This window comes from Geodermatophilus maliterrae (genome assembly GCF_041018925.1).
Lineage (GTDB): Bacteria > Actinomycetota > Actinomycetes > Mycobacteriales > Geodermatophilaceae > Geodermatophilus > Geodermatophilus maliterrae.
In genome coordinates, this window is sequence record NZ_JBFNXQ010000040.1 from 1 (window position 1) to 42,169 (window position 42,169).

The 42,169-nt window shown below is 76.9% G+C and carries 40 protein-coding genes, 1 tRNA gene and 1 riboswitch; of the genes, 24 read left to right on the forward strand and 17 right to left on the reverse strand.

The window, feature by feature from the left end; translation table 11 throughout:
* The first annotated feature begins 132 nt into the window (after positions 1-132).
* Positions 133-200: riboswitch (cobalamin riboswitch) on the forward strand.
* A gap of 52 nt (positions 201-252) precedes the next feature.
* The gene (gene cobN / locus ABQ292_RS13655) at positions 253-3,873 is read left to right on the forward strand and encodes a cobaltochelatase subunit CobN (protein WP_369207207.1); all 3,621 of its coding nucleotides are present in this window, start codon (positions 253-255) and stop codon (positions 3,871-3,873) included.
* Positions 3,874-4,076: 203 nt separating this feature from the next.
* Positions 4,077-4,226, forward strand: coding sequence for a hypothetical protein (locus ABQ292_RS13660; protein WP_369207209.1), 150 nt, complete (start codon positions 4,077-4,079; stop codon positions 4,224-4,226).
* Positions 4,227-4,251: 25 nt separating this feature from the next.
* On the opposite strand, the gene ABQ292_RS13665 is transcribed toward ABQ292_RS13660, so the two are convergent.
* Genes ABQ292_RS13665 through ABQ292_RS13675 form a run of 3 tightly spaced genes read right to left on the reverse strand, consistent with a single transcriptional unit; the run spans position 4,252 to position 6,123 of the window.
* The gene (locus tag ABQ292_RS13665; RefSeq protein WP_369207211.1) at positions 4,252-5,022 is read right to left on the reverse strand and encodes an adenosylcobinamide-GDP ribazoletransferase; all 771 of its coding nucleotides are present in this window, start codon (positions 5,020-5,022) and stop codon (positions 4,252-4,254) included.
* Positions 5,023-5,041: 19 nt separating this feature from the next.
* The gene (cobU, locus tag ABQ292_RS13670; RefSeq protein ID WP_369207213.1) at positions 5,042-5,563 is read right to left on the reverse strand and encodes a bifunctional adenosylcobinamide kinase/adenosylcobinamide-phosphate guanylyltransferase; all 522 of its coding nucleotides are present in this window, start codon (positions 5,561-5,563) and stop codon (positions 5,042-5,044) included.
* Positions 5,560-6,123 (reverse strand): histidine phosphatase family protein, encoded by a 564-nt coding sequence (locus ABQ292_RS13675; protein ID WP_369207215.1) that lies wholly within the window; start codon positions 6,121-6,123, stop codon positions 5,560-5,562. Before ABQ292_RS13675 ends, cobU begins: the two co-directional genes overlap by 4 nt.
* A gap of 91 nt (positions 6,124-6,214) precedes the next feature.
* Here ABQ292_RS13675 and ABQ292_RS13680 point away from each other — a divergent pair, with 91 nt between their 5' ends.
* Positions 6,215-7,003 (forward strand): Fic family protein, encoded by a 789-nt coding sequence (locus ABQ292_RS13680; RefSeq protein WP_369207217.1) that lies wholly within the window; start codon positions 6,215-6,217, stop codon positions 7,001-7,003.
* A gap of 51 nt (positions 7,004-7,054) precedes the next feature.
* Positions 7,055-8,023 carry an aldo/keto reductase gene (locus ABQ292_RS13685; protein ID WP_369207219.1) on the forward strand — a complete coding sequence of 323 codons (969 nt, stop codon included), beginning with the start codon at positions 7,055-7,057 and terminating at the stop codon, positions 8,021-8,023.
* A 116-nt stretch (positions 8,024-8,139) separates the two neighbouring features.
* Here ABQ292_RS13685 and ABQ292_RS13690 read toward each other — a convergent pair whose 3' ends face one another.
* On the reverse strand, positions 8,140-9,006 hold the full coding sequence (locus tag ABQ292_RS13690; protein ID WP_369207221.1) for an HAD family hydrolase: 867 nt from the start codon (positions 9,004-9,006) through the stop codon (positions 8,140-8,142).
* A gap of 127 nt (positions 9,007-9,133) precedes the next feature.
* Here ABQ292_RS13690 and ssd point away from each other — a divergent pair, with 127 nt between their 5' ends.
* The 7 genes from ssd (at position 9,134) to ABQ292_RS13725 (ending at position 14,220) form a co-directional block, all read left to right on the forward strand.
* The gene (gene ssd, locus ABQ292_RS13695) at positions 9,134-10,249 is read left to right on the forward strand and encodes a septum site-determining protein Ssd (RefSeq protein ID WP_369207223.1); all 1,116 of its coding nucleotides are present in this window, start codon (positions 9,134-9,136) and stop codon (positions 10,247-10,249) included.
* Complete coding sequence (locus ABQ292_RS13700) at positions 10,246-11,385, forward strand: TadA family conjugal transfer-associated ATPase (protein WP_369207225.1); 1,140 nt, start codon at positions 10,246-10,248, stop codon at positions 11,383-11,385. Before ssd ends, ABQ292_RS13700 begins: the two co-directional genes overlap by 4 nt.
* Positions 11,382-12,179, forward strand: coding sequence for a type II secretion system F family protein (locus ABQ292_RS13705; protein ID WP_369207227.1), 798 nt, complete (start codon positions 11,382-11,384; stop codon positions 12,177-12,179). Before ABQ292_RS13700 ends, ABQ292_RS13705 begins: the two co-directional genes overlap by 4 nt.
* Positions 12,180-12,189: 10 nt before the next feature.
* Entirely contained in the window at positions 12,190-12,924 is a 735-nt protein-coding gene (locus tag ABQ292_RS13710) for a type II secretion system F family protein (RefSeq protein WP_369207229.1), read from the forward strand.
* 149 nt (positions 12,925-13,073) lie between these two features.
* Positions 13,074-13,427, forward strand: a complete 354-nt coding sequence (locus tag ABQ292_RS13715) for a DUF4244 domain-containing protein (RefSeq protein ID WP_369207231.1) — start codon at positions 13,074-13,076, stop codon at positions 13,425-13,427.
* Positions 13,428-13,516: 89 nt separating this feature from the next.
* Positions 13,517-13,864: a TadE family type IV pilus minor pilin gene (locus tag ABQ292_RS13720; RefSeq protein WP_369207233.1), complete on the forward strand. Its 348-nt coding sequence runs from the start codon at positions 13,517-13,519 to the stop codon at positions 13,862-13,864.
* A complete protein-coding gene (locus ABQ292_RS13725) occupies positions 13,861-14,220 on the forward strand; it encodes an Rv3654c family TadE-like protein (RefSeq protein WP_369207235.1) in 360 nt (119 codons plus the stop codon). The genes ABQ292_RS13720 and ABQ292_RS13725 overlap by 4 nt, the downstream gene beginning before the upstream one ends.
* Positions 14,221-14,226: 6 nt before the next feature.
* Here ABQ292_RS13725 and ABQ292_RS13730 read toward each other — a convergent pair whose 3' ends face one another.
* Both ABQ292_RS13730 and ABQ292_RS13735 read right to left on the reverse strand, forming a co-directional pair.
* Complete coding sequence (locus ABQ292_RS13730; RefSeq protein ID WP_369207237.1) at positions 14,227-14,640, reverse strand: YybH family protein; 414 nt, start codon at positions 14,638-14,640, stop codon at positions 14,227-14,229.
* Complete coding sequence (locus tag ABQ292_RS13735; RefSeq protein WP_369207239.1) at positions 14,637-16,232, reverse strand: purine-cytosine permease family protein; 1,596 nt, start codon at positions 16,230-16,232, stop codon at positions 14,637-14,639. The genes ABQ292_RS13730 and ABQ292_RS13735 overlap by 4 nt, the downstream gene beginning before the upstream one ends.
* A 144-nt stretch (positions 16,233-16,376) precedes the next feature.
* Here ABQ292_RS13735 and ABQ292_RS13740 point away from each other — a divergent pair, with 144 nt between their 5' ends.
* Together ABQ292_RS13740 and ABQ292_RS13745 are read left to right on the forward strand one after the other, a co-directional pair.
* Positions 16,377-16,958, forward strand: coding sequence for a cupin domain-containing protein (locus ABQ292_RS13740; RefSeq protein ID WP_369207241.1), 582 nt, complete (start codon positions 16,377-16,379; stop codon positions 16,956-16,958).
* 22 nt (positions 16,959-16,980) lie between these two features.
* Entirely contained in the window at positions 16,981-17,664 is a 684-nt protein-coding gene (locus ABQ292_RS13745; RefSeq protein WP_369207243.1) for a cyclase family protein, read from the forward strand.
* 5 nt (positions 17,665-17,669) lie between these two features.
* Here ABQ292_RS13745 and ABQ292_RS13750 read toward each other — a convergent pair whose 3' ends face one another.
* On the reverse strand, positions 17,670-18,254 hold the full coding sequence (locus ABQ292_RS13750; RefSeq protein ID WP_369207245.1) for an SDR family oxidoreductase: 585 nt from the start codon (positions 18,252-18,254) through the stop codon (positions 17,670-17,672).
* Complete coding sequence (locus tag ABQ292_RS13755; RefSeq protein ID WP_369207247.1) at positions 18,254-18,964, reverse strand: SDR family NAD(P)-dependent oxidoreductase; 711 nt, start codon at positions 18,962-18,964, stop codon at positions 18,254-18,256. Before ABQ292_RS13755 ends, ABQ292_RS13750 begins: the two co-directional genes overlap by 1 nt.
* Before the next feature lie 148 nt (positions 18,965-19,112).
* Between ABQ292_RS13755 and ABQ292_RS13760 the strand changes: the two genes are divergently transcribed.
* Positions 19,113-19,745 carry a hypothetical protein gene (locus tag ABQ292_RS13760; protein ID WP_369207249.1) on the forward strand — a complete coding sequence of 211 codons (633 nt, stop codon included), beginning with the start codon at positions 19,113-19,115 and terminating at the stop codon, positions 19,743-19,745.
* Between the two features lie 32 nt (positions 19,746-19,777).
* On the opposite strand, the gene ABQ292_RS13765 is transcribed toward ABQ292_RS13760, so the two are convergent.
* The 8 genes from ABQ292_RS13765 to ABQ292_RS13800 all read right to left on the reverse strand — a co-directional run bounded on the left by ABQ292_RS13765 (position 19,778) and on the right by ABQ292_RS13800 (position 29,617).
* Positions 19,778-20,506 carry a PIG-L deacetylase family protein gene (locus ABQ292_RS13765; protein ID WP_369207251.1) on the reverse strand — a complete coding sequence of 243 codons (729 nt, stop codon included), beginning with the start codon at positions 20,504-20,506 and terminating at the stop codon, positions 19,778-19,780.
* A 144-nt stretch (positions 20,507-20,650) separates the two neighbouring features.
* Complete coding sequence (locus ABQ292_RS13770) at positions 20,651-21,202, reverse strand: hypothetical protein (RefSeq protein WP_369207253.1); 552 nt, start codon at positions 21,200-21,202, stop codon at positions 20,651-20,653.
* A 90-nt stretch (positions 21,203-21,292) separates the two neighbouring features.
* A complete protein-coding gene (locus ABQ292_RS13775; protein ID WP_369207255.1) occupies positions 21,293-22,063 on the reverse strand; it encodes an HAD family hydrolase in 771 nt (256 codons plus the stop codon).
* On the reverse strand, positions 22,060-23,211 hold the full coding sequence (gene wecB, locus ABQ292_RS13780; RefSeq protein ID WP_369207257.1) for a non-hydrolyzing UDP-N-acetylglucosamine 2-epimerase: 1,152 nt from the start codon (positions 23,209-23,211) through the stop codon (positions 22,060-22,062). Before wecB ends, ABQ292_RS13775 begins: the two co-directional genes overlap by 4 nt.
* On the reverse strand, positions 23,208-24,272 hold the full coding sequence (locus tag ABQ292_RS13785; protein WP_369207259.1) for an ATP-grasp domain-containing protein: 1,065 nt from the start codon (positions 24,270-24,272) through the stop codon (positions 23,208-23,210). The genes wecB and ABQ292_RS13785 overlap by 4 nt, the downstream gene beginning before the upstream one ends.
* On the reverse strand, positions 24,269-25,480 hold the full coding sequence (locus tag ABQ292_RS13790; protein ID WP_369207261.1) for an exosortase/archaeosortase family protein: 1,212 nt from the start codon (positions 25,478-25,480) through the stop codon (positions 24,269-24,271). Before ABQ292_RS13790 ends, ABQ292_RS13785 begins: the two co-directional genes overlap by 4 nt.
* Positions 25,477-26,928: a glycosyltransferase family 2 protein gene (locus ABQ292_RS13795; RefSeq protein WP_369207263.1), complete on the reverse strand. Its 1,452-nt coding sequence runs from the start codon at positions 26,926-26,928 to the stop codon at positions 25,477-25,479. The genes ABQ292_RS13790 and ABQ292_RS13795 overlap by 4 nt, the downstream gene beginning before the upstream one ends.
* 175 nt (positions 26,929-27,103) lie before the next feature.
* Positions 27,104-29,617, reverse strand: a complete 2,514-nt coding sequence (locus ABQ292_RS13800; protein ID WP_369207265.1) for a DEAD/DEAH box helicase — start codon at positions 29,615-29,617, stop codon at positions 27,104-27,106.
* A gap of 299 nt (positions 29,618-29,916) precedes the next feature.
* Here ABQ292_RS13800 and ABQ292_RS13805 point away from each other — a divergent pair, with 299 nt between their 5' ends.
* From ABQ292_RS13805 to ABQ292_RS13825, 5 genes are all read left to right on the forward strand, one after another.
* The gene (locus tag ABQ292_RS13805; RefSeq protein WP_369207267.1) at positions 29,917-32,232 is read left to right on the forward strand and encodes a sodium-translocating pyrophosphatase; all 2,316 of its coding nucleotides are present in this window, start codon (positions 29,917-29,919) and stop codon (positions 32,230-32,232) included.
* Positions 32,233-32,283: 51 nt separating this feature from the next.
* Positions 32,284-32,610, forward strand: coding sequence for a hypothetical protein (locus ABQ292_RS13810; RefSeq protein WP_369207269.1), 327 nt, complete (start codon positions 32,284-32,286; stop codon positions 32,608-32,610).
* Positions 32,607-34,175, forward strand: a complete 1,569-nt coding sequence (locus tag ABQ292_RS13815) for an alpha/beta hydrolase (protein WP_369207271.1) — start codon at positions 32,607-32,609, stop codon at positions 34,173-34,175. The genes ABQ292_RS13810 and ABQ292_RS13815 overlap by 4 nt, the downstream gene beginning before the upstream one ends.
* Before the next feature lie 211 nt (positions 34,176-34,386).
* Positions 34,387-37,272 carry a type I DNA topoisomerase gene (gene topA, locus ABQ292_RS13820; RefSeq protein ID WP_369207273.1) on the forward strand — a complete coding sequence of 962 codons (2,886 nt, stop codon included), beginning with the start codon at positions 34,387-34,389 and terminating at the stop codon, positions 37,270-37,272.
* Between the two features lie 8 nt (positions 37,273-37,280).
* On the forward strand, positions 37,281-38,042 hold the full coding sequence (locus ABQ292_RS13825) for a class I SAM-dependent methyltransferase (RefSeq protein WP_369207275.1): 762 nt from the start codon (positions 37,281-37,283) through the stop codon (positions 38,040-38,042).
* Here ABQ292_RS13825 and ABQ292_RS13830 read toward each other — a convergent pair.
* Positions 38,029-38,817, reverse strand: a complete 789-nt coding sequence (locus ABQ292_RS13830) for a trans-aconitate 2-methyltransferase (RefSeq protein ID WP_369207277.1) — start codon at positions 38,815-38,817, stop codon at positions 38,029-38,031. The genes ABQ292_RS13825 and ABQ292_RS13830 overlap by 14 nt on opposite strands.
* Before the next feature lie 31 nt (positions 38,818-38,848).
* Between ABQ292_RS13830 and tmk the strand changes: the two genes are divergently transcribed.
* From tmk to ABQ292_RS13855, 5 genes are all read left to right on the forward strand, one after another.
* Positions 38,849-39,577 carry a dTMP kinase gene (gene tmk, locus ABQ292_RS13835; RefSeq protein WP_369207279.1) on the forward strand — a complete coding sequence of 243 codons (729 nt, stop codon included), beginning with the start codon at positions 38,849-38,851 and terminating at the stop codon, positions 39,575-39,577.
* Complete coding sequence (locus ABQ292_RS13840) at positions 39,574-40,743, forward strand: DNA polymerase III subunit delta' (protein WP_369207281.1); 1,170 nt, start codon at positions 39,574-39,576, stop codon at positions 40,741-40,743. Before tmk ends, ABQ292_RS13840 begins: the two co-directional genes overlap by 4 nt.
* 111 nt (positions 40,744-40,854) lie before the next feature.
* A tRNA-Thr gene (locus ABQ292_RS13845) sits at positions 40,855-40,927 on the forward strand.
* Between the two features lie 215 nt (positions 40,928-41,142).
* Positions 41,143-41,790 carry a flagellar brake protein gene (locus tag ABQ292_RS13850; RefSeq protein WP_369207283.1) on the forward strand — a complete coding sequence of 216 codons (648 nt, stop codon included), beginning with the start codon at positions 41,143-41,145 and terminating at the stop codon, positions 41,788-41,790.
* Positions 41,791-41,923: 133 nt separating this feature from the next.
* A partial coding sequence (locus tag ABQ292_RS13855; RefSeq protein ID WP_369207285.1) for a response regulator occupies positions 41,924-42,169 on the forward strand: 246 nt, incomplete at its 3' end.

Consider the following 42,169-nt stretch of genomic DNA (forward strand, 5'->3'; position numbering starts at 1 on the left):
GCCCCCCGGCGGGGGGGGGGGCGCGGGGGGGGGGGGGCGGGGCGGGCGGGGGGCCGGCCCCCCCCACGAGTCCGCGCACCGTGGAGCCCGTCGGTGCGGGCGGTACCGTCAGGCCACCACGGCAGTGCGCGCAGGAAGCCGGTGCGAACCCGGCGCGGTCCCGCCACTGTGTCCCCGGACTCCCGGGGGAGCCAGACACTCCGGCTGCCGTGCCCGACGACCCGGGGCGCGGACCCCGAGTGAGGACGCAGCGTGTTCGCCCTGCTCTCCACCAGTGACACCGACCTGCTCTCCGCCCGCGCCAGCGGCGCGGACTGGCGGCTCGGCAACCCCGTCCGGCTCGGCGACGACGGCGTCGCGGCGCTGACCGAGGGGGCGGACCTGGTCGTCGTCCGCATCCTCGGGGTGCGCCGGCAGTACGAGGAGATGCTCGCGCCGCTGCTCGCCGGGCCCGCGCCGGTCGTCGTCCTCGGCGGGGAGCAGGTGCCCGACGCCGAGCTGATGGAGCTGTCGACCGTCCCGATGGGCGTGGCCACCGAGGCGCACGGCTACCTCGCGCAGGGCGGGCCGGACAACCTCGTGCAGCTGCACCGGTTCCTCTCCGACACCGTGCTGCTCACCGGCGAGGGCTTCGAGCCGCCCGCCGTCGCGCCCGACTGGGGCGTCCTGGAGCGCACCGCCGGCACCACGAGCGGCCCGCGGATCGCCGTCCTCTACTACCGGGCGCACCACCTGGCCGGGAACACCGCCTTCGTCGAGGCCCTGTGCCGCGCGGTCGAGGACGCCGGCGGTCGGGCGCTGCCGGTGTTCACCTCCTCGCTGCGCAGCGTCTCCGACGAGCTGCTCGACGTCCTGCGCACCGCCGACGCGCTGGTGGTCACCGTGCTCGCGGCCGGCGGCTCGCGCCCGGCCACCGCGCAGGCCGGCGGGGACGACGGCGCCTGGGACGTCGGCCAGCTCGCCTCCCTCGACGTGCCGGTCGTCCAGGGGCTGTGCCTGACCCGCTCGCGCGCGGACTGGCTGGCCGACGACGACGGGCTCTCGCCGCTCGACGTCGGCAACCAGGTCGCGATCCCGGAGTTCGACGGCCGGCTGATCAGCGTGCCGTTCTCGTTCAAGGAGACCGACGAGGACGGCCTGACCACCTACGTCGCCGACCCCGAGCGCGCCGCCCGCGTCGCCGGCACCGCCGTCGCGCACGCCCGGCTCCGGCACACCCCGCCGGCCGAGCGCCGGATCGTGGTCATGCTGAGCGCCTACCCGACCAAGCACGCCCGGATCGGCAACGCCGTCGGCCTGGACACGCCCGCCTCGGTCGTGCGGCTGCTGGCCGCCATGCACGGCCAGGGCTACGACGTCGGCCCGTTCGACGGCCCCGACGCGCTGCCCGGCGTGGCCGACCTCGACGGGGACGCGCTGGTGCACGCGCTCATCGCCGCGGGCGGCCAGGACGCCGACTGGCTCACCGACGAGCAGCTGTCGGGCAACCCGGTGCGCATCCCGGCGGCGGAGTACCGGGCGTTCTTCGAGACGCTGCCGGAGGACCTGCGCGCGGCGATGACCGAGCACTGGGGCCAGGCCCCCGGCTCGCTGTTCGTCGACGAGAGCGACGGCGCGATCGTCTTCGCCGCGCTGCGGGCGGGCAACGTCGTGGTGATGGTGCAGCCGCCGCGCGGTTTCGGCGAGAACCCGATCGCGATCTACCACGACCCCGACCTGCCGCCCTCGCACCACTACCTGGCCGCCTACTGGTGGTTGCGGTCGGTCTTCGGCGCGCACGCGCTGGTGCACGTGGGCAAGCACGGCAACCTCGAGTGGCTGCCCGGCAAGACCGTCGGCCTGTCGGCCTCGTGCGGGCCCGACGCCGCGATCGGCGACCTGCCGCTGGTCTACCCGTTCCTCGTCAACGACCCCGGCGAGGGCTCGCAGGCCAAGCGCCGCGCGCACGCCACGCTGGTCGACCACATGGTGCCCCCGATGGCGCGGGCCGACTCCTACGGCGACATCGCCCGGCTGGAGCAGCTGCTCGACGAGCACGCCAACATCGCGGCGATGGACCCCGGGAAGCTGCCCGCCGTCCGCGCGCAGATCTGGACGCTGCTGCAGGCGGCCAAGCTCGACGCCGACCTGGGGCTCAACGAGCGGCCGGCCGACGAGCACTTCGACGAGATGATCCTGCACGTCGACGGCTGGCTCTGTGAGATCAAGGACTCGCAGATCCGCGACGGCCTGCACGTGCTGGGCACCCCGCCGTCGGGCTCGGCCCGCGTCGACCTGGTGCTGGCCATGCTGCGGGCCCGGCAGATCTGGGGCGGCGCGGTCGCGCTGCCCGGGCTGCGGGAGGCGCTCGGCCTGACCGAGGACGGCTCCGCCGGGCTGCACGCCACCGACGCCGTCGAGGCCTCCGCCGAGGCGCTGGTCGCCGGCATGGAGGACCGCGGCTGGACGGCGGACGCCGTCGACGTGGTCGTGCGGGAGGTCCTGGGCCGCGAGGACGAGGGCGTGGCCGCCGTCCTGCGGTTCGCCGTCGACGAGGTGGTGCCGCGGCTGGAGCGGACCACCGACGAGCTGGACGCGACCCTGCACGCCCTCGAGGGCGGCTACGTGCCGGCCGGGCCGTCGGGCTCGCCGCTGCGCGGGCTGGTCAACGTGCTGCCGACCGGGCGCAACTTCTACTCCGTCGACCCGCGGGCGGTGCCGTCGCGGCTGGCGTGGGAGACCGGGCAGGCGATGGCCGAGTCGCTGGTGTCGCGGTACCTGGCCGACACGGGCGAGTACCCGCCCTCGGTCGGGCTGTCGGTCTGGGGCACCTCGGCGATGCGCACCTCGGGCGACGACGTCGCCGAGGTGCTGGCCCTGCTCGGCGTGCGCCCGGTGTGGGACGAGGCGTCGCGGCGGGTGACCTCGCTCGAGCCGGTGCCGCTGGACGAGCTCGGCCGGCCGCGGATCGACGTCACCGTGCGCATCTCGGGCTTCTTCCGGGACGCCTTCCCGCACGTGGTGACCATGCTGGACGACGCGGTGACCCTGGTGGCCGGGCTGGACGAGCCCGCGGACCGGAACTTCGTGCGGGCGCACGTGGACGCCGACGTCGCCGGCCACGGCGACCGCCGGCGGGCGACCACGCGGGTGTTCGGCTCCAAGCCCGGTGCCTACGGGGCGGGGCTGCTGTCGCTGATCGACTCGCGGGACTGGCGCGGCGACGCCGACCTGGCCGAGGTGTACGCGGTGTGGGGCGGTTACGCCTACGGCCGAGACCTCGACGGGGTGCAGGCGCGGCCGGACATGGAGGCGGCCTACCGGCGGATCGCGGTGGCGGCCAAGAACGTCGACACCCGCGAGCACGACATCGCCGACTCCGACGACTACTTCCAGTACCACGGCGGGATGGTGGCGACCGTCCGCGCGCTGACCGGGAAGGCGCCCGCGGCCTACATCGGCGACTCCACCCGGCCCGAGCAGGTGCGCACCCGCTCGCTGACCGAGGAGACCTCGCGGGTGTTCCGTGCCCGGGTGGTCAACCCGAAGTGGCTCTCGGCGATGCGCCGGCACGGCTACAAAGGCGCCTTCGAGCTGGCCGCCACGGTCGACTACCTGTTCGGCTACGACGCCACGACCGGGGTGGTGGCCGACTGGATGTACGAGCAGCTGACCCAGACCTACGTGCTCGACCCCGAGAACCGCGCGTTCATGGAGCAGTCCAACCCGTGGGCGCTGCACGGGATAGCCGAGCGGCTGCTGGAGGCGGTGGACCGGGGCATGTGGGCCGAACCGGACCCGGCGCTGCTGGCCGAGCTGCGGCAGGCCTACCTCGACACCGAGGGCGACCTGGAGGGCGGCGAGACCCCGGCTCAGCAGGGTGCGTCGGCCTGAAGGAGGACCCTCCCGCCCCGCCGCTCGCACGCTCGCGGCGGGCCCCTGCAGAAGGGCCACCACACGGGTTCGCGCGCTCGACTACTGGGTACCTGACCTGCATGGGCATCCTGAACCGACTCCTCGGAACTGCTGAGACCACGGCTCGTCGGGGCGCCGCCGGAGGCCGCGCCACCGCGGGGCGTGCCACGACCGGGCGCGGCATGGGCCGCACCACCGGCACCGGCCGCGGCATGGGCCGCACCCGCATGTCCGCCGGCACCCCGACCCGCCGCATGGGCCGCGGGGCACCGACCACGGCGGCCTCTGGCGGGCTGGGCCGGCTGCTCGGCTCGCTGACCCGCCGCCGCTGACGGCCGGCGCCGGACCGCGGTCCGGCTAGGCGAACGACCCGAGGGCGGCGGCGGCCACGAGCACGACGGTCGCCGCCGCCTCGCCCATGGCCCCCATCACGTCCCCGGTGACCCCGCCGAGGCGGGCGGTGGCGCGCACTCGTACGGTCTCGGCCGCGAGCAGCCCGGCGACTGCCGCGCCGACCAGTCCTGCGGCGGCGCCAGGACCCGTCGCCAGCCACGCCGCCGCTCCTGCGAGCACGCCGGCGGTGAGCGCCCAGCCGGCCAGCCACGGCGCCGAGACGGTGCCGGCGACGGCCCGACCCAGCGTCGAGCCCTCGGCGGTCGTCACGCCGGGCAGGCCGGTGCGGGCCATCGCCAGCCGGGCCACGACCACCGCCGCCCACAGCGCGAGCCAGCCGCCGTCCCGCTCGAGCAGGGCCGCCGCGGCCGCCGCCTGCAGCAGCAGTGTGAGCACGAGCGTGACCACCCCGAACGGGCCGACGTCGCCCTGGTGCATCACCTGCAGCGCCCGCTCGCGGCCACGGAGCGGTCCCAGGCCGTCGGCGGTGTCGGCCAGGCCGTCGAGGTGCAGCGCCCGGGTCAGCGCCGCCAGCAGGGCCAGTGCCGCCACCGCCCCGGCCAGCGGGGACACCAGGTGCGCACCGAGCACGCCGACGCCGGCCGCTGCGCCGCCCAGCGCCAGCCCGACCAGCGGCGCCCACGGCAGCACCCCGCGGGTCGAGGTCGCGGCGGCCGCGGGCACCCGGACCACGGTGAGCAGCGCGACCGACTCCAGGGGTCCGGTCCACCTCACCGTGCCGGCCTCCGCGTGCTCACCGCAGTCGCTGGGGCAGGCCGGCCACCACGAACCAGACCTCGTCGGCGGTGCCGGCCAGCCGCTGGTTGACCTCGCCGAGGGTGTCGCGGAACAGCCGTCCCGACCGGGTCTCCGGCACCACCCCGAGGCCGACCTCGTCGCTGACCGCCACCACGTGCGCCGGCGTCATCGTCCAGGAGTTGACCAGCGCGTCGCAGCGGCCGGCCAGCCGGTCGAGCGCGCCGGGCTCGTCGGCCCAGACCCCGGTCTCGTCCATGAGCGCCGCCACCCACGTGGTCACGCTGTCGACCAGCACTGTGCCGCCGCGCAGCAGGTCGCTGGGCGCCGTCGTCTCGAGCGTCGTCCACCCGGCCGGGCGGCGGGCGCGGTGGGCGGCCACCCGCCGCGCCCACTCGCCGTCGCCGGCGGCCGGCGTCGACGTGGCCAGGTAGACGACGTCGGCGCGGCCGGCCACCAGTGACTCGGCGTGCGCCGACTTCCCCGACCGCGACCCGCCGAGCACGAGCACCCGGCTCACGGTGCCGCCACCGCGGTGAGGTCCAGGCGGGTCACCGTGCCGTTGTGCGGCGTCACCGCCGGCATCTCCGCGGGGCCGAGCCCGGCCGCGACCGCCTGTGCGGCCCGGATGGTGTCCCCGTGGGTGACCAGCGCGACCACGTCGGCCGGCGGCTCGGCCCGCAGTCGCGCGAGGAGGTCCGCGACCCGCGCGTGCAGCTGCGCCAGGCTCTCCCCGCCCTCGGCCGACCAGTGCGGATCGGTCCAGTCGACGACGTCCCACAGCTCCCGGGAGGGCCGGCCCTCCAGCACCCCGTAGCCCTGCTCGCGCAGCGCCGGCGTGGTGGTGAACGGCAGCCCGGTGGCGCGGGCGCAGTGCTCGGCGGTCTGCACCGCCCGGCGCAGGTCGCTGGACAGCATCGTCCCCGGCCGCAGGACGGCCAGCTCGCGCGCCGCGGCCGCGGCCTGCTCGTGCCCCAGCCCGGTGAGCGGCACGTGCGCCGTCTGGCCCTGCATGAGCCCGGCGGCGTTCCACTCGCTCTGGCCGTGCCGGACGAGGAGGAGGGTGAGCGGACGGGCCATGGTGGTCGCCGAGCGTAGGACAGCGCGAGCGGCGGCTCCGGACGGGGACGGCCCCGTCGGGACGGACCCGGGCGGCTCGTACCGTCGGGACGTGACCATCCCCGTCCGACCGGGGGCCGGCCGCCCAGCGGCCTCGCCCGCCGGTCCCGACCCGCTGGCCCCGCTGCTCGAGCTCCCCGGGGTCCGCGAGGCCGCCGACGCCGCGCGCGCGGGCATCGACCGGCTGCTGGCGCACCGGCTGATGCGCAACCGGTCGGCCGAGGTCAGCAGCGAGTCGGCGCTGCGCGGCGCCCGCGCCTCCGCGGCCCTGGACGGGGTGGACGTGCCCCTGGCCGACCTGCGCGCCGGGTCGGTGGACGACCCGGTCGTGCAGGGCTCGCTGCGGGTCTCGGTCGGGCTCGGGTCGATGGTCGAGACCTGGTCGCGGGCGCCCGGTCAGGTGCTCGCCCGGCTGCACGTGCTGGCCGCCGCCGACCTGGTCGACCGCGCCGACCTCGGCCGGCCCGCACCGCACGCCGGGCCCCGGCTGAACGGCCTGTTCCAGGTGGTCACGAGCACCTCGACGGTGCCGGCGGTGCTGGTCGCCGGCCTGGTGCACGGCGAGCTGGCCGCCCTCGCGCCGTTCGGCACCGCCGACGGCGTCGTCGCCCGCGCCGCCGGCCGGCTCACCACGATCGGCCGCGGGCTGGACCCCAAGGCCGTGTCGGTGCCCGAGGTCGGCCTCGCCGAGCTGGGCACCGAGGAGTACCGGGCGCGCCTGGCCGGCTACGCCTCCGGGGGACCCGACGGCGTGGCCGCCTGGCTGGTGCACTGCTGCCGGGCCACCGAGCTCGGCGCCCGCGAGGGCCTGGCCATCGCCGAGGCCATCCTGCGCGGCTGACCGCCCGCCGTCCGCCCTGCGACTCCGGCCGGCCCGGGAGAGGGTGGGGAGGTGCGCTACCTCGACGTCGACCGGGTCGGCCGGGTCAGCCGGATCGGCCTGGGCACCTGGCAGTTCGGCTCCCGGGAGTGGGGCTACGGCGAGGGCTACGCCTCCGGGGCGGCGAAGGACATCGTGCGCCGCGCCCGGGAGCTGGGCGTGACGCTCTTCGACACCGCCGAGGTCTACGGCTTCGGCCGCAGCGAGCGGATCCTCGGCGAGGCGCTGGGGAACGAGCGCGCCGAGGTCGTCGTCGCCTCGAAGCTCTTCCCGGTGGCCCCCTTCCCGCCGGTGGTCCGCAACCGGCTCGAGGGCAGCGCCCGGCGGCTGGGGCTCGAGCGGATCCCGCTCTACCAGGTGCACCAGCCCAACCCCGTCGTCCCCGACACCGTGACGATGCGCGGGCTGCGCGCACTGCTCGACGAGGGCAGCATCGGCGCCGTCGGCGTCTCCAACTACTCGCTGGCGCGCTGGCAGGCCGCCGACGCCGCCCTGGGCCGGCCCGTGGTCAGCAACCAGGTGGACTTCTCCCTCGCCCGCCCGGGTGCACTCGAGGACCTGGTGCCCTTCGCCGAACGCGAGCAGCGGGTCGTCATCGCCTACAGCCCGCTGGCACAGGGCCTGCTCGGCGGCCGCTACGACACCGACCACCGGCCGGGTGGCGTGCGGGCGGCCAACCCGCTGTTCGGCACGCAGAACCTGCGCCGGGTGCAGCCGCTGCTCGACGTCCTCCGCGAGGTCGCCGACGCGCACGGCGTGCGTCCCGGGACGATCGCGCTCGCCTGGCTGGTCTCGCTGCCGCAGGTGGTGGTCATCCCCGGCGCGTCCGGCGTGGAGCAGATGGAGGCCAACGCCGCGGCCGCCGACGTCGACCTGCGCCCCGACGAGCAGGAGGCGCTCACCCGGGCGGCGCGGGCGTTCACGCCGGTGTCGGCCGTCCGCACGCTGACCGACGGCATCCGGGAGCGGCTCCCGTTCTGAACAGCGGCCCGCCTGCAGGGACCCACCGCGAGCCCCCACGGCCGCGTCCAGAGGCTCGCCCCGAGCTCGCGAGGGGTGAGGGGGACGGGGTCCTTCCAGGGAGGCAGGAGGGCCCTTCAGGCGCCGCGGCGCCGCCAGCGGCCGACGGCGGGGACCGCGGGCACCGGGGGCACGGCCGGCGCGACCGCAGCCGACACGACGCGCAGGGCCCGCCGCCGCGCGTACCAGGCCAGCCCCGCGACCGCCGCGCCCACGCCCATCGCCGCACCGGTCACCACCGGCGACGGCGGCACCGGGAACCGCGAGCGCATGGCCACCGGCCGGGTGAACTCCAGCACCGACCAGCCCCGCTCGGCGGCGGCCCGGCGCAGGGCCCGGTCGGGGTTGACCGCCGTGGGGTGCCCGACCGCGCTCAGCATGGGCAGGTCGGTGACCGAGTCGCTGTAGGCGTAGCAGTCGGCCAGGTCGTAGCCGCTCTCGGCGGCCACCTGCCGCATCGCCACGGCCTTGTTCTGGCCGTAGGCGTAGAAGTCGATCTCGCCGGTGTAGTGGCCGTCGACGGTCACCATCCGCGTCGCCACCACACGGTCGGCGCCGAGCATCTCGCCGATCGGCTCGACCATCTCCGCGCCGCTGCTGGAGACGATGACGATCTCCCGCCCGGCCGCCCGGTGCTCCTCGATGAGGTCGGCGGCCTCGGCGTAGACCAGCGGGTCGACGATCTCGTGCAGGGTCTCCCGGACGATGTCGTGCACCGTCGCGACGTCCCAGCCGGTGGCCATCCGGGTGATCTGCGCCCGCATCCGCTCCATCTGCTGCGCGTCGGCGCCGGCGAGGGAGAAGGTGAACTGCGCGTAGGCGCCCTTGAGCACGGCACGGCGGTTGATCAGCCCGCCCGCGAAGAAGGGGCGGCCGAAGGCCAGGGTGCTGGACTTGGCGATGACCGTCTTGTCCAGGTCGAAGAACGCCGCAGCGCGGGTCACAGCTCACGACTGTAAGCGGATCGGGCGGTGCCGACGGGCACGCGCGCGCCGTCCACACCCCTCCGGGTCATCCACAGAACCCGGCCGCGGCACCGCCCCGGCTCCGCGCTGCGCTGGGCTGGGCCGCGTGCCCACCCGCCTGCCCTCCCGCCCGTCCTCCGTCCCGCGCTCGCGTCCGCTCGTCGTCAGCACCGACGAGGACCTCCTCGACGACCTCCTCCGCCTCCTGGCAGCGGCCGGCACCGAGCCGGAGGTCGCCACCGGCGGTCCGGCGCTGCGGCGGGCCGCCCGGGAGGCCGCGGTCGTCCTGCTCGGCGCCGACGTCCTCGCCAGCCCGGCGGTCCGCGCACTGCCCCGACGGCCGGGCGTGGTGGTCGTCGCGGCGGACCCGCTGCCCGCGCCGGCGTGGGCGGCGGCGGTCGAGCTGGGTGCCGAGCGCGTCGCCGTCCTGCCCGACGACGAGGCGTGGCTGGTGTCCCGCGCCGCCGACGCCGTGCGCTCGCCGGTCGAGCGCGGGTGGCTGGCCGTGGTCAGCGGCAGCTGCGGCGGCGCCGGCGCGAGCACGCTGGCCGCCGCGCTGGCCGTCACCGCGGCGGAGGACACCGAGGGCGTGCTGCTGGTCGACGCCGACGCGTGGGGCGGCGGGCTGGACCTGCTGCTGGGCGCCGAGGACGCCGAGGGGCTGCGCTGGCCGGCGCTCACCGGGGTGCGTGGCCGGGTGGCCGGCGACGCCCTGCTCGCCGTCCTGCCCGGGGTCGGCGGGGTGCACGTGCTGGCCGCCTCTCGGGAGGACCCCGCACCGTTGCCCGCCGAGGCGCTGACCGCGGTCGTCGACGCCGCCCGTGCCTGCGGGTGGCCGGTGGTGGTCGACCTGCCCCGGCCCGGCCCGCGGGGCGACGGGCTGGCCGAGGCCGTGCTCGCCGAGGCTGACCTGGCCGTGCTGGTCGTCCCCGCGCGGCTGCGCGCGGCGTCGGCCGCCCGGCTGCTGGTCTCCGGTCCACCGGGTGGCCCGGCGCCCTGGTCGGCGGCCCGCCTGGTCGTGCGTCCGGCGGCCGGCGGCCTGTCGGTACAGGAGGTGGCGACCGTGGCCGGCCGCCCGGTGACCGCGGAGCTGGGCCACGACCGCGGTGCCCTGCCGCGCGGTGAACGGGGCGAGCCGCCGTCCGTGGCGCCGCGCAGCCCCCTCGGTGCGCTCACCCGCCGGCTGCTGGGCGAGCTCGACCGGTCCCGGTGGGCGGCGTGAGCGCGCTGCCGCTGGTCGAGCGGGTCCGCGCCCGCCTCGCCCTCGAGCCCGGACCGCCCAGCCGGGCGGCCGTCGCCGCGCTGGTGCGGGAGGAGGCCGGCCTGCTCGGGGACGCCGACGTCCTCGACGCGGTGCGCGACGCGGTCCACGAGCTGGCCGGCGCCGGACCGCTGGAGCCCCTGCTGCGCGAACCCGCGGTCACCGACGTCCTGGTCAACGGCCCCGCCGAGGTCTGGGTGGACCGCGGCGCCGGCCTCGAGCGCGCCGGGGTGCGCTTCCCCGACGAGGACGCCGTCCGCCGGCTGGCCGTGCGGCTGGCGGCCAGCGCCGGACGCCGCCTCGACGACGCCGCGCCGTGGGTGGACGCCGGCCTGCCCGACGGCACGCGTCTGCACGCGGTCCTCCCGCCGGTCTCGGGAGCCGGCACCTGCCTGTCGCTGCGGGTGCTGCGCCGCTGCTCCCTGGGGCTGGCGGAGCTCGCCACGCACGGGACGCTGCCCGGTGCGTCGGAGGGGCTGCTGCGGGCGGTGCTGGACGCGCGACTGGCCTTCCTCGTCACCGGGGGCACCGGGTCGGGCAAGACCACCCTGCTGTCCGCGCTGCTCGGCGAGGTGCCCGACGGCGAGCGCATCGTGCTGTGCGAGGACGCCTCGGAGCTGACGCCGGCCCACCCGCACGTCGTCCGGCTGCTCACCCGCCCGCCCAACGTCGAGGGCGTCGGCCGGGTGACGCTGCGCGACCTGGTGCGCCAGGCGCTGCGGATGCGGCCGGACCGGCTGGTGGTCGGCGAGGTCCGCGGCGCGGAGGTGACCGACCTGCTCGCCGCACTGAACACCGGGCACGACGGTGGCTGCGGCACCCTGCACGCCAACCGGCCGGGGGAGGTGCCGGCACGGCTGGAGGCACTCGGGGTGGCCGCGGGCCTCGACCGCAGGGCCGTGCACAGCCAGGCGGCGGCCGCGCTCGCGGTCGTCGTCCACCTGCGCCGCACCACGGCGGGACGCCGGGTGGAGGAGATCGGCGTGGTCCGCCGCGACGGTGACCTGGTGACCGTCGAACCGGGCTGGCGTGCCGACGGCGGCCCGTGCCCGGGGGAGCTGCGGCTGGTCGCGCTGCTCGACGGGACGGCGGCGTGACCGGCGCGCTGGTCCTCGTCGCGACGGCGGTGCTGCTCTGGCCCGGCCGGTCCGCGCACCGGCGCCGGCGGTTGCGCCGGCTGACCCGCGCGGGGAGGGCGCACACCCGGTGGGCGGCCTCGGTCCCGCCGTCGGCGTGGCCCGGGTCGGCCGCGGTCCTCGCCGCCGTCGGAGGGGCGGTGCTGAGCACCCCGCTGGTCGCCGCCCTGGCCGGCGTCCTCGCCGGTGGGGCCGTCCGCGCCGTCGTCCGCCAGCGGGCGCACCGCCGCGACGACGAGCGGCTCGACGCCCTCGCCGACGCGCTCGCCGCCCTGGCCGCCGAGCTCCGCAGCGGCCGTCCGTTGGAGGCGGCGACCCAGGCAGCCGTCGTCGTGTGCGCCGACGAGTCGAGTGCCGGGGCGCTCGCCCGTGCCCTCCGTGCGCCGGAGGCGAGTACCCCGCCGGCGCGGTCGGACCTCGACCGCGCGCTCGAGCGGGTCGCCGCGGCGGTGCTGCTCAGCGCCCGTACGGGCTGCTCGCTGGCCGCGGTGGCCGGCGCGGTCGAGGACGACCTGCGCGCCCGCCGGCGGCAGCGGCTGGAGCTGCGCTCGGCGACCGCCGGTCCGCGCGCCAGTGCCGCGCTGCTGGCCGGGCTGCCGCTGCTGGCGCTCGCGATGGGCAGCGGCATCGGCGCCGACCCGTGGGCGGTCCTCACCACGACCGCGGCCGGGCAGGTGCTGCTCGTCCTCGGCGTCGCCCTGGAGGCCGTGGGGCTCGCGTGGTCGGCACGGCTGGTCCGGCGGGCACTGCGGTGAGCGGGACGCCGTGACGCCTTCCCTGGCGGCGCTGCTGCTCGCCGCCGCGCTGTGCGCCTGGCCGTCGCCCACCGCGCGGCTGACCGCTCGCGTGCGGGCCGTGGCCCGGTTGCCCGGCCCGTCGCCCACGGCCTCCCCGCCGGTCGTCGAGACGCCGCCCGGCGGCAGCCGGCGCTTCCTGGTCCCGGTGGCAGCCGGCCTCGCGACGGCCCTGCTGCTCGGAGGGCCGGCTGGCGCCGTGAGCGGGCTGGTCGCCGCCGTGCTGGCCGATCGGCTGCTGCAGCGCGCGACGGGCCGGGACGACGGCGGCGAGCAGGTGACGGCGGAGCTGCCGGTGGCCTGCGACCTGCTGGCCGTCTGCCTCGGCGCGGGCCTGCCGGTCGGCAGCGCGCTGGCCGCCGTCGCGCCGGCACTCCCGGGTCCGCTGGGCGAGGCGCTCGCCACCGTCGCCGGCCGGCTCCGGCTGGGCGCGGCTCCGCACGTGGCCTGGAGCGCCACGCCGGCCGAGCTGGCCGGGCTGGGCCGCGTGCTGGCCCGGGCGGGGGAGTCCGGAGCCGCGGCCGTACCCGCGCTGCACACCCTCGCCGGCGAGGCGCGCACCGCGGCCCGCAGCCGCACCGACGCCGGGGTGCGCCGGGCGGGCGTCTGGGTGCTCGCCCCGCTGGGGCTGTGCTTCCTCCCTGCCTTCGTCTGCCTGGGGATCGCGCCGCTGGTCATCGGCATCGCCGGCCAGGTGTTCGGGTGAGCGGTGTTCGGGTGAGCGGTGTTCGGGTGAGCGGTGTCCACAGGCCGGCGGGTTCCCCACAGATCCGGCCGACACCTGGAGACGTCCACCGGGCGCCGCGAGGGTCGGTGCGTGCCCCGCGGACCGGGGCCGGACCCCGAGGAGGACACGTGACCGCCGACCACCCGCCCGCTCCCCAGACGGCTGCTCATCAGCCCGACCCCGAGCAGCCCGGACCCGAGCAGCCCGACCCCGAGCAGCCCGACCCCGAGCAGCCCGGACCCGAGCAGCCCGGACCCGAGGACGCCGCGTCCCCGGCGACGCCGTCCCGCCGCGAGCGGCTCACCGACCGCTGGGCCCGGGTCGCCGCCACCGCCGAGGCCGGCATGAGCACCGCCGAGTACGCCGTCGGCACCGTCGCGGCCTGCGCCTTCGCCGCGGTGCTCTACCGCGTGGTGACCGGTGGCTCGATCGTCAGTGCACTCGGCGACCTGGTCGAGTCCGCGCTCGGCGTCCTGTCCTGACCGTGCGACGGCCGCGACGGGCGCCACGGCCACGACGGCCGCGACGGCTGCTGCACCGTGGCGTCCGGGCGGGCGGGCGGGAGGCCGGCATGGTGACCGCCGAGACCGCCGTCGTGCTGCCGGTGCTGCTGCTGGTGCTGGCCGCGGTCGTCGCCGCCGTCGTCGTGGTCGGGGCGCAGCTGCGCTGCGTGGACGCCGCCCGGGAGGGCGCGCGGGCCGCCGCCCGCGGCGAGGACCCCGCCGTCGTCCGTGCCGTCACCGCCTCCGCGGCCCCCGACGGGGCGGTGACCACGGTGTCGGTCGAGGGAGCGGAGGTGCGGGTGACCGTCAGCGCCGAGGTCGCCCCGCTGGGCGCGGTGCGCCTGGGCGTCGGCGTCGCCGCGACCGCGGTCGCCCGGCTGGAACCCGGGGTCGTCGCCAGCGGAGGTGGGGGATGAGGACCGGGGAGCGGGAGCGCGGGTCCGCGACCGTCTGGGCCGTGGCGCTCGCCGGGGTCCTCGCCGCCGTGGGCCTGGCCGCGGTGCTGGTGGGCGCCGCGGTCGTCGCCCGGCACCGGGCCGGCTCCGCGGCCGACCTGGCCGCCCTCGCCGCCGCGTCCCGGGCGGTCGTGGGCGACCCGGCCGCCTGCACGACCGCCGACGAGGTGGCGCAGGTCAACGGCGCCGGTCTCACCGCCTGCACCGTGGGGGACGGCGCGGTCGTCGAGGTGAGCGTCGAGGTGGGCGTCCGGCTGGGACCGCTGGGCACCCGGCGGGCGACGGCGACCGCCCGGGCGGGACCGGTACGGCCGTGAGCGCGGCTACCCGGCCGCCCCGGGGGCGGGCGAGAGGTGCTCGTGGACGGCCAGCCACCGACCGGACGGGTCACGGGAGAAGACGATCGTCTCGCGCTCCCGCAGCTCCTCCCGCCCCGCCCGGGTGGACACCGTGGTGTGCACCGCGTGGGTCAGCACGGCGGTGTCCCCGAGGACCTGGACGTGCGTGCCGGAGGTCTCGCAGCCCAGCACCCGGAAGTCGTCCTCCCGCACCCAGGAGGCCCACTCCTGCCGGTACTCCTCGCGGGAGGTCAGCAGCCGGTCGGTGCCGTGGAACAGGAAGGTGGCGTCCTCGCGGAAGCAGCCGAGGTACTCCTCCAGGTCGTTGCGGCCGAAGGCCGCCACGAGGACGGCGGACGCCTGCCGCACCTCGGCGGCGACGTCGGTGTGCCGGCTCACCGGTCGACCGGCTCCCCGGCGACCGGCTCGCCGGCGACCGGCTCCCCGGCGACCGGCTGCGGGCGGCGCCCGGCGCGGTGCACGGAGGCGCGCGGGTCGTCGGTCACCGGCGTCACCGTGGCCTCCTTCGCCGGGACCAGCCGCGGGCCGGCCGGTCCGAAGACGTACCGGGGCTCGGGGAAGGCGAACAGCAGCGCCAGGTAGACGACCGTCGCGAGACCGAGGGACATGGGCAGGCTGATGTCCACCCCGCCGGCCGCGTCGGTGAAGGGGCCCACGATCAGCGGCGGGTAGTTGGCGAACAGCAGACCCACGATCGCCGAGGGGACCCACGCGGCCATCCCGCGCCAGTTCACCCCGCCGCTGAACCAGTAGCGCCCGCCGACCCGGCCCTGGTTGAAGACCTGCACGTCCTCGGGCGAGTAGTACCCGCGGCGCACCCAGTAGCCGATCATCATGATGATCATCCAGGGCGTCGTGCAGATGACGATCGCGCCGATGAAGGCGTTGACGCTGGCCAGCAGGTCGAACACCAGCCGGCCCACCAGGATGAAGGCGAAGGCCAGCGTCCCGATGACCAGCGACGCCTGCACCCGGTTGAGGCGGGGGAAGACCGAGGAGAAGTCCAGGCCCGTCCCGTACAGGGAGGTCACGCCGGTCGACATGCCGCCGAGGAACGCCACGACCATGAGCAGGACGGCGTACCAGAGCGGCGAGATCTGGATCAGCGCGAAGACGTAGTCGACCTCGCCGGCGACGAGGGTCGCCGTCCCGACGCCGAAGAGGAACGGCACCAGCGTGGCCAGCTGGCCGAGGAAGGTCGCCCCCATCAGCCGCGACGGGCGGGTGTCGGCCGGGATGTAGCGCGACCAGTCGCCGAGGAAGGCCCCGAAGCTGACCGGGTTGCCCATGACGATCAGCGCGGACAGCACGAACGTCGGCCAGAAGCCGCCGAGCGCGTAGGCCTCCGGGCCCGGGTCGTATCCGAAGTCGAACAGCGTGGCGTACGCGACCAGCCCGAGCAGCATCAGCGTCGTGTTGGCCAGCACCACGACCTTGTTGACCAGCAGCATCAGCTGGTAGCCGTAGATGACGACCACGATCACCAGGGCGCCGAGGACGGCGTAGATCACCCCGCGGAGCAGGTCGGAGTCGCCGGTCCCGAAGAGCCGGGTGGCGGCGCCGACGAGGGCGTCCCCGCTCACCCACACCGAGATCGAGTAGAACGAGATCGCCGTCAGCAGGGAGAGGAACGACCCCAGGACGCGGCCGCGGACGCCGAAGTGCGCGCCGGAGGAGACCGCGTTGTTCGTGCCGGTCCGCGGGCCGAACAGGCCCATGGGCATGAGGATCAGCGCTCCGACGACCACGCCGACGACGGTCGCGGCCACGGCCTGCACCAGGTCCAGGCCCAGCAGCACCGGGAAGGTGCCGAGGATGACCGTGGCGAAGGTGTTCGCCCCGCCGAACTGGATCCGGAACAGGTCGAAGGGACCCGACGTCCGTTCCGCGTCCGGGATCGTGTCGATCCCGTGCTGCTCCACCTCGGTGACCCGTGGCCGCCGCTGCTCGGCGACCTCTGCTCCACTCACGTGCACCTCCCGCTGAGGCGGTGGACGCGCCACCGCAGTGCGCAGAGGGTAGAGCCGGGTTGCCTGTGGGACAACGATCGTTTCCCAGAATCCACCCGGCATGCTGAGATGCGGGGGACGATCGACGACGAGGGGGGGGGCGCCGTGGCGGGCGAGGTCCGGCGGCCCCCGAGGCCCCACGACCCGGCGGACGCCCGCGTCGGCGCCCGGCTCCGGGCCGCCCGGCAGGCCGCAGGGCGCACGCTCACGGCCGTCGCCGAGCAGGCCGGGCTGACCAAGGGCTTCCTCAGCCGCCTGGAGCGCGACGAGGTCTCGCCGTCGGTCGCCACGCTCGTGACCCTGTGCGGCGTGCTCGGCATCGCCGTCGGCCGGCTCTTCGAGTCGCCCGCGACCGCGCTGGTGCGCGCGGCGGAGGCCCCGCCGATCGACTTCGGGGGTCAGGGCGTGCGCGAGGTCCTGCTGACCGCGGGCGCACGGCGCGAGCTGCAGGTCATCCGGTCGGTCGTCGAGCCCGGCGGCGGAGGCGGCGACGAGCTCTACTCCCTCGCCTGCGACGCCGAGTTCGTCCACGTGCTCCGCGGCCGGCTGCGACTGCTGCTCCCGGGCGAGGTGGTCGACCTGGACGAGGGCGACGCGCTCACGATGCCCGGCGCGACGCCGCACACCTGGCTCAACCCGTCGACGACGACCTGTGAGGTCCTGTGGGTCCTCACGCCCGCCCTGTGACCGCCGACCCCGAGGAGCCCCGGTGACCGGTCCTGCCCCGTCCGTCCGCGAGGTGGTCGACCTCTCGCACCCCCTGGACGACGACACCCCCGTGTACCCGGGCGACCCGGTGGCCCGCTTCAGCCCCGCGGCCACCGTCGGGGCCGACGGCTACAACGTCCTGCACGTGCGGATGGGCTCGCAGACCGGCACGCACGTCGACGCGCCGTACCACTTCCTCGAGGACGGCGCCCGCATCGACGAGCTCCCGCTCGAGTACTTCCTCGGGCCGGCCGTCGTCGCCGACGTCCGCGGGAAGCCGCCGCACGGCCGGATCGAGTGGACGGACCTGGCGCCCTGCGCCGCCCGGCTCGGCCCCGGCCGGATCCTGCTGCTGCGCACCGGGTGGGACGAGCACTGGGGGACCGACGCCTACTTCGACCACCCGTACCTGACCGGGGACGCCGCCGCCCGTGTCGTGGCCGCCGGCGTCCGGACCGTCGGGCTCGACGCGCTCAGCCTCGACGAGACCGTGGTCGGTGGCGCACCCGCTGACGGGTTCGCCGCCCACCTCGAGGTCCTCGGCGCCGGCGGTGTGATCGTCGAGAACCTGCGGGACCTGGGGGCGGTGCCGGCCGAGGACCCGGTGGTCAGCGTGCTGCCGCTGCGGCTGGCCGGCGCCGACGGCGCCCCGGTGCGGGCGGTGGCGTTCCGGCTGGGGCGCTGAGCACCTCAGGGCCGCAGCGGCCCGCCGCGGCCCAGGGTGAGCAGCTGCCCGACGACCGAGCCGGCCGCGTCGCCGCAGAGATAGGACACCGCGGCGGCCACCACCGCGGGGGACGGCGGTGCGCCGGGGTCGGTGACGACCTCGTTGACCGTGACGGCGTCCGGGCCGAGGTCGCGGGCGAGGGTCTTGGTCAGCGCGACCAGCGCCCCCTGCACCGCCGCGTCGGCCGTGGTCTGCGGGCGGTCGGCCGTCGTCCACCCGCTGCCGAGGAAGACCAGCCGACCGGCGCCGGACCGGCGCAGCGCCGGCGCGGCCGCCCGGGCCAGCCGGAAGGCGGGCGTGAGGCAGGCCATCACGTCGGCGTACCAGCGCGCGGGGTCGCTGCCGGGGAAGGGCCCGGGCGAGGGCCGTCCCACCGCGCAGACGAGGGCGTGCAGCGCGCCGTCCCCGACGGCACCGGCGACGGCGCCGTCCGGGTCGGCCGCGGGCCCGACGGCGGTGACGCGCAGGCCGTCGGCGGTCAGCCGCGCGACGACGGCATCGGCGACCGCGGCGTCGTCGCACCGGACGAGGGCCGTGCGGTCGGCCATCAGATGGTCGCTCCCGCGTTCGGTGAGAGGACCTGGCCGGAGAGCGCCGTCCCCGCCTCGAGCAGGAACAGCGCGGCGGCGGCGATCTCGTCGGGACGGATCAGCCGCTGGACCGGCAGCGTGGCCAGGAAGTCGGCCGACCGCCAGGGTGAGGTGTCCTCGAGCATGGGCGTGTCCGCCGCCCCGGGCGCGACGGTGTTGACGGCGACGCCCGTGCCGCCGACCTCGGCGGCCAGCGCCCGGGTGAACCCGACGATCGCGCCCTTGCTCGCGGCGTAGTGGACGTCGCCCTGGCTGCCGCCGACCCCCAGGTCCGAGGAGACGGTGACGACGCCGCCCTCACCGCGGGACACCATCCGGGGGACGACGGCGGCGCAGGCGTTGGCGGTGCCGGAGAGGTTGACCGCCATCATCCGGTGCCAGCGGAGGTCGTCGATCTCCTCGACGGGGAGCATCTCGTACACGCCGGCCGCGGTGACCAGCGCACCGACGGGACCGAGCTCGCGCTCCACCCGGTCGACGGCCGCCTCGACCGCGGCCGCGTCGGTCACGTCCACCTCGACGCCCAGCGCGGTCGCCGCGCTGGGCCGCAGGTCGATCCCGGCGACCCGCCAGCCGGCGGCGGTCAGCGCCCCGGCGACCGCCGCGCCGAGGCCGCTGGCGGCGCCGGTGACGACCGCGACGCCGGGCCGGCTCGAGTCGTCGGCCACGCCACCTCCTGCGTCGGCCCCGCGGCGCGGGTCCCCGGCGACCGCCGGCTGCGCGGTCGCCGGCCAGTCTGTCAGCCGCGCGCCGGTCCGCATCCCCGACGTCGGGCCGCGAGGGGTCACCGGGCGCCCGGTCGGGTAGCCGGACGGCATGGACCTGCTCTCCCTGCCCCGTGCCGTCACGGCGTCCGCGCTCGCCCTGGGCACGGCGCTGCGCGGCGCACGCGTCTTCCACCCCCGGGGGCACGCGTCCACCGGGACCGTCGTGGTCGACGGCGGGGGCAGCTGGGGCGCCCGGGTCCTCGACGAGGCAGGCAGCCACGACGTCGTGGTCCGCGTCTCGCGCGGAGCCGGGCTGCCGGAGCCGCTGCCCGACGTCGTCGGGCTCGCCATCCGGTTCGGGGGGCTGGGCAGGGACGGCGGGCCGCTGGACGTGCTGGTCAACACCTCGGGGGGCCCGCCCGGCCTGCGCCACCTGTTCCTGCCGGAGCCGCTCGGCCGGACGTTCTCCTCCGTGCTGCCCTACCGGACCGGCAGCGGCCGGGTCGTCCTGCTGGGGGCGCGCGGCGAGGGGACGGGCACGAGCTGGGAGCTGCTCGCCGCGTCGCTCACCGGCGGCTGGGCGCGGTGGGGGCGGCTGACGCTGGGCCCGGCGGTGCCCGACGCGCAGGCGGAGACCCTCCGGTTCCTGCCGACCCTGGGCGCCGACGACCTCCGGCCGGTCGCGCTCCTCCGCGCCGTGCGCGACCGCTCGTACCGGGAGAGCCAGGCGCTCCGCCGCTGAGGCGCTCCCGCCGGGGCGTCCGGTCGGCCGGGTCAGCCGGTGCGGGTGCCGGCGGACGGCGTGAGCGACCACGCGGCGGGCACCGCCTCGGGGGCGGCGAAGGAGGCGGGCGCGGGCGCGAGGTCGAGCACCATCCGGGTGGGCTGGAACGCCTCCGCGTAGCCGATGCGGGCCTGCGCTCCCCAGTGGCGGGCCGAGGCCACGACCGCGTCGGGCTCGACCATCGCCGACATCTCGACCTGGGAGGCGTGCGCGGCGAGCGCGGCGAGCTTGCCGGTCACGTAGGCCGTGACGTCGACGTAGACGGTCGGGGTGAAGGTCAGGGTCGACGGGCTCTGGTAGTGCAGGACGCGGGGCAGCCGCCGTGCCGCGGCGAGGGTGGCGCTCGCGACCGCCCGGTGGTCCTGGTGGCTGTCGTCCGGCGCGTGCACGTAGACGAGGTCGGCCCGGGTCGACTCCAGCACCTGCTCGATCAGGCGGACCGTGGAGGAGTCGGCCGCGACCTCGCAGTCGTGCAGGCCGCCCCACACCAGCCGGGCGCCCAGCAGCTCGGCCGCCCGCTCCTGCTCGGCGCGGCGGCCGGCGACGTGCAGGTCGTCACCGGGGCCGTTCTCCCCGCCGGTGACGACGAGCACCGTCACCGTGTCACCCGCCGCGGCGTGGGCCAGCAGGGCGCCGCCGCAGCCGAGCTCGATGTCGTCGGGGTGCGCTCCGATGGCCAGGACGCTGCGTCCCGTGCTCCCCGTCCGTCCGCCGTCCATGGCCGGTGTCCTCCACGACTCGAGGCGGCCTCCCCGCCCGACACCTCCTCATCGGCCGATCCGGCGCCCGCGTGCAGCACGACGGCCGGGCCTCCTCCTTCCGGGGGAGGACCGGCCGTCGGGGGGTCCGGCTCGCGCGCGACGTCAGGTCGACGGCGGGCCCCCGTCGGCGGCGGTGTCCGGCCGCAGGCGCCGGCGTCGGGAGACGGCCATCGACGCCGCCCCGACGACACCGGCGGCGACCAGGACCATCGGCGTGCCCAGGCCGTTGCCGTCGGCCGGCAGCTCGGTCGAGGAGGGGCAGGAGGTGCTGCCGTTCCGCGAGGCGGTGGCGTGCCGGCTGTGGACCTGCCACTCGATGCTCGCGTAGGACGCCGGGACCTGGACGGAGAAGGCGCCCTGGTGGGTGCCCGGTGCGAACGTCGTGACCTGCAGGCCGTCGAAGCGACCGGGGGTCAGGACGTTGTCGAAGCCCCTGGCCTCGGTCCAGGTCAGGGGAGTGGGGTTCTCGTAGCCGAAGACCGCCGTCCAGGAGCCGTCCCGTGCCGGGATGACACACGTCACCAGCGGCTTCATCGGTCCGCCGGCGGCCATCCCCGCCCCCGGTGTACCGAGCACCACGAGGGCACCCGCTGCCGCCGTCACCGCGAGGCGCGTCCCGCGCGACGGCCGCCGACGTCGCGTGTTGCCTGCCATGGTCGAACCCCCTCCTGACCGGGCGCACGACCGCCCACCAGAGGGCCATCGGCCGGCGGGGACGGCGGGTGGAGGCGTGCGGCCCCGGGATCACCCGCCCGGGGGGGACCACCCCGCGACGGTCAGGGGCGCACCGGCGCCGCGCAGCACCGCGAGGGCCAGGTCGGCGGCGGCGGGGAAGGAGTGGGTGACGGCCCACGCGGCCGGCCGGTCCGGCGCGGCGGCGTACTCGCCCTGCCGGACCCGGATCGCCCGGGCGCCCACCGCCGCCGCGACGGCGACGTCCTTGCCCGGACGGTCCCCGATGACCAGCAGCCGGTCGGCGGGGACCCCGAGCCGGCCGGCCAGCTCGAGCAGCCCGCCGGGAGCGGGCTTCCGCGCGGCCCGGCCGCCGAGCGTGTCGGTGACCAGGACGCTGCGGAACAGCGGGCCGAGCCCGGTCGCGGCGACCTTGGCCGCCTGGATCGCCGGGTCGCCGTCGGTCAGGCACCCGACGGCGGTGGCCCCCGCGAGGGCGGTGAGGGCCTCGACGACCCCCGGGTAGGGCGCGAGGACGTCGGGCGCGTGGGCGGTGAACGCCGTCACCAGGGCGGGGACCCGCACCCGCACCTCACCGGCGGGCACCCCGGCGGCCAGCAGCGCGCGGTCGATGGTGCCCCCGGTGTCGGACCCGGCGGCGAGCTCGCGCAGGAGGGCGGCGTGCACGCGGGCGCCGTCGAGCCCGGCCGCCGCGGCGGCGGCGCCGACGGCTTCGGCGGCGCCGGCCAGGTAGGAGGCCTGCGGGTAGAGCGTGTCGTCCAGGTCGACCACCACACCCAGCGGTGGTGGCCCCTCCCACGGGGGCACCGGCCCGGCGCTCACCAGGGCAGCCGCCCGTCGGAGAAGTCCGGCTCGTCGAGGGCGAGCAGCGCGTCGGTCGCCTCGTCGGCGAGCAGGGCGGCCACCTGCCGGCCGGTCGTCCCGTCGCCGTAGGGGCAGGGGAGCGCGGCGGCGCGGGCCTGGCCCTCGGCGGAGGTGTGCCGGGCGGCGGCGGCGAGGACGGCGTCGGCCGCGGCGTCATCGGCCAGGCTCGCCAGGGTGGTGGTCCCGGCCTCGACGCCCTCCCACCGGGGCGTGGACCCGCGCAGGACGACGGCGGGGACACCGAGGAAGGCCGCCTCCTCCTGGATCCCGCCGGAGTCGGTCACCGTGAGGCGGGCCGAGGCCAGTGCGCCCAGGAGGGCGTCGTACTCGACGGGGCCGGTGAGGGTGACGTCGGGGTGCGCCACCTCGGCGTCCAGACCGGTGGCCGCCAGCCGCGCCGCCGTGCGCGGGTGGACCGGGAAGGTCACCGGCCCGACGTGGTCGGCCAGGGCCCGCACGACCCCGACCAGGCGCTTGAGGCGCACCGGGTCGTCGACGTTGGTGGGCCGGTGGGCGGTGACGAGGACCCCGGTCCGCTCGGCCACGGGCACCGGGCGGACGCCGCGGGACACCAGGGTGTCGACCACCGGGTTGCCGACGACGAACACCCGCTCGGCGGGGACCCCCTCGGCCGCGAGGAAGGCCGCGGCCCGGCGGGTGGGGGCCAGGTGCAGCGCGGCGACCGCCGCGGCCACCCGCCGGTTGACCTCCTCGACACTGCGCGGGTTGAGGCTGCGCAGGCCCGCCTCCAGGTGCGCGAAGGGGATCCCGGCGCCGCGGGCGGCCAGGGCGTACGCGGGGACGGTGTTCGTGTCGCCGAGGGCCAGGACGACGTCGGGCCGCAGACGCGTCACCGCCCGCGCCGCGTCGCCGTGCAGGGCCCCGAGCCGGGCGGCCGGGTCGCCCGTCGGCAGCGTGAACCGGCAGCCGGGCGCGAGTCCCAGCGCCTCCTGCAGCCGCGTGGACAGCGCCGGGTCGGTGTGCTGCCCGGTGTCGACGACGTCGACGGCGTGCCCCGCGGCGGTCAGCGCGGACACCACGGGGGCGAGCTTGACCACCTCCGGCCGGGTGCCGAAGGGCACCAGGACGCGCCGGGCGCGGGTCATGCCCGCACCTGCGCGGTCTCGCAGGGGTCCGGCACCGGGCTGCCGTCGTCGGCGCTGTAGGTCTCGGCGAGGTACCGGCTCATCCGGACGCCGGGTGTGAACCAGAGCTGCGGGAGGTCCGCCCCGGGGTCGCGGATGCCGGTCAGGTACGTGCCGACGACGTCCGCGCCGGCCGCCAGCGTCAGCGGCAGCCCACCGGAGAAGCGCGGGTTGACCTCGACGACGGTGGCCCGGCCGTCGTCGGCCACGAACCCCTGCACGTTGGCCGGGCCGGTGAGCCGCACGGCCTCGAGTGCGCCGGCGACCACGTCGGTCACCACCGGCGAGTCGAAGGTGCTGCCCTTCACCGAGATGCCCGCCCGGGTGTCGTCCCTCCACCGCGGGACCACCGTGAGCAGCCGGCCGTCGCGGGCCACCAGGGCGTCGGCCGTGAACTCCCGGCCGCCCAGCCGCGTCTGCGCGATGAGCGACGGGTCCTCCCGCAGGGCCTCGACCACGGCCGAGCGGGTGTCCAGCGACCGCACGCCCCGGCTGCCCCGGCCCGCCCGCGGCTTCACCACCCACGGTCCCGGGACCTGCACCAGGCCGGCCCCGGTGTCCGTGGTGGCGGGGTGCGGCACGCCGGCCGCCCGCACGGTGCGCGCGAACGCGGCCTTGTCGCAGCACAGGGCCACGGCGGTCGGGTCGGGCAGCCACGTCGCCACGCCGGCCCGGGCCAGCTGCGTGGCACCCGCGGCGAGCGCCGGCAGCTCCTCGGCCACGGTCCCGATGAGGGCGTCGGCCCCGTGCGCCGTCGCCACGGCCACCAGGGCGTCGACGAAGCGGGCGTGGTCGGCGCGCGGGACGGTGGCGCCGGCGGTGGCCAGCGCCGAGCCGGCCGCCGTCGGGTCGGCGTCCACCCCGACGACCCGGTGGCCCAGGGCCACCAGGCGGCGGACCACGGCGACCCCGGCCGGGCCGCCGGCACCGGTGACGAGCACCGCCGGCCCGCCCGGTGCCGGGTGCTGCCGGTCCCCGGTCGGGGTCGGACGGGCCGGCCGGGCCGGCAGGGTCGAGGTCACCGGGGAGCCTCCGGGAGGTGGGGCGGGACGGGTGGGCGGGCGAAGGTGGCGGGGTGCGGGGGAGCGAGGGGGTCCGACCGCCGTCGCCGGGGCGCCGGCGGGGACCCGGCCGGCGGTCCGGCCGCGACCGGTGGGACGGCGATCCGGCAGACGGGCACCGTGCGCCGCGTCCCGGCGGGGGAGACCGGCGCCGGGTCGGGGGGACCGTGCTGCGGTCCCCGGGCCATCAGCCACCCCCGGGCCCACAGCCGCAGGGCGGCCACGCGGTCGCCGGTGACCGGTTCCCACTGGCGTGCGGCCACGGCCTCGGCGAGGGAGTCGAGGACGACGGGGTCCTCCTCGTAGGTGGCCACCGCCACCAGCGACGCGGCGTGCGCGCCCAGCCCGTCCGCGACCAGCTCGCGGATGCGCTGCACCCGCTGGTGCGCGGGCAGGTGCCCCAGCCGGTAGTCGATGCGCCGGGCCTCGCGGCGGGCGGCCAGCCACCCGGAGAGCCGGCGCGGGTAGACGTAGCGGTGCAGGAGCCCGGTGACCGTGGCCTGCCGTCGGCGCCCGCGCCGGACGTCGTCCTCCGGCGCGCGGTAGCCCAGTCCGGGTCGGGCCCAGCTGTCGGGGCGGCGCGCGGTGTGCCGGCCCTCGACGTCCTGCTCCGCCCGGTCGAGGGCCGGGAGGGCGATCCACACCATCAGCAGGAAGCCGCCGAGCGTCGCGACCAGGTTCCACAGGGTGCCGACCCAGTCGTGGAACCCCACCAGGGCGCCCTCTCCCCACCACAGGCCGGCGAGGGCGGAGACCAGCAGCCGTCCGTGGTTGAGGACCAGCAGGGCGGCGACGGCGACGAGCAGGCCCGCCACCGCGTGCAGTCCGCGGCTGCGCAGGACCACGGCGGTCAGCGCGACGAGCCCCAGCACCGACAGCACGGAGGAGCAGGACAGCGTGACGACCGCGTCGATGATCTCGCCGTCGTCGCGGAACAGCAGGACGTGCGTGGGCACGACGCCGGAGGCCCGCTCCGGCGCGATCCACTCCAGGACCCGGGCGAGGGCGGCCGCCTCCAGCACCTGCAGGGGCCGGGCGAGGTACCGGAAGCCGAGCAGGCAGATCGCCGCGGTGAGCACCAGGTCCAGCGCGACCGGCAGGAGCCGCCGGTTCGCCGCTCGCCACGCGCTGCGCCGGACCGGCGGGAGTGCCGGACCGCCGGCGGTCACCGTCCGCCCCCGGGCTGTCCGGGCCGTGCGGCCGCGGCGAACGAGCGCGGCCGCGTCCCGTGGACGGCCGCGGCGGCGGAGCCCGTGTCGTCGAGCGGGATCGCCGGCGGGACGGCGGCGTCCACCGTCGAGGTGGCGCCGGACCGCGTCGTCTTCACCCAGCTGTAGGGCCGGCCGAGCATGCCGTCGACGTAGGCGCGGGAGGTGATCCAGATGGACAGCGCGAAGGCGGGCAGGAAGCCGAGCAGCCGCCAGGCCGACCGCCGCTCCACCCGGCCGACCAGCAGGCCGACGCACAGCTCCGCCAGGGGGCCGATGAACAGCAGCATGGAGAGGGGCAGGAGCCCGATCACCGGCAGGTCGCCGACGCCGAACGCCCGCAGGACGGTGAGCAGCAGGCCCACGCCGCTGAGCATCGGCACGTGGTAGACGGCGAGGAACAGCGACGTCTCCACCTTCTCCAGCGGCGAGAGGTGGGGGGTGCGCATCAGGGGCCCCCAGTAGTCGCGCAGGCACTTCTGGTGGCCACGGGCCCAGCGGTAGCGCTGCTTCCAGAAGCGCTGCGCGCTGACCACCGCCTCCTCGAAGTCGATCGCCGAGACGTCGTAGCGCACCCGCTGCCCGGCCACGAGGACGCGCAGCGTGAGGTCGGTGTCCTCGGTGACCGTCTCGGGGTTCCACCCCCCGAGCGCGCGCAGCGTGGACATGCGGACGGCGCAGTTGGCCCCGCCGTAGGCGGGCAGCTCGAACAGGGCCTGGCGGCCGTACTCGTTGACCAGGTAGCCGGACAGGTAGTCGACGAAGACCGTGCCGGCCATGCGCGAGTCCCGGCCGTTGCGGATCACGCACCGGCCCATGACGGCGCCGACGACGGGGTCCCGGAAGTGCCGCACCAGGCGGCGCAGGGCCGAGGGCTCGGGCTCGTGGTCGGCGTCGAAGACGAGCACGACCTCGGCCTCGACCAGGTCCAGCGCGTCGTTGAGGGCGCCGGACTTCCCGCCGCCGGAGCCCGGGGGCCGGTGCAGCACGCGCAGCCGCGGCTCCCGCGCGGCCCAGGCGTCGAGCTTGGCGCCGGTGGCGTCCTCGGAGCCGTCGTCGACGACGACCAGGGTGAGCCGGTCGGGCGGGTAGTCCAGCGCCAGCAGCGCCGCGACCATCCCGTCGACGACGAGCTCCTCGTTCTTGCACCCGACGAGGACCGCGACCGGCGGGGTGTAGGTGTCCAGGCCCACGTCGGCGGCGAGCAGGTCGCGCTCGGCCCAGCGGGCGGCGGCGACGGCGAAGGCCAGGTGCCGGCAGAAGTAGACCCCGAAGACGACGTTCAGCGCGCCGGCGAGGACGCCGAGGGTGGGGTCGAGGCCGAAGGCGACCGCGGCCGCGGTGAGGGCGGCGGCGTAGCCGGCGAGGGCCAGCGGCCGGCCCTCCGGGCGATCGGTGCCGTGCGCCACGCACCCTCCTCCCGCACGCGCCGGTGGTGCGGCCGCGCCACCTCACAGGTGGATCGGCAGCGGCCGGACGCATCTGAAGCGGAAGGAGCGACACCGGGTCCCGCGCCGTCCACGGGCAGCGCGGCCGTCCACGGGGCCGCGGTGGACCTGGCGCGGCGTCAGGAGTGCAGCGGCGTCAGAAGACGATGTCGTCCACGGGCCGCTCGACGTCCCGGCCGGCGGCCGGGCCGGCCGCCGCGCGGGCGACCGGGCCGTGCGGTTCCTCGTCGGCCTCGAGCTCCTCGTCGCGCCCCTCGGTGTCCGCGTCGTCCGTGCCGTCCTCGCCGGCGGCCTCCGCGGCGGCCAGCTCGTCGAGCACGACGTCGAGCACGCGGACGGCGCCGGCCTTGTCCAGCGGCTCGTTGCCGTTGCCGCACTTGGGCGACTGCACGCAGGACGGACAGCCGCTGTCGCACTCGCAGCTGGCCACGGTGGCCCGCGTCGCCGTCAGCCACCGCCGCAGCGCCGCGAACCCCCGCTCGGCGAAGCCGGCGCCACCGGGGTGCCCGTCGTGGACGAACACCGTCGCGGTGCCGGTGTCGGGGTGCAGCGCGGTCGACAGCCCGCCGAGGTCCCACCGGTCGCAGGTGGCCAGCAGCGGCAGGATGCCGATCGCCGCGTGCTCGGCGGCGTGCAGCGACCCCGGCAGCGCGAGGTCGTCGACGTCGGCGCGGGCGACCGCCCGCGCGTCGAGGGTCAGCCAGACGGCACGGGTGCGCAGCTGGCGCGGTGGCAGGTCCAGCGGGAACTCGGCCAGCACCTCGCCGGTGCCGGCCCGGCGCCGCTGGTAGGCCACGACCTGGTTGGTGACGTCCACGACCCCGGTGTGCGCGGTGACCGTGCCCAGGCGCCGGGTGCGGTCCGTGGCGACGATGCCGAGGTCGGTGACGTCGCGGGCGACCGTGGTCCACTCCGGCGTCTCGGCGTGCACCACGGCGCACGCGTCGTCGAGGTCGAGCTCGTCGACGACGAAGGTCTGGCCGCGGTGCACGTAGAGCGCGCCGGTGTGCACGGTCGCGTGCGCCGCGCCGCCGTCGACGGCGCCCAGCAGCCGGCCGGTGGCGCCCTCGATGATCGCCACCGGCTCGCCGCCGCTGCCGCGGATGTCGACGCCGGGGCGTCCCCGTCCGGCCCAGTACCAGCCGGCCGGCCGGCGGCGGAGCACGCCCGCGGCGACCAGCTCGTCGAGTCGCGCCTCGGCCACGGCACCGCCGAAGTCGGGCAGGTCGTCGGGCGTGAGCGGCAGCTCGGCCGCCGCGCAGCACAGCTGGGGCCCGAGGACGTAGGGGTTGGCCGGGTCGGTCACCGTCGCCTCGACCGGACGGCCGAAGACCGCCCGCGGGTGGTGGGCCAGGTAGTGGTCCAGCGGGTCGTCGCGGGCGACGAAGACGACCAGGGACTCCCGCGAGGCGCGGCCGGCCCGGCCGGCCTGCTGCCACAGGGAGGCCAGCGTCCCCGGGTAGCCGGCCAGCACGACGGCGTCCAGGCCGGCGATGTCGATGCCGAGCTCGAGGGCGTTGGTGGTGGCCACCCCGAGCAGCTCGCCGGCCGACAGGCTCCGCTCGAGCTCCCGGCGCTCCTCCGGGAGGTAGCCGCCGCGGTAGGAGTCGACGCGGCGGGCCAGGTCGTCGCGGCCCCGCTCGGCCAGCAGCCGGCGCGCCTGCTCGGCCACCGACTCGGCACTGCGGCGCGACCGGACGAAGGCCAGCGTCCGCGCGCCGCGCTCCACGAGGTCGGCCAGCAGCCCGGCGGAGTCGGCGGCCGCGGACCGGCGCAGCGGTGCGCCGTGCTCGCCGGTCCGCTCGGTCAGCGGCGGCTCCCACAGGGCGAAGGTGGCGCCGGGCCGGGGCGAGCCGTCGTCGGTGACGGCCACGACCGGGGCCCCGACGAGGCGGGTGGCGGCCGCGGCGGGCTCGGCCACGGTCGCCGAGGCGAGCACGAACACCGGGTCGGCCCCGTAGCGGCGGCAGATGCGGCGCAGCCGGCGCAGCACGTGCCCGACGTGCGAGCCGAACACCCCGCGGTAGGCGTGGCACTCGTCCACCACGACGTAGGCCAGCCGGCGCAGGGTCGACGACCACCGCTGGTGGGCCGGCAGCACGCCGCGGTGCAGCATGTCCGGGTTGGTGACGATCCACCGCGAGTGCCGGCGGACCCAGTCGCGCTCCTCGGCGGGGGTGTCGCCGTCGTAGGCGGCCGGCCGCACCGAGGGGTCGGCGAGCGCGGCGACCGAGGCCAGCTGGTCGCGGGCCAGGGCCTTGGTCGGGGCGAGGTAGAGCACGCAGGCCCGGGGGTCCTCGGCCAGCCGGGTCAGCGCGGGCAGCTGGTAGGCCAGCGACTTGCCCGACGCCGTCCCGGTCGCCACCACCACGGAGCTGCCCTCGTGCGCCAGCCGGGCGGCCTCGACCTGGTGCCGCCACGGCTCCCGGACCCCCGCTTCCTCCAGCCGCTGCCGGAGGCCGGGGTCGACCCACTCCGGCCACGGCAGCGTGCGGCTCCCCCGCGCGGCGAGGCGGTGGACGTGGGTGACCGGGTGCTCGTCGTCCGGGGTCCCGGCGAGCAGTCCGTCGAGCAGGTCCGCGCCGGGCGGGACCGAGCCCGGGCCCGTGCCGCTCTGCCCGGACCCGTGCGCGGCGGCCGACCCGTGCACCGCCGCAGCGGCGGACGCGGCCCCCGGGCCCGGAGCACCCCCTGGTGCACCCTCCTGGCCGGATGGGGGAGCAGCCGGCCGGACCGGGTGGAGCGTGGTCACGTCCCCACTGTCACACCTCCGGGTGACGTCGCGCTGGGCCGCGCGTACCGGATTCCGACCGCCGCAGGACTACCGGTACGGGGTGTGACCTCCCTTACACTCCCGCGCACCAGCCGCGCAGGCCTGTGCGGACTGGACGCGTACCTCCGCCGACCGGAGCGTGGGCCCCGGCGGCAGCCGACCGCATGGAGGAACACATGCCGGACAGTGCGCTCTCCGGCGGGGACGTCGCCCTGGTGACGATCGTCCTCGCCATCTCACTCGCCGCCCTCGCCTTCGCCGCGTACCTCGTCCGCGCCGTGCTGGCCGCCGACCAGGGCACGGTGAAGATGCGCGACATCGCGCAGGCGGTGCAGGAGGGTGCCGCGGCGTACCTGCGCAGACAGTTCCGTACGCTCGGCGTCTTCGCCGTCATCGTGTTCCTGCTCCTCCTGGTCCTCCCCGTGGCCGACGGGGGCTGGGAGACGCGGGTGGGACGGGCGATCTTCTTCCTGGTCGGCGCGCTGTTCTCGGCCTCCGTCGGGTTCATCGGCATGACCCTGGCCACGCGCGGGAACGTCCGCGTCGCGGCGGCGGCCAACGCGGGCGGCTATCAGCCGTCCTTCCGCATCGCCTACCGCACCGGTGGTGTGGTCGGGATGATCACCGTCGGCCTCGGGCTCTTCGGCGCCGCGCTCGCGCTGCTCCTCTTCGACGACACGGCGCCGATCGTGCTGGAGGGCTTCGGCTTCGGCGGGGCGCTGCTGGCGATGTTCATGCGCGTCGGCGGCGGCATCTTCACCAAGGCCGCCGACGTCGGCGCCGACCTCGTCGGCAAGGTCGAAGCCGGCATCCCCGAGGACGACCCGCGCAACGCCGCCACCATCGCCGACAACGTGGGCGACAACGTCGGCGACTGCGCCGGGATGGCCGCGGACCTCTTCGAGTCCTACGCCGTCACCCTGGTCGCCGCACTGATCCTGGGGCAGGTCTTCTTCGGCGCGGAGGGCATGGTCTTCCCGCTCCTGGTCGCCGGTGTCGGCGTCATCGCGTCGATGGTCGGGGTCCTCGCCACCCGGCCGGGCAAGAGCGACTCGAGCGGGATGGCACCCATCAACCGCGGCTTCTTCACCTCCGCCGCGGTCTCCCTCGTACTCGTCGCCGCGGCCTCGTTCACCTACCTGCCGAGCATCTCCGACGGCGTCGACATGGCGGTCAGCCCGCAGGTCCTCGGGTTCCTCTCGGTGCTCGTCGGCGTCGTGCTCGCCGCGGCCATCCAGCAGCTCACCGGCTACTTCACCGAGACCAGTCGCAAGCCGGTCAGAGACATCGGCCGCAGCTCGCTGACCGGCCCCGCCACCGTGATCCTGTCCGGCATCTCGCTCGGACTGGAGTCCGCCGTCTACGCCGCGCTCCTCATCGGCGGCGCGGTGTACGGGGCGTTCCTCATCGGCGGCGGCGCGGCGCTGTACGCGGTGGCGCTGGCCGGCTGCGGCCTGCTCACCACGGCCGGCGTCATCGTCGCGATGGACACGTTCGGGCCGGTCAGCGACAACGCGCAGGGCATCGCCGAGATGTCCGGGGACATCGACGCCGACGGCGCCCGGGTGCTCACCGACCTCGACGCCGTCGGCAACACCACCAAGGCCATCACGAAGGGCATCGCGATCGCGACGGCGGTGCTGGCCGCGACCGCCCTCTTCGGCTCCTACAACGCCCAGATCGCCGTCGCCCTCGACGAGGCCGGCGGCGCCCTCGGGGACGCCTTCAGCCTGGTGAACCCGAACAACGTCGTCGGCGCGGTGCTGGGTGCCGCGGTCGTGTTCTTCTTCTCCGGGCTGGCGATCAGCGCCGTCTCGCGAGCGGCCGGGCGAGTGGTCTTCGAGGTGCGGGAGCAGTTCCGCACTCGTCCCGGGATCATGGACTACAGCGAGCGCCCGGACTACAGCGCCGTCGTGGACATCTGCACGAAGGACTCGCTGCGCGAGCTGGCCACACCGGGTCTGCTCGCCGTCCTCGCGCCGGTGGCGGTCGGCTTCGGCCTGGGCTTCGGCCCGCTGGCGGCCTACCTGGTCGGCGCCATCGCCGCCGGCACCCTGATGGCGGTCTTCCTCTCCAACTCCGGCGGTGCCTGGGACAACGCCAAGAAGATGGTCGAGGACGGCGCGTACGGCGGGAAGGGCAGCGAGGCGCACGCCGCCACGGTCATCGGCGACACGGTCGGCGACCCGTTCAAGGACACCGCCGGCCCGGCGATCAACCCCCTGATCAAGGTGATGAACCTCGTCGCGCTGATCATCGCTCCCGCGGTCGTCGCCCTGTCGGTCGGTGAGGACGCCAACACGGCCCTGCGGCTGCTCATCGCGCTGGGCGCCGTCGTGGTCATCGTGCTGTCCGTGGTGGTCTCCAAGCGCCGCTCGGTCGTCGTGGGCGGGAGCACCGACGACACCGCGGGTCCGGGACTGATGGCGCCGGTTGTGGACGGATCCCCCGCTGTGGACGGCGCGACGCCCGCTGCCCGTCCCCGCTCCTAGCGTGCGCGGCGCCGGTCCACCCCGGACCGGCGCCGACGCTGGGAGGGTCCCTTGTCCGTGCAGATCGCCGTCCGACTCGACGTCGTCCAGGCGCTCGGTGAGGAGCTCGCCGCCCTCGCCGCCGAGCTGTCCGGAGACGTCGACCTGTGCCGCTCCACGGCCGTGTCCCTGGCGACGGCGGTCAGCGGGAGCGCGGCCGAGCAGGCGGGGGCCACCGGTCGGGCGTGGGCGACGCTGGTCGCCGACGTGGTCGCGGGCGCCGAGGCGACCGCGGGGACGCTGCTCGCCGCGGTGCACTCCTACCGCCTGCTCGACGCCGCCCTCTCCGACCGGTTGCTGCTCGCTCGCGCCGCGGTCGCCGCCGAGGCGGGGGCGTGAGCACCCCCGGCCTGACGGCCGTCGCGGCCTGGGACACCGCCCTGCTCGACGGGGCCGTCTACACGCTCGAGGCGGTCGCCGAGCGGCTGCCGCCGTGGCGCGCCCGGGTGGAGGACGTCGCCCGCACCCTGGCCGACGCCCGGGTCTGGTACGGGCCGGCCGCGCAGGAGGCCGCCGCCGCGCTCGGTGAGGTGTCGTCGGTGGTGACCGCGGTGACCGGGGCCCTCGGTGCGTCCCTCGAGCGGCTGTGGGACACGGCCCGGGAGGCGCGCACCGCGCAGGAGCTGGCCGAGCAGGCGCTGGCCGAGGCGGCCGTGGTCCCGGTCGCCCTGGAGGAGACCGGTGCGGTGGTGCCGTCCGCGCCGGTCCCGCTGCCCGCCGAGGCGACCGCCGCACAGGTCGCCGACCACACCGCCGAGCTGGCCGAGCGGGCGGCCGCCGCCCAGCGGGTCGCCGGCCTGGCGACCGACGCGCTGTTCGCGGCCGCGCGTGCGGCGCTGCACACCTCGACCTCGGCCGAGCCGCTCGCCGCGGTCGGCGGGCACGGGCCCGTGGTCCCCGCCGACTTCGCCGGCCTGTCGGCGGCCGTGGGCAGGGGCGCGCCCTTCGCGCCCGTCCTCACCCCGCTCCCCACGACGCCACCGGAGGCCGTGGCCTCCTGGTGGGCCAACCTGCCGGAGCCGGCCCGGACGTCCCTGATCGCGTCGGATCCCGCCGCGGTGGGCAGCCTCGACGGCGTGCCGGCCTGGGCGCGGGACCGGGCCAACCGGCTGCTCCTGCAGCAGACGCTGGGCGACCCCGGCACCGCCGGGTACGCGACGGCCCGGGCGGCCGCCGCCGAGATCGAGGCCGAGGAGGCGGCCGGCCGGCCGGTCCAGCTGTGGGTGTTCGACCCGGCGCAGGACCTGGTGGCCGTCGCCTACGGCGACCTCGACACCGCCGAGGACGTCGGGCTCCTGGTGCCCGGCATGGGCAACGTCGTCGGCGAGGACCTCGACGACCTCGGTGACCGCGCGCACACGGTCGCCGACGCGACGCTGGCAGCCGCGCCGGCCGCGGCGGTCGCGACCGTGGCCTGGTTCGGTTACCGGCCGCCGGCAGGCCTGGGCTCCTGGCAGGCGGCCCGCAGGGAGGTGGCGCAGCGGGGTGGCATCGCGCTGGCCGGTGACCTGGCCGGGCTGGCTGCCGCCCGTGCGGCCGACCCCGTCCGCGCGGGCGACCCGCGAGTGACCGTGCTGGCCCACAGCTACGGCACCGTGGTCGTCGACGAGGCCGGCGACCTGGTCGGCGAGCTCGACGTCGACGCCGTCGTGCTGCTCGGCAGCCCCGGGATCGAGGAGTACCGGTCGAGCGACCTCGAGGCGGCCGAGGTCTACGACGCCTCGTCACCGTCGGACCCCGTCTCCTACCTCGGCAGGTTCGGGACGAGCACGTGGGAGCGGTCGTTCGGCTCGGCCGCCCTCCCGACCGACTGGGACACCGGCCACGGCGACTACTACGCCCCCGACCACCCGACCGTTGCCGCGATGGGGGAGGTGGTCGCCGGGACCCGCCAGCCCGGGTGAGCCGGCGCCCGACCTCGCAGGTGGGCGGTGCGCGGCTGCCGGGAACAGCGAGCGCGCTGCGCCGTTGTGCCGGTGACGGCGCGCCCACGCGGGGTCGCCAGCCGGTCGCGTTCCGAGGTCGTGGCCTACCGTGGCCCGCCGAGGGGGCGCACCGGTGTACCGACCACCGCACACCGCGCCGCCGCGACCCAGCACCACCGACAGGAGCACCGTGCCCACGAAGACCGCGAAGAACGGCGAGAGCACCGGCCGCACCGCCGGTGGCACCAGCACGCCCGCCCGCCGCAGGCCGGCCGCCACCGGAGGCGGCCGGCCGCTGGTCATCGTGGAGTCGCCGACCAAGGCCGGCAAGATCGCCGGCTACCTCGGCAGCGGCTACGTCGTCGAGGCCAGCGTCGGGCACATCCGTGACCTGCCCCGCAACGCCGCCGACGTGCCCGCCGAGCACAAGGGCGCCTCGTGGGCCCGCCTGGGCGTCGACGTCGACAACTCCTTCGAGCCGCTCTACGTGGTCAGCCCCGACCGCAAGCAGCAGGTCAGCCGGCTCAGGCAGCTGGTCAAGGACGCCAGCGAGGTCTACCTCGCCACCGACGAGGACCGCGAGGGCGAGGCCATCGCCTGGCACCTGGTCGACACCCTCAAGCCGCGCGTCCCGGTGCGCCGGATGGTGTTCCACGAGATCACGCCCGAGGCGATCGCCCGGGCCGTGGCCAACCCGCGCGAGCTGGACACCGCGCTGGTCGACGCGCAGGAGACCCGCCGCATCCTCGACCGCCTCTACGGCTACGAGGTCAGCCCGGTCCTCTGGAAGAAGGTCCTCCCCAAGCTCTCGGCCGGCCGCGTGCAGTCGGTGGCCACCCGCATCGTCGTCGAGCGGGAGCGCGAGCGGATGGCGTTCACCGCGGCCGACTACTGGTCCCTCGACGGCGTCTTCGCCGTCCCCGGCCGGGCCGGCGTGGACGAGGGCGAGCCGACGACGCTGCGCGCCCGGCTGGTCAGCGTCGACGACAGCCGGGTGGCCACCGGCCGGGACTTCGACCCGGCCACCGGCCAGGTCACCGGCGACGTCGTCCACCTCGACGAGGCCGGCGCCCGCGGGCTGGCCGCCCGGCTCGAGGGCCGGCAGGTGACGGTGAGCCGGGTCGACGAGAAGCCCTACCGGCGCCGCCCCTACGCGCCGTTCATCACCTCGACGCTGCAGATGGAGGCCGGGCGCAAGCTCGGCTGGTCGTCGGCACAGGTCATGCGGGTGGCCCAGCGGCTGTACGAGAACGGCCACATCACCTACATGCGGACCGACTCGACCAACCTCTCCAACGAGGCGATCAACGCCGCCCGCACCCAGGCCCGCGAGCTCTACGGCGACGCCTACGTCCCCGCCGAGGCGCGCCGCTACGCCAAGAAGGTCAAGGGCGCGCAGGAGGCGCACGAGGCGATCCGCCCCGCCGGCGACTCCTTCCGCACCCCCGGTCAGCTGGCCGGCCAGCTCGCCCGCGACGAGTACCGCCTCTACGAGCTGATCTGGCAGCGCACGGTCGCCTCGCAGATGGCCGACGCCGTCGGGCAGACGGTGACCATCCGGCTGGCCGGCCGGAGCGCCACCGACGAGCGGGTCGAGTTCACCGCCAGCGGCCGCACCATCACCTTCCCCGGCTTCCTGCGCGCCTACGTCGAGTCCCGCGACGAGAGCACCGGCGACGACGACCACGGCAGCGACGACGCCGAGCGCCGGCTGCCCCGCGTCGAGCGCGGTCAGCAGCTCGACACCCGCGAGCTCGAGCCCAAGGGCCACACCACGACGCCGCCGGCGCGCTATACCGAGCCGAGCCTCGTGGCCCGGCTGCAGGACCTGAACATCGGCCGCCCGTCGACCTACGCGTCGATCATGCAGACCATCCAGGACCGCGGGTACGTGTGGAAGAAGGGCTCCGCGCTGGTGCCCTCCTTCGTCGCGTTCGCCGTGGTCAACCTGCTGGAGCAGCACTTCGCCGCGCTGGTCGACTACGACTTCACCGCGTTGCTGGAGAACGAGCTCGACGAGATCGCCAGCGGCGACCTCGGCCGGGTCGACTGGCTCACCGAGTTCTACTTCGGCGGTGAGGGCCGCCACGCCGGCGGCATCGCCGCCTCCGGCGGCCTCAAGCAGGTCATCGGCCAGCAGCTGGAGGAGATCGACGCCCGCGGCGTCAACTCCATCCCGCTGCGCGCCACCGGGCCGAACGGGGAGCCGGTCGTCGTCCGGGTCGGGCGCTACGGCCCCTACCTGCAGGCCGGCGGTGAGGACGGGGCGCGGATCAGCATCCCCGAGGACCTCGCACCCGACGAGCTCACCAGCGAGAAGGTCGCCGAGCTGCTGGCCGCGCCGTCCGGTGACCGCGAGCTCGGTACCCACCCGGACACCGGACACCCGGTGCTCGTGAAGGCCGGCCGCTACGGCCCCTACGTCACCACGGTCGTGCCCGAGGGCAGCAAGGAGAGCCCGCGCACGGCCAGCCTGCTGTCCTCCATGTCGCCGGAGACGGTGACGCTCGAGGACGCGCTGAGGCTGCTGACCCTCCCGCGCACCGTGGGCACCGCGCCCGACGGCGAGGAGATCCAGGCGCTCAACGGCCGGTACGGCCCCTACCTCAAGAAGGGCACCGACTCCCGCTCGCTGGAGAGCGAGGACCGGCTGTTCACGGTCACCCTCGACGAGGCGCTGGCGGTGTTCGCCCAGCCCAAGCAGCGGGGCCGGCGCGCCGCCGCCGCGCCGCTCAAGGAACTGGGTCCCGACCCGGTGACGCAGGGGCAGGTCACCGTCCGCGAGGGCCGCTTCGGCCCCTACGTCACCGACGGCGAGACCAACGCCAGCCTGCGCAAGGGCGACGACGTCGAGACCATCTCCCTCGACCGTGCCGCCGAGCTGCTCGCCGACCGCCGCACCCGTCCCACGACGACGAAGAAGACCACCCGGAAGACCACGGCGGCGAAGAAGACCACCGCGAAGAAGACGGCGGCGAAGGCCACCGCGAAGAAGACCACCGCGAAGAAGACCACCGCGAAGAAGACGGCGGCCGGGAGGACGGCAGCGGCCACCGACGCCGTCCCCGCCGGCTGAGGGCGGCCGTGACCGAGCCGGTGGACCCCGCGACCTGGCTGCAGCGGCGCACCTCCTTCGGCTCGGTCGCGGCCGACTACGCCGCCCTGCGGCCGGGCTACCCGGCCGACGCGGTGGCGTTCCTGCTCGGCGACCGGCCGCTGCGGGTCCTCGACCTGGGTGCCGGCACCGGCCTGCTCACCGACGTCCTGGTCGCGGCCGGGCACGAGGTCGTCGCCGTCGACCCGTCCGCGGAGATGCTCGACCAGCTGCGCACGCGGCACCCCGGCGTCCCGGCGCTGGCCGGCGGCGCCGAGCAGGTCCCGCTGCCCGACGCCAGCGTCGACGCCGTCGTCGCCGGTCAGGCCGCCCACTGGTTCGACCCCGGGCCGGCCGCGGCGGAGCTGCGTCGCGTGCTGCGCCCGGGCGGCACGGTCGGGTTCGTCTGGAACGTGCGCGACGAGCGGGTGCCCTGGGTCGCCGCACTCGGTTCGGCGCTGGCCGGCGAGGCCCGCGGGCACGAGGCAGACCAGGGCGTGGTGGCCGCCTTCGCCGCCGGACTGCCCGCCGACGTCGCGACGGCGGAGTCCCGCGTCGTCCAGCGGGTCACCCCCGAGCAGGTGGTCGGCGGCATCGGCACCCGCAGCTACGTCGCCACCATGGACGCCGCCGGCCGGGCCGCGTTCCTCGGCGGCATCCGCGAGCTGCTGGCCACCCACCCCGACACCCGCGGCCGGGAGGTCCTCGAGTTGCCCTACCGGACCGACGCCCACCGGCTCACCCAGCGCTGAGCCGGCCCACCACGAACACCCGGCGGAACGGCAGCACCGTCGTCCCGTCCGGCCGGGCCGGATAGGCCTCCCGCAGGGACGCGGCGTAGGCGGCGGTCAGCTCGGCGGCCTCCGCGTCGTCCAGCAGCGCGACCACCGGCCGCAGCACGGTGCTGCGCACCCACGCCAGCACCGGGTCGGGACCGTGCAGCAGGTGCAGGTAGGTGGTCTCCCAGACGTCGGGGGTCAGCCCGGCGCCGGTGAGGACGTCGAGGTAGCCGGCCGGGTCGAGCACGGCGTCGGCCGGGGGAGCGGCGCCGGCCAGCCGCCCCGCCCACCGCGGTGAGGTGCACAGGTCGGCCAGCAGCCGGTGCGTCGGGGCGGTGTGGTTCCCCGGCACCTGCACCGCCAGCCGTCCGCCGGGCGCCAGGTGCCCGGCCCACCGGGCCAGCAGTGCCGCGTGCCCGGGCACCCAGTGCAGGACGGCGTTGCTGACCAGGACGTCGACCGGCCCGTCCGGCCGCCAGCCCCGCACGTCGCCGTGGACGAACGCCACCCGCCCCGGGACGGCGTGCGCGGCCGCCGCGGCCAGCATCTCCGGCGAGGAGTCGACGCCGGTGACCCGCGCGCCGGGCCAGCGCGCCGCGAGGGACGCGGTCAGCGCACCCTCGCCGCAGCCGAGGTCGACCACGACCCGCGGGTCCGCGGCGTCCACCCGCGCGAGCAGGTCGGCGAAGGGGCGGGCCCGCTCGCCGGCGTAGCGGAGGTAGGCGGCGGGGTCCCAGGCGGCGTCCACGACGTGACCGTAGGAGCCGCTGGGGACGTCGGTGCCGGCCGGTACCGTGGGGCCGCCGCCGGGTGGACCGGCGGGAAGACCCGACAGCTCCGGGAGACCCGCGATCGACGCCGACCCGCGCCCGCCCGGCCGCGGGCTGTTCGTCGCCTTCGAGGGCGGTGAGGGCACCGGCAAGTCCACCCAGGTCCGCCTGCTGTTCGACTGGCTCGGGCTGCACGAGGTCCCGGCCCGGATCACCCACGAGCCCGGCGGCACCCCGCCCGGGGCCCGCATCCGCGCGCTGCTGCTCGACCCGGCCACCGCCGGCCTGTCCCCGCGCGCCGAGGCCCTGCTCTACGCCGCCGACCGCGCCCACCACGTCGCCGCGGTGGTGCGCCCGGCGCTCGACGCCGGCGAGGTGGTGGTCACCGACCGCTTCGTCGACAGCTCGCTGGCCTACCAGGGCGCCGGGCGCACGCTCGACCTCGAGGAGGTGCGCCGGCTGTCGGCCTGGGCCACCGGCGGGCTGGTGCCCGACCTCACCGTGCTGCTCGACCTGCCCGCCGAGGCCGGCCTCGCCCGCGCCCTCGGCCGCGCCGCCGCCGACCGGCTGGAGTCGGAGTCGCTGGACTTCCACGAGCGGGTGCGTGCCACCTTCCGCGACCTGGCCGCCGCCGAGCCCGGGCGCTACCTCGTGCTCGACGCCGCGCGGCCGGCCGAGGCGATCGCCACCGCCGTCCGCGAGCGGGTGGCGCCCCTCCTGTCGGGGCGGGTCGCGTGAGCGCCCCTGACGGCGTCTGGTCGCAGGTGGTCGGCCAGCCGGCCGCCGTCGCCGAGCTGCGCGCGGCCGTCGCGGACCCCGCGGCCATGACCCACGCGTGGCTGTTCACCGGGCCGCCGGGGTCGGGCCGCTCGGTCGCCGCCCGGGCCTTCGCCGCGGCGCTGCAGTGCCCCGCCGGCGGCGACGGCACCTGCCACGCCTGCCAGACCGCGCTGGCCGGCACCCACGCCGACGTGGTCGTGATCGTCCCCGACGGGCTGTCGATCGGGGTCGCGGAGGCCCGCGAGCTGGTGCGGGTCGCCGGCCGGGCGCCGTCGCAGGGGCGCTGGCAGACGATCATCGTCGAGGACGCCGACCGCATGAGCGAGGCGGCGGCCAACGCGGTGCTCAAGATGATCGAGGAGCCGCCGTCGCGGACCGTGGTCGTGCTGTGCGCGCCGAGCCTGCACCCCGACGACGTGCCGGTCACCATCCGCTCCCGGTGCCGCGTCGTCGCCCTGCGCACCCCGCCGGTCGACGCGGTGGCCGACGTCCTCGTGCGCCGCGACGGCGTCGACCCGGCGCTGGCCGCGTGGTCGGCCGCCGCGGCGGGCGGGCACGTCGGGCGGGCGCGGCACCTGGCCCGCGACGAGAACGCGCGGCTGGCCCGCAAGGCGGTGCTCGACATCCCGCTGTCCCTGGTCTCTCTGGCCGCCTGCCTGACCGCCGCCGACGACCTGGTCAGCGCGGCCAGGGAGGAGTCCGACCGGACCAGCGCCGCCCTCGACGGCGCGGAGACCGAGGCGGTCAAGGCCAGCCTCGGCGTCGGCGCGCGCGGCCCGGGCGTCGCGGCCGCCAGCCGCGGCGCCGGACAGCTCAAGGAACTCGAACGCAGACAGAAGTCGCGGGCCACCCGCATCGGCCGCGACTCGCTGGACCGCGCCCTGGTCGACCTCGCCGGGCTCTACCGTGACGCGCTGGTCCTGCACGCCGCTCCCGGCGAGGCGCTGCCGCTCGACCACCCCGACCGCCGCGCCGACGCCGAGGAGCTGGCCCGGCGGATCGGCGCCGAGGGCGCACTGCGCCGCATCGACGCCGTGCTGGCCTGCCGGACGGCGCTCGAGCAGAACGTGAAGCCGCAGGTCGCCGTCGAGGCGCTCACCGTGGCGCTGCGCCTGCCGGCCTGAAGGCGGACCCTCCTGCCCCCACCGCTCGCACGCTCGCGGCGGGACCCCTGCGAGGGAGCCACCCTGCGCGGCCGGCGCGCGGCGGTGTCGTAGGCTGTCCCCCGCACGCCCGCCGCCTTAGCTCAGTCGGTAGAGCATCTCACTCGTAATGAGAAGGTCGTCGGTTCGATTCCGACAGGCGGCTCTCCTGCGCCCCGGCGTCCACCCGGAGCAGCTCCGGCCGTGTCGGCGGCCCTCACGTCCCCCGGTCCGGCATCATCGCTCGACGGCGCCCGCGTCCCCCCTTCCGGGGGAGCCGGTCCGTGCACCCCTCACCCCTGGGCGGCGGAGTGCCGACCATGCGCCCGGGGGCCCCACGCGGGGCGCCCGCGTCACGGATGACGAACGAGAGGAACAGCGATGAGCACGCCGGGAGTCGACCACCCGGAGGAGCGGTCGGTCGTCGACGTCAAGGCGGTCAGCCGCGACGACGTGCTGGTCAGCTTCGTCGAGCGGGTGTCGGCGGGTGAGCTGGTGCTCAGCGTCGGCACGGACGCCGAGCAGCGCCGCGTGCGGCTGGAGCCCGGGGAGCACCTCGAGCTGATCTGGCGGGGCCCCGAGGAGCTCCGGTCGGTGCCGGCCGAGCTGGTCGCCGTCGACAAGGGGGACGACCCCACCTGGCGCGTCCGCACCATCGGGCCCGCGTCGCGCGGGCAGCGCCGGGCCGCCGTCCGGGCGCCCCTGGCGGTGCCGCTGGAGCTGAAGGTGGGCCAGGCCGTCCTGCCCGGTGCCACCCTCGACCTCAGCGAGGGCGGCACCCGCTGCCTGCTGGCCGGCGACTCCGGGAAGCAGCCGGACATCGAGGCCGGCAAGGTCGTGCCGGTGACCCTCGACCTCGACGGCAACCGCCTCGCGGTCGACGCCGAGGTGGTGCGCCGCCACGCGCGGGAGGACGAGCGCACGGAGCTGTCCCTGCGGTTCGTCGGCCTCGGCGAGCGGCGCGAGGACGTCATCCGCCGGCGGGTCTTCGCCGAGCTGCGCGACCTGCGCTCCCGCGGCGTGATCTGACCCCTCCGGGCGCCCGCGCCCGTCCCGGCCGGGGGACCGGACCGGGTCGGCTCCAGTCGGACCTCCTCCCTGCCGATGTCCCGGTGACGCGGCGGGCGGCCGGCCCGGCGGACGACGGATCGAGGAGGGGCCCGTGGCCTCCGTGCTGCTCGTGGAGGACGAGGACACCACCCGCCTCCTGCTCGAGGCGCGGCTGCGGTGGGCCGGGCACCGGGTGCGCGCCGTCGCCTCGGCACCCGAGGCCCGCGCGGTCATGGGTGGTCCCCTCCCGCCGGAGGTCGTGGTCACCGACATGTTCATGCCCGGAGGCAGCGGCCTGGGGCTGGTCTCCTCCCTGCGCGCCCACCCGGACTCGGCCACCGTGCCCGTCGTGTTCCTC

Bases quoted from the DNA above. Each gene is read 5' to 3' on its own strand.
- ABQ292_RS13725 (WP_369207235.1), top strand. From the start codon at position 13,861: ATGAGGACCGGGGAGCGGGAGCGCGGGTCCGCGACCGTCTGGGCCGTG.
- ABQ292_RS13660 (WP_369207209.1), top strand. From the start codon at position 4,077: ATGGGCCGCACCACCGGCACCGGCCGCGGCATGGGCCGCACCCGCATG.
- ABQ292_RS13770 (WP_369207253.1), bottom strand. From the start codon at position 21,202: ATGGCAGGCAACACGCGACGTCGGCGGCCGTCGCGCGGGACGCGCCTC.
- ABQ292_RS13750 (WP_369207245.1), bottom strand. From the start codon at position 18,254: ATGGCCGACCGCACGGCCCTCGTCCGGTGCGACGACGCCGCGGTCGCC.
- ABQ292_RS13850 (WP_369207283.1), top strand. From the start codon at position 41,143: ATGAGCACGCCGGGAGTCGACCACCCGGAGGAGCGGTCGGTCGTCGAC.
- ABQ292_RS13765 (WP_369207251.1), bottom strand. From the start codon at position 20,506: ATGGACGGCGGACGGACGGGGAGCACGGGACGCAGCGTCCTGGCCATC.
- ABQ292_RS13720 (WP_369207233.1), top strand. From the start codon at position 13,517: ATGGTGACCGCCGAGACCGCCGTCGTGCTGCCGGTGCTGCTGCTGGTG.
- wecB (WP_369207257.1), bottom strand. From the start codon at position 23,211: ATGACCCGCGCCCGGCGCGTCCTGGTGCCCTTCGGCACCCGGCCGGAG.
- ABQ292_RS13675 (WP_369207215.1), bottom strand. From the start codon at position 6,123: ATGGCCCGTCCGCTCACCCTCCTCCTCGTCCGGCACGGCCAGAGCGAG.
- ABQ292_RS13760 (WP_369207249.1), top strand. From the start codon at position 19,113: ATGGACCTGCTCTCCCTGCCCCGTGCCGTCACGGCGTCCGCGCTCGCC.
- ABQ292_RS13805 (WP_369207267.1), top strand. From the start codon at position 29,917: ATGCCGGACAGTGCGCTCTCCGGCGGGGACGTCGCCCTGGTGACGATC.